This window comes from Argonema antarcticum A004/B2 (assembly GCF_023333585.1).
GTDB classification, from domain to species: Bacteria; Cyanobacteriota; Cyanobacteriia; order Cyanobacteriales; family Aerosakkonemataceae; genus Argonema; species Argonema antarcticum.
In genome coordinates this window covers 1-57,671 of sequence record NZ_JAIQZN010000033.1, presented here as the reverse complement: position 1 = coordinate 57,671, position 57,671 = coordinate 1, and the positions used below count along the sequence as shown (strand labels likewise).

Here is a 57,671-nt window from a genome sequence, read left to right as displayed (position 1 = left end):
TCTCGCATCTGATAAATCCTCTGGTTATAAGTATCCCATCTTAACTGAGAATGCGGCCCTATAGCATTCAGATCGGGTTTTGCTTCCCCAAGTCTAGGCGGTAGCTGGCTTTTAAGTACAATTGTACCATCTGCATAGCGTGAGTGGACTGACAATCTAATTTTATCGTTTTGGGGTAATCAACTTAATGACTTTATCACTAATTGAAAAAAATGCGATCGCCCCGACAAGAAACTGGGTTTCTGACTATCACACGATCGCCCTTCCTTTTACTTCGGGTTAACACAAGTAAACCCAACTTCTTTTTCCACTCACAATCTTATCGATTTACACCATGACAATGGGATGATTGGATGGATAGCGATCGCTTACGACCCGAATAGCGATCGCACCATCCAAAAAATAGTAAAGTAGTAAAGTGGGCAATTGCTCACCTCCCAACGCTACTTAAGAGTAGAATAGCTCTATGAAGTTTCAGTGGGACTCAGACAAAGCCAGTAGCAATGCCAAAAAGCATGGCGTATCTTTTGAAGAGGCTGTCACCGTCTTCGGAGATCCACTAGCTGTTACAATTTATGACCCTGACCACTCGGTAGGCGAGTTCCGTCTTTTAACGATAGGTCAGTCAAGGTTACAGCGTTTTTTGGTTGTGTCCCATACAGAACGAGAAGGTGAAGTGCGTTTAATCAGCGCCCGTTTAGCCACCCGACAAGAGAGAAGAAACTATGAGTCAGGAACCTGAAGTAACAGTCAATGACGAAATGAAACCTGAATACGATTTTTCAGGTGGTGTTCGTGGCAAATACTATGAAGCCTATATGCGATCAAGCAATGTTGTGATTCTCGATCCAGATGTAGCAGAAATATTTCGAGACTCAACTTCCGTAAATGAAGCGTTGCGATTGCTTGCAAAAATTGCCAAGTCTGTCGCGGTCTAATTAACTGTTTCAAAATTCGGCTGATGTATCTGGGTGACTCACATTCATTGTGATCGCGTAAGCGATGCGTAGCATTATCGCGCTTACTTATACATTAATTTGAAACAAAAAAAACCAACATCTTTTTTCACTCACAATCCGATCCATTTCACCATGACAATGGGATGATTGTACGGATAGCGATTGCCTACGGCACGCTACGCGAACGCACTACCAAAAAATAGCGATCGCACTACCAAGCATAAAGAGCGATCGCTTGACTATGCGACGATCGGATGGATAGCGATCGCACTACCAAAAAATAGCGATCGCTGCTATGGGTACTTTGGGATAGTAGTTTAAAACCCAACTATAGGTTAAAATAGAATAACCTATAGTTCCTCAACATGAGCGAAACCGTATACATCGAAACCAGCGTTCTTGGCTATTTAACGGCACGATCAACAAAAAATCTGATTATTGCCGGAAATATTGAAGTGACAAGGGATTGGTGGGAATTACGTCGAAGTGCATTTACCCTTTACATCTCACAAGTTGTTCTAACTGAGGCAGCACAAGGCGATCCAGAAATAGCTGCTCAGAGGCTTGAGGCAGTGCGTGGTTTGTCTTTACTTGAAGTAACTGAAGCCGTAGAGGACTTAGCAGCACAGTTTATGAAGCGGAGTAATCTTCCCTCTAAAGCCTCTGATGATGCAATTCATATTGCGCTAGCTACAGTCAACAGTCTCAATTACTTGTTAACCTGGAATTGCAAGCATATTGCAAATGCTCAAATCCAAAGGAAACTGCTGGAAATTAGCTCTAATTCTGGATACACTCTACCAATAATCTGTACACCATTAGAATTGATGGGAGAATAAACTATGTGGCAGGATGAAATTTTAGAAGAACTTCATCGAATTCGCGACGAACACGCAAAGTCTTTCAACTATGACATGAACGCGATATGTGAAGATTGGCGAAGAAAGCAAGCAGAAAGTGGTAGACAGTTGGTAACGCTAACTCCGGGGAAGCAGTCTAACAATGCGGTGCAGCCGACGGAACAAAAATAATCGTTTTCCAGCATAACAATGTGATGATTGGACGGATAGCGATATGCCTCCGGCACGCTGCGCGATCGCGTTATGCTTACGGAAAATAACGATAAAATTCCCGACGATGTAAAACACGCATCACTTCTATAACATCTTCATTAACCTCTATTCCAATGCGGTAATTGCCGATGCGAATGCGATAGCGACCAGCATAACCTACCATAGCTTTAATGTCAGAAATATCCTCCAATGTGTTAATAGATTCTAGAGTGGTAAACGCCAATTCGTAGATGCGTTCGTATGATGTTGAACTCTTCAGTTGTTTCAAGTCTTTTAGAAAAGCCTGACGATATTGAACTTTCAAGATAATTATTCCTCCAGAGCGGCTAAGGCTTCGGAGCGAGTTAGCAAGGGAGTATCAGTAGCTTCATTCATCGCTTTGTTCATGCAATAGTCTTCTACTGCTTCAGCAAGTTCATCAACAGAAGCTTCTTCATTAGGTAGCAGTTTTCGCCATAGCTCAATAGGAATCACCACTGCGATCGCATCTCCGTCTTTGTTCGTAAGATATTCAATATTTAGCATTGTTTCCATGTCAGACTTCAGAAACTTCGATCGATTCTAGCTTACCAATGCGATGATTTAACAGATAGCGATCGAGTCATGCCAACGCAACCTCTTCGATCGGCCCGATCGAGACTCGTTATACTCAAAGTATCAATCCTCCTGAGATGCGGCGATGACCATCAAAGAACTACTCCTCCAAGAAATAGATAGCACCCCTGACGAACTGCTCACCGATCTTCTCAGCTTGGTGCGATCGCTCAAATCCTCTCCACACCGCCAACTCAATATCTACGAACAACAGAAGGAGCGAATCGACTACCTCGAAGCGATCATCGGCATCCGCAAAGGACTCGAAAGCTTCGATCTCGGTGAAGGCATCCCCGCCGACCAAGCCATGACAGCGCTACAGCAGCAGTTCAACATCCCCCCTCGTCTATGACTTATCAAGGCGCTGTAAGCTATATGATTATTAGGTATATAGACTTTGCCAACTGCTGAACAAGGCATCAGATGTGTCATACTATGTCAATCCTTGACCAATACATTTACCCCTATTTTCGTTGTCCGCCTGGACGAGCGAACAGGTAATCTGTTTATTTTGGCAGGAGATAACATAGAGATAGAAATCTATCCCAATGGTCTTTGGAGGTTTTTGTGATGAAGCCTGACTTTAATAGCATGACTAAAATTGAGCTAAGAACTTACGTCATTGCTAACCCCAACGATAAGGCAGCGTTTCATGCCTTTGTTGACCGTTTTACCTCTGAAGCGTCTCCACAGACTTTTGACATCCCGAAATCAAATGCTGAGGTTGAGGAAGTTGATATCTTAATTAGACAAAAGTTAGCACAACTGAAGACGAGCTAGGACTGAAGATAGGCAAAATGCGATCGCACAAAAGAAAGATCGATTGCGCTAACGCGCACGCTACGCGAACGCACCCCATCACAATCTATCCCGAACTCAAAACTATTTATTTTTACCGATTTGCCACAATGGAAGCTGTAGAATTGGATCTAGCTGGACGCCTTGCAATCCTTTTTTGGCAAAAGCATAATCTTTGCTTTGCCACAGAGGAATTAAGGGAACGTCTTTAGCTAGTAAGTCTTGAATTTCAACAAAAATTTGTTTGCGCTTTTGGGGGTTTTGTTCGGCGCGTTCTTGCTGAATCAATTTATTCATGCGATCGCTATAATAAAACGACCCCTGACTTTGACTCGCGCCTTGTTCGCAACCAGTTGCTTCTGAACCTTTGGTACAACTCAACAAAGGTTGAATGTAGTTGTCGGCGTCTGTAAAATCGGGATACCAATCCAGCAAAGCACTTTGATAAATTCCTTTGCGAATGTTCGCAAAGAAAGTAGCCGATTCTACAGCTTGGGGTTGAATTTGCAATATCCCTTCTAGTTGCTGCTTAGCATATTCGCCGAGCAAACTGGCAATCTGCTGCCGAATTGCCGAACCTGAAGAATACCAAACTTCTAATTTCAAAGGATTTTCTTTAGAAAATCCCGCCTTAGTAAGGAGTTCTTTCGCTTTGGTAATATTGCCATCGCCATAACCTTCTTCAAATACTGGCTTGGATACGTCAAAGGTTTTGGGAATCATGCTATAGGCTGGTTCTCCCTGATTTCTAAGCACGCGCTCGTTGATTAGCTTACGGTTGAGCATAGAAGCGATCGCCTGTCTCACTTCTGGTTGATCCAGAGGTTTCTGCTTCGTATTCAAAACCATATAATTCATCACATTACTCTGAGCTTCAATCACTTGCCAGCCGCCTGAACTCGCCCTATTTTGCAAACCGACAATCTGATCCGGATCGAAACTTTGATAAGCAATGTCTACCGCACCTGTAGTTACAGAATTATACAAATTAGCTGAACTGGTGAGAATCTCAAAGTCAATTCCCTGATTTGGTGGTTTTTTACCCCAATACTTATCAAAAACGTCAAGGCGGATAGAGTTAGGACTAAACTGAACCAATTTGTAAGGGCCGGTTCCCACAAACTTGGTAGGTGTGAATTTACCAATCCCAATTTCATAAGCTTTGGGTGAGACGGCACACAAACTGGCGTAAGCCAAAAGTGATGGAAAAGGAGCAAAGGCATTTTTGAGCTTAATTGTTAGTTCGTACTCTCCAGAAGCCTTGACAGATTCAACAAGATCTGAAAGCAGGGATGAAGGTTTGCCACCGTTTTTGATGAAACGTTCCAGAGAGAACGTCATTGCGGCGGCGTTGAAGGGAGTGTCATCGTGGAAAACAACTCCCTGACGCAACGGGATGGTGTAAGTTAAACCATCAGGACTTATTTTGGGTAGTGCTGTGGCGAGTTGCGGTTCCAGTTGGTCTGTGCCTAGTTTGTAGGTATAGAGGCGATCGCCCAAGCTGTAGAGGACATTGCTAGCGGCTAGTTCGTAGGCGTCAGCAGGGTCAAGCGTCCGTGGTTTGAGGGTTGTACCTACCGTGAGGCGATCGCTGCTACCGCCGGTATTGGTAGAAGCATTTGGCGATCCAGTTGGACGCTTACCGCAGCTGATGACCAGAACAAAACAAAGACAGAACAGACCAAAGAATTTTGCAAAGGAACGAAATTGTTTAACAGATAAGGGAAACCAGTTCATTATTGTCATTTTTTCAGAGAAACAGTCAGTCGTCTAGCAAGAAAACTTGGCGATCGCAAATGGAGAGTATACAACAAAAGTCCGCCTACGCGGACTTTTTCTTAAACCTGCGTAGGCAGGTTTTGTTTGTCTAGTCCCAGACTTTAGTCTGAGGTCGCACGGGGACTTTTGCAAGAGGCTAATTTATATTTGCAACGCACGACTAACAACGGAGTACGCATTACATACTTTCGACTCCGGACAAAAGGCGTATGCGATCGCTAAATTGAATAGTACAGCGGAAACGATTTAGCATCCTTTGGTTGTACGTGAACGCGCTGTTGCGGTTCCAGTTCCAACTCCTTAAACCGCTCTCTGGAGAGGTGTGCGGTGACCACCTGACCGTCATCAAATATTAATTCAGCCTGGACTTCCCAACCCAGGTTAATCAAGCGGCTGATTCTAGCAGGTACTGTATTTGCGTTTGCATCTCGTTGGATTATGATGTCGTGGGGGCGCAGAAAGATTTCTGGGTGGGTAGACTCAATCCCACTTTCTTGGAAAATCGGCGATGTACTGGATAGTACATTTACTGGGCCAATGAAACTCATCACAAAGGGTGTGGCTGGGTGGTCATAAATCTGCGCTGGCGTGCCTACCTGCTCGATTTTACCTTTATTGGTGACGACGATTTCATCGGCGACTTCCATTGCTTCTTCTTGGTCGTGGGTGACAAAAACTGTGGTAACGTGAACTTCGTCATGGAGGCGTCGCAACCAGGCGCGGAGGTCTTTACGCACTTTGGCGTCTAAGGCACCGAACGGTTCATCGAGTAGTAATACTTGGGGTTGAACTGCTAGGGCCCTGGCGAGGGCGACCCGTTGGCGTTGACCGCCGGATAGCTGGGATGGATAGCGATCGCCTAAACTACCTAATTGAATCAGATCCAACAGTTCTTGCACCCGCTTCTTTATTTGAGGCTTCGACACCTTGCGGATCTCTAGACCAAAGCCAATATTCTGGCGCACTGTCATGTGCTTGAACAAAGCATAGTGCTGAAACACAAACCCAATTTCGCGCTCTTGGACGTTAGTATAGGTGGCATCCTTGCCTGTAATCCAGATTCTGCCGCTATCTGGCTTTTCTAGACCTGCAATTAACCGCAGCAGAGTTGACTTACCCGATCCGGATGGCCCCAGTAGAGCGACCAGAGAGCCACTTTTTACTTCCAAGCTAACTTCGTCAACGGCTTTGAAAGTGCCGAACTGCTTAGATACATTCTCAACAACTATGCCCACTGAAAAGAACCTCAACGACGAGCCAATTCAACTGATATCTTATCCAAACAATATTTGGGCAACCGGCATTCTGGATTACCTTTCGCCTTTTTTTTAAGCGATCGATTCTATCTCTATGAAGAGAATTCCCGGTTAAGCGATGGTATTATAGTAGTTTTATCACACATGAGCCTTATCCAACCGCTGAAATAGTTAAGTTTCTGGACTTGCTTAAATGGGCATAAAAATCAGCAGGTAACAGAAACTATATTTTGAGTATAAATACTCTGAGCGAGTTGCATCAAAACTAGCGCTGGCAGACTGCGCGATCGCTACGCCTTTTGTATAGCAACCGCCAGGGCGATTAAGCCAACTCCAACTGTTACATGAAGTCCATAATCCCTTACGGAGTAACCTCTTCCCTCTTCCCTCTTCCCTAGTCCCTAGCCCCTAGCCCCTAGTCCCTAGCTATAATTGCTGTATTGGTATTTCAATAATAAACTCTGTACCCAGCCCTGGTGCCGAAATGTACGTCAATTGACCCCCATGTTTTTCCTCCATAATCTGACGACTGATAGACAATCCCAACCCAGTACCTTTACCTGTGGGTTTCGTAGTAAACATCGGCGCGAATAGCTGCGACTTAATCTCTTCTGTCATGCCAATACCATTGTCGGCAATCAAAACTCTCACCGCATCTGACCGCATTTCCGTGCTAATTTTAATGGTAGGCACTTCCTCGATTGTTCCCTTGATTATTGCCTCTTCCAAAGCATCGAGCGCATTAGCGAAAATATTCATAAACACTTGGTTAAGTGGGCCAGGGTAGCACTCCACCTGGGGCAAATCGCGGTATTCTTTAATCACCACTATAGCTGGGCGATCGCCACTCGCTTTCAGTCGATGCCGCAAAATCAACAGCGTACTTTCTATCCCCTCGTGAATATCGAATAGGATTTTAGAAGTAGTATCCGAGCGAGAAAAAGTTCTTAGAGCAACGCTAATTTGGTAAATGCGTTCAATTCCCACTTTCATCGATCCGATCAGCTTAGGCAAATCTTCCGTCAGATAGTCTAATTCGATCGCCTCGATTTCTTCTTGAATAGCTGGCACCGGATCGGGATAATTCTCCTGATATAAATGCAACAACTTTATGATGTCTTCAATATAATCTTGAGCATGGCATAAATTCCCGGCAATGAAACTTACTGGATTGTTAATTTCATGAGCTACCCCCGCCACCAACTGCCCCAACGAGGACATTTTTTCCTTTTGAATTAGTTGGGTCTGCACCTGTTGTAACTGGCGCTGAGTTTCTTTAATTTGTTGCACTGACTCCAAAGTGCGGTTGATAGTAATTTCTAAATCTTGAAAATCTATCGGCTTCGTCAGAAAATCAAAAGCATCTAGATTCATCGCCTTTCTAATTTTTGCCATATCGCTGTAGGCTGTCACCACTACTGTTTTGAGTTTCGGCTCAAATTCCTTCAGTCTCTCCAGCAAAGTTAACCCATCCATCTCCGGCATATTGATGTCGGTCAGCACCATATCTACGTGCGGGTCTACTTGCAGTTTATCTAAAGCTTCTAGACCATTGTGAGCAAAAATGAATTCCAGCTCCTTGGCGCGAATTTTTTTGCGAAATTGCTGACATATCAGGCGTTCTAGCGGTAGCTCATCATCCACCACAAGAATTTTGGCTGGCATACTTTACTCCTTCCCTATCTATACATTCCCTTTATTCAATTATTGGCATAGTTTTTGGTAAAAATATGATAAATTCTGCAAAGAGGCCCGGTTCAGATTCTACTTGGATTTGTCCTTGGTGCTGCCCAACAATAATGTCATGAGTTAGTGACAAACCTAAGCCAGTTCCTTCTCCAGTTGGTTTGGTAGTAAAAAATGGTTGAAAAATTTTGTCTTGGATTTGCTGGGATATGCCTTTGCCGTTATCTCGAATATGGATTTCTACGCCATCGCTACGGTTCAGAGTTTTCACGGCAAGGGTGGGGATAAATCCCTCGCCAGTTTCCTTCTTCTTGTCAGCGACAGCATAACAGGCATTATTGATGATGTTGATAAATGCACGGCTAATGTCTTGCGGAACAACTTCCACTTGACCTATTGAATTGTCGTAATTAGCTTCTAGATCGATATTAAAGCTATCGTCTTTAGCACGCTTGCCATGATAAACTAACTGCACTGCTTCAGCAACTATTGTATTGATATCTGCTCGTTGCCGTTGTCCGCTTTCAGAGCGAGCGTGCATCAGCATATTTCTAACAATACTCTCGGCTCTTTGACCTTGGCGATTAATTTCGGCAACATTTTCTTTGAGGTCGTTAATCACATCTTTGATATAATCAACTGCTTCTGACTCTAAATGTTCTGATTGATTTTCAACTTCTTCAAGCAGTTCTTGGGTTAAATCAACAGAAACGGCAGCAAAGTTGTTGACAAAGTTTAATGGATTGCTAATTTCATGGGCAATCCCAGCGGTTAACGAACCCAGACTCGCGAGTTTCTCTTGGGCAATAATCTGCTTTTGAGCGGCTTTTAGTTGTTGCAGAGTTTGTTCTAGTTGATCATTTTTATCCTTTAATTCTTGGGTTCGCTCTTCTACTTTCAATTCTAGGGTATGCGAGTATTCTTCTAATTGCTCGTTCGCTTCTTCCAGATTGTTATATAAAAGCGCATTTTCAATGGAAATGGCGGCTTGGGAACACAGAATGCTTAGTACTTCTATGCGATCGCTCGTAAAGGCACTCGTCGTTAAATTATTTTCTAGGTAAAGAATGCCAATCAGTTTGCCTTGATTTATGATCGGGGCACACAACACAGATTTCGGCTGATGCAGTTGGATGTAAGAGTCAGTAGCAAAGGTTGGCTCATTAGCAGCATCGTTTAATACAACATTTTCGTGGGTTCTCGCTACATAGTTAATCATCGATAACGGCAACTGCTCAGAATCTTCGACTGGTACTGACTGACGCACAGCTACTTCATCGGCTTCTATTAGCAGTTTACCTTCTCTGTTGAGGATAAGAAAGCTTCTTTGTGCCCCGGCATTTTCTATCACCATTTTCATTAATTTATTCAGCAATGCTTCCAGGACGATTTCGCCAGAAATTGCTTGGGATGCTTTCATCACCGTAGCTAAGTCCAACGCCTCACCAGAATTACTGCTAGTTAAGCTAGAGATTGTACTCTGTAGCTTATTTTTATGAGTAAGTGAATCTTTAACACCAGATATTGTTTGAGTTTTGACAAGCAACTGAGGATATTTTTCCTCCAAATCTTCTACCTTGCGCCTAGCTCCCCAAAGTTGATAACTGTAATGAGCTTTGGTCATGTATAATTGGGCAAATTCCTTTTTGCCTTTAGCTAACCAGAACTTGGCTGCCAGTTCGTTTCCTAAAGCTTCATTATGAATAAATTCATTTTCTCTGGCTGATTCAATAGCGCGATCGTACAATTCGATCGCCGACTCGCTTTTGGCACCAATTCTGGCAATTTCCGCTTCTACCAAAAGATACTTATGCAAGAAATTTTCCGGGCAGTTATCCGCCCATATTTTCATCTGCTTTTGATTAGCTACCAAGGTTTTCGTGTATTTTTTTTGTTCCGATTTGGAAGCTGTCAGGTAGAGAGCCGTTAGACTGAGGGAATAGTAAAAATTATGTTCTGCTACTGGAATGTTCCCCACAATCAAAGTAAGTTGCTTCGAGGCTGAATCAGCCAATTTTAGGGCATCAGTAAACTCCCCATATAAGTATAAAATCAGAGATTGGATAATTTGATAATAGCAGATTGCTTGAAAACTTCCATGAGACTGACAGCTTGACAAATAATCTGATTCCTTGATTGTGTCGTGGTCAAAATTCAACTTTTCTCTTGTCTGTCCAGTCAAGTTTAAAATTGGTAGTTGGAATGCCAGAATCACATCTGTACACCACTGATTTTTGGTCTTGTGGGTGAACTGCAAAAACTTAGACTCTTCTGCCAAAATATTAGTAAGGTTTTCCCCACGGCAGAACAAGTTTATATTCTGATAAGCAAAAATATATCCTGGGAATTGTAACTCTCCGGATGACAATCCGGCTTTAATTCCTTCAGTAAATATGGGTTGTGAAAGTTTAAAATGTTTATTCCAGGGACTCATATAATTGCCAAGTAACATACTATCTCTACATTTGAAAGACAGGTTATTAAATTTTTCGCAAAGTTTCAAAGCCAACAGCCCAAACTCGTATGCCAATTGATATTTACCTTGCATACAAAGGATGACCGCGTAATTTGAGTAGCCGTGCGACGAGTCGATCGAATGACCGTATGTGAGAGAAAAATTTACAATTTTGGCGACGACTACAGCAAACAATTCTTGATTTGTAAAGTAGGTAACTGCAATCATTTCGATTAGCAATTTACTCGCAATTATTTGCTCGGCACTCGTCATTTTTGGTTCATTTATAAGCGAGGATATTTCGCGATCGCCTACTTTATTATGAACTGAAGCTATTTCCGCCATGAATGCCGCTGGCAAATCTATTTCAGGTAAATCAATTCCCAAGATTTGTAAGGCTTTTCGCCCTGCTTTAGTTGCTTCTGCGTATTTAGCTAACAGAGTGTACTGCACAATCAAAAGTTTATAAATCTCTGCTTTTTCCAAAGGAGTTTTTGCTTGTGATAGCACCAAGTTAGTCAAGGTTTCTGCCTGCTCGAAGTTACCGTTTAAATACTCTACCTCTGCCTGTTCTTTATGCAGTGCCAAAGCCAAATTATAGTGTTTTATCCAAAAATCTCCTGTTAGACAATCTATGCCTGATTTCAAATATTGTAGTGCAGCTGCATAAGCAGTTGCATCTTTTGCTTTTTTACCTGCTGATAAATTTAAGGAAGCTAATTCGATTTTTTCTTGTTCATCTACCAACAATTCTCGACCCAAATTCAGATGATCGACTACTTCAAAGATTCTCGTTCCCAGCGAGTTTGCACCTATATTTTGTAATAGTAACCGCCCAATTTTAAGATGTAATGCACGTTTTTTGTCATCTTCAATTAGAGCAGAAGCAGCCTGTTGTACTCGGTCATGTAAAAATTTATAGTGGAGAATTAGTAGAGTTGATTTAATGGAATCTACTTCTGTAATTTCTAAATCTGAAAGCGGGACGATTAAGCTTTCCTGGATTGCTGGCAGAATGGCTTGAAATATTTGGTGGGCTGGTTTTTCATTGATAATAGAAAGCGTGGTTAAATCAAAATTATTACCAACACAAGCCGCTAATCGCAAAACCTGCTGCGTAGCTTTAGGCAGTTTCTTCAACTTGCCTATCATCAAATCCACTACATTATCTGTAATACCCATTGCTTCAATTTCTGCAATGTTCCACTGCCACTTTGTAGAGTTTTGGTTACGCACTAGCAGGTTTTCCCGATCCAGGGTTTTCAGGAATTGGTTAACGAAAAACGGGTTCCCCCCAGTTTTTCGCAATACTAATTCTGCCAGGGGATTTACTGAAATTTCATTGTTGTGCAAACTCTCTACCATCAGTTGGGTAATATGCTTTATGGACAATGGCGTTAAGGTAATTTGACTGACGATCGCCCCTTCTTTTTTTAACTCTTCAATCGTAATAACGGTTGGATGAGTGGGGCTAACTTCGTTATCCCGATAAGCTCCTATTAGTAACAAATATTGGATTTCATCATCTCTAATTATTAAGTCAATTAATTTGAGGGAGGCAGGATCGGCCCACTGTAGATCGTCCCAAAATATTACTAGCGGATGATCCTTAGAGCAAAACAACTGGATGAAATTTAGAAAAACTAAATTGAAACGGTTTTGAGATTCCGATGGCCCTAATTCTTGGACTGCTGGTTGCTTACCTATAACCAGTTCTACTTCAGGAATTACATCAATAATAATTTGTCCGTTAGGGCCAAAAGCAGCTAGGAGCTTTTCTTTCCATATTTTAAGTTGGACTTCACTTTCAGTTAAGAGTTGGCGGACTAATGATTGGAAGGCACTGACGATCGCAGAGTAAGGAATATTCCGCTGAAACTGGTCAAATTTACCGGAAATGAAATAGCCTCTGGCTCTCGTAATTGGCTTATAAATTTCCTGAACTAGGGCTGATTTACCGATGCCGGAATAGCCCGACACTAACATTATTTCAGTTGTGCCTTGACTGACTCTATCAAAGGCTTTTAGTAAACTTTTTACTTCTCTCTCTCTACCATATAGCTTTTGGGGAATTTGAAATTTATCGGAGATATCTTGGCGACCAAGGGGAAATTCCAAAATCTGACCGTTGGATTGTAATTGAGCCAAGCACTCCTCTAAATCTGCTTTAATTCCCCAAGCACTTTGATATCTGTCTTCTGCCGTTTTTGCCAACAGTTTTGTAACTATTTCTGAAACTGGTTTAGGAATTTGTGGATTGATTTCGTGGAGCGGTACTGGTTGTTTAGCTATATGACAATGCACTAGCTCTATTGCCTCTTGGGCGTCAAAAGGCAGTTGGCTTGTTAGCAGTTCGTAAAATGTGACGCCGAGAGAATAAAAATCTGTTCGGTAATCCATCGATCGGTTCATCCTGCCTGTCTGTTCGGGCGACATATAGGCTAGGGTGCCTTCTAAAACATTTAAATTTTTGATGGTCGGATTTTCGCGGGTTAAGACAGTAGCAATGCCAAAGTCGATGATTTTTATCTTTCCTGTATTCGGGTGGAAAATGATATTAGAGGGGTTTATATCTTTGTGTATGATATTTTGTTGATGAATTTCCCCAATAATATTAGTAAGGGAGATAGCAATTTTTAATAAGTCCTCTAAACTGAATTGAATGGAATTTATTAAGATTTTTAAAGATTCACCGCCAAAGTCCTCCAATATCATTACCAGACTGCTTTGATATTTTTCTAAGCTGTAGACTCTGATCGCGCCATCCAGATTTAGATTGTGGGTGATTTCATATTCCTGTTTATATCTAATCAGGGATGCTGGGGTGGGATATTCTTGCTTTAAAAATTTGAGGATAACGGGTTGATTATCCTGCTTTCGGAGTCCTCGGTAGACGAGTGAATTGGCGCTTTCATAGATTTGGGTGAAAATCTCATAGCCAGTCAAAGTAATCATAGTAGGGTTTCTGCGATCGTGTGTATAGAAGTTAGGCATCAAAATCTAGCCTGCATCTGCTGCCTTGAAGAAGATCGGGCTGTGGAGGAGAATTAACTTCTGTTGATAGGATGCCCTTAATCTTAAAAAAATCGTGACTACTAAATAAATCTAAATATTAACTATACAAATCTTCAGATCTGGAGCTTGGTTGCTCGATCTGGTATAATGTCGTTCGGTTAATTGTAGTGGCTCCATTAAGAACCGCAACTGCCGCAATCGGCACCGCCACAGTCTAAGCCAGACCCACAATCGACGCCGCTACAATCAATCGCAGGGGTGCAATGATAGCAATCCGGCAAGTGACAGCTAGGGATATCGGAGGGGAAAATGCTGGCACAGTTTAAGTTTTCACCTGTGCATTCGCAACAGTCAAGGCCATATTCCAGACAATTCTCTTGGTTGTGACGTTCTCTTCCGTTAAGTGCTAGCGCACTATAACGGGAGTTTCTCAAGGTCAAAAAAAGAGAGAGCTTCTCCATTAAAACCCCAAGCTTCTGGCTTCACAGGCTGTCCAGCGACTAAGCCTCCACCAGCAGGCAAGATGAGTCCCACCTCGCTTAATGCTCTGTCTAGTATGTTCAAAGCGGCGTTTTCGTCCCTGTCCATAACGAGTCCGCATTTATGACACTCATGCAGACGGATAGACAAAGTTTTTGGTACTTTCGTCCCACAACCTGAGCAATCCTGAGTTGTACTATGAGGACTAACTTTCACTACTCGGACTCCGCATTTAACTGCCACTGATTCCAAGATGGTGATGAACTGCCCCCAAGCTGCATCCAGGACGCTTTTGCTCAATCTTGTCCGCGCAAGTCCCCTAATATTTAAGTCTTCAACAGCGATTAAGTCATAGTTTTTAACCAGCTTATGTGCTGTGTTGTAGTGAAAATCTTTCCGTTGACGCCCTATCTTTTGATGAATTCTAGCTATCCTGTTTTGTTGTGCGGCAAACCTCTTAGACCCTTTTTGCTTGCGTTCCAAGAAGCGTTGCTGTCGGGCTAAGTGAGATTGGGTTTTTCGGTAGTGCTGTTTGATGGGAACTGTCTCGCCCTTTGATGTGACAAGAAACTCCTTGAGTCCAACGTCAACGCCAACAGCTGTCTTAATCTCATTGAGTGGCAACGGTTCTGGTACATTGTCATCTTGCATTGAGATGCAGCAGTACCAGCCATCTGCTTTGCGAACAATCGTGCAGGTCTTCAGGGTGAAAGAAGGAATAATATAAAAAAAATAGCTATGGCCAAAATTGCGAAGATGAGTGTTTCCATGTTTCCTTGTTTCCATTCAACTAATTTCCCTAGCGAGTAGGGAGACAGACGACGACCAACCGCTGGGAATTTTTGCTACCGAGTTTCCATTCAACTAATTTCCCTAGCGAGTAGGGAGAAGGTGGAGACGATACTGTGATAACAACCGAGCTAGTTTCCATTCAACTAATTTCCCTAGCGAGTAGGGAGAGGGATTGGAATACTCGATTTTATTTCTCGATAAGCACATAGTTTCCATTCAACTAATTTCCCTAGCGAGTAGGGAGTCTTCAGCAGAGATACAGGAAGAAAAATACAAAAGGTTTCCATTCAACTAATTTCCCTAGCGAGTAGGGAGTCCCTACATGGTTGGCGATCGATCACCTGAAGTTGGCGGTTTCCATTCAACTAATTTCCCTAGCGAGTAGGGAGAATACATCCACAGAAGATGTAAAAGAAGCGAGAAAAGCGTTTCCATTCAACTAATTTCCCTAGCGAGTAGGGAGGATAATCACCTTTGTAACTAAGACCTTTCAACGTGAGGGTTTCCATTCAACTAATTTCCCTAGCGAGTAGGGAGAAACCTAAATGTAGATACAGTAAAACCCACCTCTGAGTTTCCATTCAACTAATTTCCCTAGCGAGTAGGGAGTGGATCATCACAAATCAAGAATGGATGACATTCAATCTCTAAGCGAGTTTCCATTCAACTAATTTCCCTAGCGAGTAGGGAGCCAAGAACTTGAAAGAAGTCGCGGACAAAATCAAGTTTCCATTCAACTAATTTCCCTAGCGAGTAGGGAGCCTGCGCGGCGCACTTTACATACCCGATGCTGGTCTGTTTCCATTCAACTAATTTCCCTAGCGAGTAGGGAGTGTGAGCCAGGGTCGCGGCAGGTGGATGAAAGGCGGCCCCACCGAGTTTCCATTCAACTAATTTCCCTAGCGAGTAGGGAGAAGATTTGATCTATGGAGAATCAGGCAGTGATACCTTATTCGGCAAGTTTCCATTCAACTAATTTCCCTAGCGAGTAGGGAGACATGAAGCCCATGATAACGGCGATGTGCCAAATCTCAAGTTTCCATTCAACTAATTTCCCTAGCGAGTAGGGAGGAGCAGATGAAACCGCTTGATGCGCTCCGAGTCGATGAAGTTTCCATTCAACTAATTTCCCTAGCGAGTAGGGAGACAAAGCGATCCTGCTGATGTTACATTAAAAACCTTTACTCTGTTTCCATTCAACTAATTTCCCTAGCGAGTAGGGAGTCCAATGTGCGGCAGCCGCTGGGGTGAATTTTATCGTTTCCATTCAACTAATTTCCCTAGCGAGTAGGGAGGTGGCAATAAAGGCGAAATCGCCCGACGCGCTGGTCAGTACGCGCGGCACGGGTTTCCATTCAACTAATTTCCCTAGCGAGTAGGGAGGGTAGGTGTGTTAATGAAAGTCTCACGACAAACGGTTTCCATTCAACTAATTTCCCTAGCGAGTAGGGAGATCAATAACCTAGAATCCTTCATCGCTTGGGCAGAAGGGTTTCCATTCAACTAATTTCCCTAGCGAGTAGGGAGAGTAAAACATGACGAACATCACAACATATACCCCACCGTTTCCATTCAACTAATTTCCCTAGCGAGTAGGGAGTTCATGGTATAAATCAGTCTCTTTTAGAGTCCCTGTTTCCATTCAACTAATTTCCCTAGCGAGTAGGGAGGTAACCCCTACCGTGGAGCGATTCATTTAGATTTAGTTGGTTTCCATTCAACTAATTTCCCTAGCGAGTAGGGAGGGACAAATCGGGTGGTATGCCCGTAACCAATAATATGGTTTCCATTCAACTAATTTCCCTAGCGAGTAGGGAGGCCAAAGTGTCTGGACAATGCTGAATGATATGTGGCCCGAAGTGTTTCCATTCAACTAATTTCCCTAGCGAGTAGGGAGAGCCGCTTTTGAAACCTTTACCTGGCTTGACATCCAGGGGGCTTTTGCGAAGCTCACCCAATCATACCACAAAACCAGATCAAATTCGCCCAAATAAATCTGTCAAAACCTTACCCAGCAAGGCTGCGAGGCTCAAAACGAAAGTGCGTCAATCCAGCCGTTTTGTCCCAGCCTCGCAAGCAAAACTAAATTAGCACTAATTAAGTATCGAGATATTAAGGTGTGTTGCATTTCATTCACATCTATGAGAGTAACGTAGGTCAAAGCAAAAGTCCGTGATACTATCTCAGCTTGTAGCTTGATGAGATTGGGAGAAAACCTTTGACGATACGGGTTGCTGTTGTTGGTTCAGGCCCAGCGGGTTCCTCAGCCGCTGAAACGCTCGCCAAAGCTGGAATTGAAACTTACCTATTTGAGCGCAAGCTAGACAATGCCAAGCCATGCGGCGGTGCGATTCCGCTGTGTATGGTGAGCGAGTTTGACCTGCCTCCACACATCATTGACCGGCAGGTGAGAAAAATGAAAATGATCTCACCTTCCAACGTTGAGGTCGATATCAATATAAACAAAGAAGACGAATATATTGGTATGTGCCGCCGCGAGGTGCTGGATGGCTTCATGCGCGATCGCGCTGCCAAGTTAGGTGCCAAGCTGATTAACGGCACAGTTTATAAACTGGATATTCCCACAAACAACACTGACCCCTATACCATCCACTATGCCGATCACTCGGATGGCCACGCGGAAGGGATAATGAAAACGCTGAAAGCTGATGTGGTGATTGGGGCAGATGGTGCAAATTCCCGGATTGCCAAAGCTATTGATGCTGGGGATTACAATTATGCGATCGCATTCCAAGAACGCATTCGCCTTCCCGATGACAAAATGGCTTACTACGAAGACCTAGCGGAAATGTACGTTGGCAACGATGTTTCCACCGACTTCTACGCCTGGGTTTTCCCGAAATACGACCACGTTGCCGTTGGCACCGGCACGATGAAGGTAAACAAAGCCGACATCAAAAATCTGCAAGCTGGTATCCGCAAACGTGCCGCCAAAAAACTGGCCGGTGGTGAGATTATTAAAGTAGAAGCTCATCCAATTCCAGAACATCCGCGCCCTCGCCGCGTTGTCGGTAGAGTTGCCCTAGTGGGAGATGCGGCGGGTACTGTTACCAAGTCTTCTGGGGAAGGAATTTACTTTGCGGCTAAGTCTGCCCGGATGTGCGCCGAAGCGATCGTAGAAACTTCCTCTGGCGGCACCAGAATTCCCACGGAAGCCGACCTCAAGCTGTATCTGAAGCGTTGGGATAAGAAATACGGCCTCACCTACAAGGTGCTGGACATCCTGCAAACCGTATTTTATCGTACTGATGCCACCCGCGAAGCTTTTGTGGAGATGTGCGCTGACAAAGATGTGCAGAAGCTTACCTTTGACAGCTATCTGTATAAAACCGTTGTCCCGGCAAATCCCTTAATTCAGATGAAGATTACCGCTAAGACCATTGGCAGTCTGCTGCGGGGTAATGCGCTAGCACCGTAGAAATACGTAGAGGGGGAATTGGTCATCCCAGTGCGATCGGTTCGCTTTAATTTAAAATAGCCAAGCTTTTTACTTGTAGGGTGCTTTTTCCAGCACCCTATTTTACTTTTGATTATTAATATAAATACGGTTATTATAGCAATCGCCAAGGCGGTTAGGACATTATGAATTGCTGAAGCCGTTGATTCTAAACCCTTCTTCCCCTAGTCCCTAGCCCCTAGCCCCTAGCCCCTAGCTATACCTATATTTCTTAATACTACTGCTTTATAGGTTAAAAGCGGAAATTACCATTGAACAATTAGTTGTAAATTGTGTAGTGTGGATTTGCGAACTACCGAAGAATAAATTTATGCGATCGCATCCTCACACAGCTAAATTATCCGCTGCGGCTCTCACTGCTACCTTGTTAGTCAGTATAGCCGGACAAGCGCAAGCGATTACCTTTGAGGGCACATCCTCCGGTCAATGGGGAATGCCTGCTAATCCGTCTGGGAGTACGGTTATCTCTAATCAGAATGGAGGTATAAATAATCGACTTTCATGGGGGCGGACTGATAACTGTCTGACCTGTACCCCATTCAATAACTACGTCCAGTATGACGGTGTAAGCTTTAATGCTGGTGTAGGTAGCATTTTCAATCTTGGTAATCTAACTTACCGCAATGGCTCTACGTGGGACGGTTTCAACGGCGATTTTCCCCTCAATATTGCTTTGTCTTTGACAAATCCTTTCAGCAGCACCAAGGCTTTTGACTTTTCATTTAACATCTTCAACACACCCAACAACAGCGGCGACGCAGTTGTGGATGGGGACAAACTGCGTTTTTCTACTGCTGGCATATCCAGCCAGCAGTTTAATTACGATGGAGTCGATTACACCCTTGAGCTAACTGGCTTCTCTTCCGATGGCGGTCAAACTATAATGAGCGAGTTCAATTCCCCAGAAGCGAGTATTGCCAACGCATCTTTGTACGGTAAACTTACGGGTGTTGTTCAAGCGCCGCCGGAGAAGACGATTCCCGAACCTGCTGCTGTGGCTGGTTTATCGCTATTGGGAATTTACTTCGCGACCCGTCGTCGTAGCCGAAACATCTAATCGATGAAGCAGAAAATCTTGCATAGCGATATGACATCTTCCCGACCTATACCTTAAGGTTGGGTCGGGAGGATGTCATATTCAAAAAGCGTATACCTTTCGAGTTATAGCGGTTTTCAGTTGCATGAAGTACACCTCAGAAACCGGGTTTCTCCAAGAAACCCGGTTTCGCGTACCTACCCACCTGACAAGGGCTGTATTGCTAACTTTTTATTCCTATGCAGGGAAGAATTTCGGCTTTTGTGGAAAGTTTTTTATAAAGATGTCATGAAGCTTCAATAAAGAATTAATGAAGAGGAATAGCTCAGGCTGTTGTCAAAAGGAATATTTATAAAGAATCGATGAAGATTAAATAAAGATTCGGTAAATACGTAGATGGAAGCTTGGCAAGCCTACGTGAATCTACTAGCTTTGAGAAGTTAGTCCTATTAAGTAAGAAGATTATGAAATTTAATTTAGAAGGTACAGTTAAGATATCTAAATTTTTTCTGGCGATCGCACTATTACTGAGTTTCCAAAATCAAGCTCAAGCTGCAACTTTCGCAGGCAGTACTTCTGCTCAATGGGGAACCCCTCTTACTCCCAGTCCCACATCAGTTATTTCAATCACCAGCCATAACGGCAATACGAATAACCGCCTAACTTGGGGTGAAACAGATCCGAATAAATTTACCAACTACGTCCAGTTCGACGGGACAACGTTTAGCGCTGGCGTCAACAGCCTCTTTAATCTTGGCACTCTCTCTTACCGCAACGGCAGTACATACACTTACTCCAATTTTGATGGTGATTTTCCGCTGCAAATAGGTTTATCTCTCACCCTTCCATTTGCAACCGGCGAGAGTTTTAACTTTTTATTCAATATCCTGAATACACCGAATACGAGTGGCAATCCCGTTCTGGATGGTGACAGGTTGCGTTTTTCCACCGCCGGACTATCCAGTCAGAAGTTTAATTACCAAGAAAATGATTACACACTTCAACTGATGGGCTTCTCTACCAATGGCGGTAAAGCCATTGTTAAGGAGTTCAACTCACCAGAAGGAAGTGTTGCGATCGCCTCTTTGTACGGTAAGATTATTTCCGATCCGAAATCCGTTACCGTACCTGAACCAGCGAGTTTCGCTGGTCTTTCACTGTTGGGGATTTACTTTGCTGGTCGTCGTCGTAAATAAAAGTGTCAAGAAGCTGTATCTGCCGTTATTTGCTCGCGACTGGGTAACTCCAGGCAATAGCCAGCACCGTATACAGTCTTGATATAGCGCGGGTGGCGGGGGTCAGGTTCCATCTTGGTTCTCAAATGTCGGATGTGTACGCGAATAGTTTCAATATCATCATCTGGGTCATAGCCCCAGACCTCTTTGAGAATTTCACTAGGAGAGACTGTCTGACCGTGGCGCTGGAGTAAGCAGTGGAGTAGCTCAAATTCCAGATGAGTTAGTTTGATAGTCTGAGTCAACCAAATAGCTTCAAACCGTTCTGGAACGAGGGTAAGAGGGCCGTAGTTAAGGATTTCAGCGTGTTTGGCAGCTTGGGGGATGCGATCGGTGCGTCGCAGTAAAGCCCGCACCCTGGCGAGCATCTCTTCGATTTCAAACGGCTTGGTCATATAATCATCGGCACCAGCATTTAAGCCTTGTACCTTATCTTCGGTTTGACCTAAAGCCGTCAACATTAATACTGGGATATCTGCGGTACGCTCATCCCGACGCAGGCGCTGACAAACGGTAAATCCATCCACCTTGGGGAGCATCAAGTCTAGCATGATCAGGTCTGGCTGTATTTGTAGAGCCAGGGCCTGACCCTTAATGCCATCTTCTGCTTGGCTGACATCGTAGCCAGCCATTTCCAGATTGACGGCGACTAATTCTGAGATAGCGGGGTCATCGTCGATGACGAGTATCCGAGGCATCATCTTTCTTCCTCCCTGGAGACTCCCGCCATAGCTGTCCTGAGCTTGGCGGTGAGAGGAAAGGGAGGCCGTGGTCTAGTTTGCATAAAGATTGTTAAAATGACGTGAAAAACTCGTTTCGCCGCTCCTTTTAGGAGCCGCTTCGCTAACGGAAGTGGGAACTTTCTGGCATACCTGCTGGCATCACAGGATAGAGGCTACCGATACTGTGACCCGCCTCGGTGGGGCGTTTAATTGGGGATTACTCCCCCTCCCATTTCTGGGGCAGGGGTAGATGTTCGCCTTGACAATGTTAGTGGTCGGTACTATCCCAGCAGCACTGGCTTAACCCTTTAAACCTTTTTAACCACTTGGTTCGTAGGGGCGGGTTTGGACTTATCGATAGGCAGACAACATTTGTCACCTTCCCGATTAAACCCGCCCCTACGGACTGGCGTCGCATCCGTAGGTAGGAACTCGAACTCTTGCCACTAACGTAGGTATTGCTACCTAAGTCTGGTCAACTAGGGCTGTTTTTCAAGCCCCCACGCTTAATCGGTACTCCTTTTCACGTGGTGGGTTGTTGACTATATAGCTTTGACTAACGGGTTTTTTTAAGGTTCTTATAGAACCTGTTACGGCATCCAAAGATTCCTGTACAGATTATAAGCAAGGATTCTAAATTCTTTCTAAAGAAAGTGGATCTTTAGGGAAGATTTACGGCTATCCGAGGATAGAGGCTTGCGATCGCAGGTTTTTGGGTTCCTATCTCCCCAACGCCCCAGAGATCTGGTTAGGGACTGGTTAAAATTGTTTAAAACTGTGTAGATGCGCCCTGATATGCCAAATTCTGCCTATAGTCCACCTTGGCAGACCAGAAACGGTCTGGCGATGACCCTTTACACTGCTCTGTTGGGCGGTCGTGAGTGGGAAAGCACTATTATTGAGCCAGAGCCGTCTTACCAAGAGACAATCTTTGCAGGCGCTCAAGACGTGCCCATTTTTGGCCTTGTGGCGATTCCTGAGAAACCTTGCGGTACGATTGTTGGTACTTACGGTATTACAGGGTCTTTGGATAATCAATGGTTTCTAAGACTGCTGGGGCGGAAGGCATTTGCTCGCGGTTATGCAGTGGTGCTATTTGATTGGCGTGCCCACGGCAGGACAGCAGAGTTATCTCCGACACTGACTTCTGATGGTTTGTACGAGGGAGAAGATTTTGTCCGCATTGCCAAATCGGCTAAAACAATGGGGTGTCCGGCACCGTTCTGGTTTGCGGGGTTTTCTCTGGGGGGACAGCTGGCGCTATGGGCGGTGAAAGCAGCACAGGATCTGACGGTGCAAGATGGGGATATAGGTTTGAACTCAACGGACATTGGTGGGGCGGCAGTAATTTGTCCGAGTTTGGATTCCAATCGTTCCCTTTCTTATTTAGTAAAGCATCGCTGGGGCAAGTATTTGGAGAGAGCGATCGCACGGGAACTCAAAAAACTGGCCTGGCGTATCTACGATGCTCATCCAGGGACAATAGATCTGGCTGCGATCGATCGGGCCAACGGTATTTGGGGTTTCGATCGCGAATTGGTAATCGATAGATTGGGCTTTCCATCCGTGGAAGCTTATTACGAGGCTAGCAGCGCTTTGCAGATATTGCCTCATCTGAAGAAACCGACGCTGATTTTATACGCCGCAGACGACCCCATGTTTGACCCGACGATTATACCTGACTTGCAAGCCGCCTCTGCTGATAACCCTTACATTGATTTGATTTTGACTCGTTACGGCGGTCATGTGGGCTACATCAGCAGCAAAACGTGCCAGCAGCAAGCGGGAGACCCCGATTGTTGGTGGGCTTGGAATCGAGTGTTAGACTGGTGCGATCTTAAGCGGCCAACTTAACTAAATACTGTTCAAAAACTTGCACAAAACCAATTGCGACTTGAATTAAAGGCCAACCTACCAAACAAATCAACCACGCCGATCGAGTGGTAATATCTAAACCTTGACGAACGGCAACAATTACAGCTAGCAAACTCCATACGGATAACACCAGTTCGATCGGTCGTCCTAACAAAGGAATCACCGTTAAGAAATTCAGCGATTGGGGAGAATAGGCATACCCAATAGGAATCAGCAAATCTTTATAAGTTACGTGATTTGGTTTTAGCCACTGTCCGATCTTGGAGATGGTTAGAGTCCAAAAATAGTAACCTCCCACCACGCTGAGGCCATCTATCAAAAGTGCCAGAACTAGGATAGGCAGAGTAGCCCTGTTAATCAATAAGATAACTGCACTACCCAGAGCATGGGACACTGCCGCTAAAATTACGATCGTGAGCGATCGCCGTTGAGTTTTAGGAGTATTGCGAGCATTTTCGTAAAAATCTCCCTTCAACGCTAATGCTTTCCAGATTGTCTTGCCCAAACCACATTTTGACTTTTTATCACTCACAGAGAATCTCTAATCCTTAAGGTAGATGACAACCTAGATATTATCCTGATTCAGTAAAATATCACAACCAAAGTTTAATCTGCTAACTGCGAAGTTCTTTAGAGGCTTAAACATTATTCAATGCTTCAGATGATCTGGCGGATACTTATCGGGATTCGAGGTGGAAGTTTAAAGCTGTTGACTGTAGCAGGATTATTACTTCTTGGCTGGGGAACTCTCGCGCCAGTGGGAACTATAGTGTGGTGGGTGAATGAAGGATATGAAAGTCTAAGTTCTAAGAGTAACCAGGTCAAGAACTTGCCATCCGACAATATTTCCAGTTCTGTTACTAAGTCTTCAAAGATTAATTGTTATATAGTTTTTCTGCCAGGAGTGGGTGATTTTTCAGCCGATGAATTAACTCCTGGGGAAGAAGAATTTTTAAACCGTTTAGTAGAAACGCATTCCAATTGTGTAGCGGTTCGGGATGTTTTTCCCTACTCAGCGGCGAACGAGAGTTTGGGAGGAAGAAGACCGCTAGCACCCCTGTGGCGGTTTGCCAATCAGGCAGATGGATGGCTAGGTATAGCAGACGTAGTAATCAAAATCCGCAATCTTTGGCGATTTGCTATTTCCGCAGACGATCGCTACGGCCCTATTTATAACCAGGGGATTGCCACCGCTATTATCGATCGCATGGAGGCAGTACATCCCATCCCCCAGTCCCAACCTTCTAAAATTATTCTCATCGGTACTAGCGGAGGCGCACAAGTTGCGCTGGGGGCAGTTCCCTATCTTCACCAGTGGTTAAATGCAAAAATTACAGTTGTCTCCATTGGCGGCGTCTTCGCTGGCGATAAAGGCTTCAACTTATCCGATCGAATCTACCACTTGCGAGGCAGTCGAGATTGGACTGAAGATATAGGCCGCATTGTGTTCCCGTCCCGTTGGCCTTGGACTGTTGGTTCTCCCTTTAATCAAGCCGTTCGGGAAGGTCGTTACACAACACAGGTCAGCGGCCCTCACGCTCATGATGGCGTTGAAGGTTATTTCGGTCAAGCGGTTGCCAGGGAAAAGGACATTACCTATGTAGATTTAACGCTGGAACAAGTTAACAAACTTCCTATTTGGTCTGTGCAAAAATAATCAATTACCTACAAATAGAAAATCTGAAACAGTCTTCAAGATTCTTGTTTATGACCGGAAAGAGCTTGAATATCAGCTCGCAATGCTGCAATTTCCTCATGCAGGGCGGCTATAGACTTAGCACCTGCTATTTCTGCCCGATCGTTTTCTGCAATAAATAAACCGACTAAAATCACCACTCCCTGGGACAAACGCCCCAGTACCAACCCCAGATTGCGAGCCTGTCGATGCCTTCGGGTCAGGCGTTTGACCAGCAATTTAATTTGCCCTGCCCCGAAAAAAAACAGCCCGAAGACGATCGCGGCCAACATTATATTTGGCAGCATTACAATCAGGCCGTCAATCATCCCCTGAATCTTCGCCCACGCTGCTAATGTTGATTCTTGAAGATTCATGGCATCTCCCTGCGGTATAAAACTTTGTTGATTGTAGTAAAATCTCAAAAGCTTAAACTCTATCCAAGGTTAGTAATACGCATTTTCCTGGGTAATGCTATATATCGCACTACAAAGAGGACGAAACTGGTATATAATATCGGGTCAAAAGGAAAATAGTATAAATTTACCTTTCATTTCATGCTATCAGGAGAGAATTTTGATGAAAAATATTAATATTAGCTTTAAAAAATTAAAAACCAGAAACATCGAGCCGCAAAGTTTAGAGCGAATACAATTAGAGCTATTAGAAGAATCAAATTTAGATATTAATTATCTTGTCTTGATTTTAGGTTCATGCGTAATTGCCACTTTAGGGCTTTTATCTAATAGCGTAGCTGTGATTATTGGAGCTATGATCGTTGCTCCTTTAATGTTGCCTATTCGCGGATTGGCATTTGGAGCCTTAGAAGGCCATGTTGTCTTAGTTCGCAAAGGATTAAGTGCGATCGCAGTAGGTACTTTTCTCGCAATTGTGTTAGCTGTATTGCTAGGTTCCTTAGTAAGATTGCCGGAATTTGGCAGTGAAGTTATAGCTCGTTCCAAACCAACCTTGCTAGACTTGGGAATTGCGGTTGCTGCCGGGGGAATCAGCGGTTTTGCCAAAATTCAGCCCAAAGTTTCTGCAACTCTAGCTGGAACTGCGATCGCTGTCGCTCTCATGCCCCCAATTTGTGTAATTGGTTTGGCTTTATCTCAAGGAAATTGGTCGCTCAGTTTGGGTGCAACACTTCTGTATTTAACCAATTTGTTGGGAATTACTCTTTCTTGTATGCTGACCTTTTTAATAGCAGGCTACACTCCATTGCATCGCGCCCGTAAAGCTCTTACTTGGACTTTAGTTTTTACAGCCATACTTGTGATTCCCTTGGGCGTGAGCTTTGTAGAATTGATTCGACAAGCTCGACTGGAAGCAAGTCTTAAAAGGGCGTTACTAAACCGAACGATTACCTTTCAGCGGGTGGTACTGATGAAAAGCGATGCCAACTGGTTAACCAATCCACCCGAAGTCCGCCTGAATGTTCGCAGTAGCGAACCTTTGACACCAAAACAAGTGCGGCTTTTAGAAGAATTTGTAGAAAAAGAGATGGGTCAACACATCACGCTGATTTTTGAAGTGGGTCAAGTTGAAGAAGTGAGGCGTGAAGTCCTCTAAACTATAGTTCTCAATCAAAACCCTAATAATTTTCAGAAATGATATCACTTGTTGCTGAAAACAAGATTGTTACCGAGATCGATTTTTCCTTTTCCCAGTTAGTCGTTGCATAAACCCCGGCAATCCAGAACGCCTAGACATCCGTCTGTTTCCTCGCTTGCTGTTGTCTGATTCTGCTGCTGCTTCGATATCTTTAGTGCGAGGCATTCCTTGTTGGGCGCGGGCTGACTCGGTGACGGGTACAGCATTTTTATTGGGGACGATTTGAGAACCATATTTTCTTGCATAAACTTGAGTAAACTCCGCACCGAAAAAGAGAATTTGGGCGGCATAGTAAACCCAAGCCAAGATAACTACAAGTGACCCAGCTGCACCGTAAGTCGATCCAAAACTGCCGTTTCCTAAATACAAACCCAGTAAAGTCTTGCCGATAGTGAACAGCAGCGAGGTGATAGCAGCACCAATCCAAACATCACTCCAGGTAATTTTCACATCTGGCAAGAATTTGTAAATCATCGCGAACAGTAATGTAATGACGCCGAACGAGATGACAAAATTGGCGATTTGCCAAAGAAAGTCAATACCGGGTAGCAAATTACTTAAATAAGTACTAAGTCCTGCTAATACGGCGCTGACTACTAGGGACACCAGCAATAAAAAGCCGATTCCCAGCACCATTGAGAAGGACAAAAAGTTTTGGCGAATAAAGCTTTTGACGTTAATACCTGGTTTTGGTGCCACTTCCCAAATAGTATTGAGGGCATCTCGCAGCTGACCAAATACGCCAGACGCGCCAAACACCAAGGCGATGACGCTAATAATAGAGGCTATAGTCCCAGTGGCTGGTTTATTGGCATTTTCGATCGCCGTTTCAATGACTTCTGCGCCACTTCTGCCGACCAAACCTTGAATTTGGCCTACAATCTGCCCTCTGGCGGCTTCTTCTCCAAATACGCTGCCTGCGATCGCAATTATGATAATCAGCAGCGGTGCTAAGGAAAACACCGTATAATACGCCAACGCTGCCGCCAACCGTGAGGCTTTATCCTCATTCCATTCATCAAAAGTTTCTTTCAGCAGTCCCCACATTGTCTTTAAATTCATGGGTACTCTTCTTTTAGGGTGATTAGGATCTTGGTTTGAAGAAGTAGAAGTACGTTCGGGCATCTTTCGGCAATGGTTGAATGTTTTTGGTTTTGGCTTATTTTCTGGTTTACTCCATTAAGGTAGAGAAACGCATCTATCCTATGGGCTAATACATATCTACTTCTGGAATCTGCATACATTTTTTCGGCAATAGGCTTCAAAACTTCTACCTTCAGGGTGAGCCATAAATAATTTTGTTATGATTTTATTGAACTAAAAGCCAGTCTTTGGTAGATTTGGGCAACATGACTGCTGAAAACTTTTAGAACTTTGGCCAGGGAAGGATAATATGCAGCTTGCAGGAAAAGTGGCGCTGATTACAGGATCGGGTTCGGGAATTGGCAAGGCGGCAGCACAGTTGCTAGGAAAAGAAGGTGCTAAAATTGCAGCGTTAGGACGTAATGAAGGAGAAGTCGATCGCACAGTTGCCGAAATTAAAAGCAATGGTGGTGAAGCGATGACTCTAATTGCCGATATTTCCCAGCCGATCATGATGCAACAAGCAATCCAGCAAATTGCGGATAAGTGGGGACGGCTGGATATTGTGTTTGCGAATGCAGGTATCAATGGCGTCTGGGCACCCATAGAAGAATTGACGCCAGAAGAGTGGGACAAAACTATAAACGTTAATCTTAAAGGAACATTTTTAACAGTTAAATATGCCGTGCCTTATCTAAAAAAGCAGGGCGGCTCTGTTATTATTACTTCATCAGTTAACGGTACGCGCATTTTTAGCAATACTGGTGCAACGGCTTATTCATGTTCTAAAGCTGCTCAGGTTGCCTTTACAAAAATGGTGGCATTGGAACTTGCCGAACACCGCATCCGCGTCAATGTCATTTGTCCGGGAGCGATCGAAACCAAGATTGACGAAAACACCGAACGGCGCAATCTCGATAAGGTTAAGGAACCCGTTGAGTTTCCAGAAGGAGAGATCCCCTTAACTGACGGCGAACCGGGAACTTCACAGCAGGTGGCACAATTAGTGCTATTTCTAGCCTCGGATGCTTCGAGTCACATTAGCGGTACAGAAATTTGGATTGATGGGGCGCAGTCGCTACTACAGGGGTAGAAGCAACTTTGCGATTCTGGATGCACTTAATAAAGATCGCAACGTCAACTTTATCGAAGTATATTGGATATAAAAATAGGTGTAAAGGTAGGAATTGCTTCGGTAGGCACAACTAACAGGCAATATAATAGAGTAGAACATTTTCCTAGCTACGGTTTTGTATGACCAAGGGTGAGCGACCGTTGTTATCGAGACCATCCAAACAAACGACTCCCCCATGACAGTACTAACAAGCGAGCATAGAATTCCCAAAAGCCGCCTAAAAATGCCGCTAAGCCTCGTCTTAGTGGTACCATTCGTCCTGCAAATCTTTGCAGCTGTAGGTTTAACACCAGTTTAAAGTGTACTTACCGGCAACGCAGACAATGGACACAAATGCTACATCAGAAATTGCCAACAAATTAGTCTCAGGGCATGGAGAACTGATTCTCCCCAGGTCAAACTTATTGCCGTCAGCGGTGTTAGGTCTAATTTTCATATTTCTGAGCTTATGGGTGCTGGGAGCAAAATATTTTTGCCCAAACCCTATACATCACATGAATTGTTGAAAAATTTACAAGTTGTGATACCTTAGCTGATAAATACAAATGGATGGAGCAAAACAAGAGTTGATTTTAATTGTTGACGACCACCCTACTAACCTCAAAATGCTATTTAGTTTTTTGAAAAGTTATGGTTTTAAAGTGTTAGTGGCTAACGATGGTGAAAGTGCTATTGACAAACTACAGGAGGTTTCCCCCGATCTTATATTGTTGGATATAATGATGCCGGGAATAGATGGGTTTGAAACTTGCCAACGCTTGAAAGCATCGGCGGTAACAAAAGATATACCTGTAATTTTTATGACGGCTCTTACCGATTCGGAAAACAAGGTAAGAGGTCTGTCGCTGGGGGCGGTGGATTATATCACTAAGCCGTTTCAGCAAGACGAAGTGTTAGCTAGAGTGAGGCTGCATCTTAAAATGCGAGATTTGACTAAGGCATTGGAAGCACAAAATCTCGTTCTCAAGCAGGAAATCGCCGCACGAATGGGGGCGGAAGCAGGGTTGAAGAAGCTGGCGCAGGATTTAGAGGAACGGGTGAAAGATCGAACCGCCGAACTTACACACGCCCTGCAAGACCTTCAAAAAACTCAAGTTCAGCTGTTGGAGAGGGAAGAAAAATTAGGGCGTATTGCTTTTCAAGATTCACTTACAGATTTGCCTAACCGAGCTTGGTTTATGAATCGGTTGCAGCAGGTTATCCATATTGCTAGGGAACACCCAGATTATTTATATGCGGTGCTATTTATTGACCTCGATCGCTTCAAAGTGGTTAACGATAGTCTCGGACACTTGCTTGGAGATGAATTGCTTAAAAGCGTCAGCCGTAAACTGCAAGCTTGTTTACGTCACACAGATACAGTCGCTCGTTTTGGAGGAGATGAATTTGTCATCTTGCTCGAAGATATTAAAGATATTGATGAAGCAATTAAAGTAGCCGATCGCATCCAAAAGGAAGTAAGACTGCCGTTCAAATTAAATGAATATGAAGTGTTCACTGAAGTCAGCATTGGCATTATCCTCAGTACAAGTGGGTACGATCGACCGGAAGATGTGCTAAGGGATGCAGATATAGCAATGTATCATGCTAAAGCTCAAGGAAAAGGTCGTTACGAAGTGTTCGATCCAGCCATGCAAACACTTGCGATGGCACGCTTGCAGCTGGAAAACGACTTACGACGGGCGATTAAGTCCCTACCCTCGTCACGCGGCGCGATCGATACTCAGGAATTTTGCCTTTATTATCAGCCAATTGTCTCACTTTCTACGGGGCAACTGAACGGCTTTGAAGCACTGGTGCGCTGGCGTCATCCGTCTAAGGGGTTAATTTTTCCCGATCTATTCATCCCTGTAGCTGAAGAAACTAAATTGATCGACGACTTAGGCTGGTGGATTTTGCAGGAAGCTTGTTACCAAATCTCCCTTTGGCAGCAACAGTTTCCTCGCAAACTTCCTGTGGCGATTAACGTGAATTTTTCCGCCGTACAGCTCAAGCAAATGGAGCTAATAAATCGGATAAAACAAATTTTGGAGAAGACTGATATACCAATATGCTGTTTGAAGCTAGAAATTACGGAAAGTTGCCTTTTAGAAACATTAGGCTGGGAAGAAAAGATTCTCAAACAGCTAAAAGCTTTAGGTATTAAGTTGTGTATCGATGATTTTGGCACTGGCTATTCTTCTTTAAGTCGCCTGCACGAGTTTCCTATTGATACGTTAAAAATTGACCGCTCTTTTGTGAGTCGCATCGGAGTGGATAAAGATGATATACAAATCGTCCAAACGATTGTGACGCTCGCTCGCAGTCGAGGTATGGATCTGGTGGCAGAAGGGATAGAAACGCCTTTTCAACTACAGAAACTGCGAGAGTTGGGATGCGACTTTGGGCAAGGATACTTATTTTCTAAACCTGTAGATAGCGAAATTGCAACCCAGCTGTTGGCTCAAGAGCAGGTTTTTGGCCATTGCTATTTCCCCAGCGCTTTCCACAATGACTCTAATACTTGAGTTTGTTTCAGCACACTGATGACAACCAAAACCGCCAGAATGAGAATTGCCATACCGCTAGCGCTTCTGGCGAAATAACCGGCGGGTGGAGTAATTTTCCAAAGCGGTTTGGGAATGCCACGCGCTTCTTGTTCAAATCTAGCTTTTGCCCAACTGACAACCTGTTCTTGCTGACGTGCTTGCAACAACAAACTAGCTGCTAACTGCAATAAGAAAGGATGACATCCACCCCACTTTCTAGCTAGCCATTGCTCATCGGTACGCAAGGCAGCTAAAACACCCGTTCTGGCAGGCAAACTTACCAGTTCTTTTGCTTCTTCTTCAGTCAAGTTGCCTAACCTGAGAACATCACCCATATTGAAGAAAGAAGAGGTCAATTTATATCGATGCCCGTAAAAATTTAGTTCTCTTTGTGAAGCTACCACCAGCATCAAGGCGTTGGTGTTCATCAAAAAAAGCAAGTTGTCAAAAAATCCATCACTGAATTCTTTGGGATGCTTGAACAATGCGCTAAATTCATCCAGGCAAAGTACGGGTAGCACTCCCTGCCGTTTCCACTCTCCCATCACTGAGGAAAAGGTCTGGCGCTCAAAGGATGTAACTTGAAATGGTCTGGTTAAGGTTCGTTGCGATCGCACTTTTGGCAGATTTAGCAATTGTCGAGCTACGGCGTGATAAAAACCAATCTCATCCCGGCACTCGGAATTCAGGAGGTCAAGATAAATCGCTACGTAACGTTTGGGATTCTCCACCCGCTGTTCGTAAGTCTGGAAAAAGTGATATAGCAGGGAAGATTTTCCGATGCCTTTTTTACCCACAACGTTGATGCTGACAGGTTGAGAACCTGTCATCCGCGCGGTAAGGGCGTTCAGTTCTGAAGAGCGACCGACAAAGAACTGGGGGTCGGTAATCATCGGCCCCGCCACAAAGGGACTCTGAGGCAGTGAGCGGTTGGTCATACAACATTTTTACAACAACTTGAGAGCCATCTGCTACACTAACCCAGGTTTATCAACATTTCCGCATTTGCAGAGCAAAGGAGCGATCGCCAGGGAGAGGATCTCAAAATTGCTTAATAAAGTAGTAAAGATAAATTTAACTGTTGATTGTGAACAAAAAAAATCAACAGTCAAGAACAATAAAATATTTTTAAGTTTAGTTAAGCCCACTCATTTACCTACTGTTGTGCCGATCGCTAAACTAGGATGCTAGGTCAGAGATCGATCGCAACAAATGTGGGCTACGATCGTTAAACTAGGATGCTAGGTCAGAGATTGATAACAAGAAATGTGGGCTACCCTCAACCTTTATCCTTCTTCTACGCACCGCGTACAGGAGCCGCTTGATGGAACTTCTCTCATCCTCGCTGAGTGAGTTTTGCATTAGCGCAAGCAATAATCTCTCATATTCGCCACGACTAATTCTGCGAGAACGGCTGGCTTGTGCAAATATTTCCGAGAGAGTGTAAGGAAGTATACAAACTTGGAATGGCATCATCATTGCGCTCCTAGTTGTTCATCAGATGATTTGAATCTAAAGGTAAAAAGTGAAAAACTTGGGAAGAAGAAAGTTGGTCGCAACCTATTCTGGCCGCTATAGAGTTACATTCAATTATGTAACTCTCTGCCTATCCCAGAATGTCAGTAACATTAAGACTTTTGGTAGATTTGTTGGGAGAAAACATTAAGACTTTTGGTAGATTTGTTGGGGAGAAAGGAAGAATTTCAATAAACATTCTTCAAGTCGCGAGGATTCAAGTCCCTAGTAGTTGTGCTAGAGCAAAAGCTAAATACTCATACTGTGCTTGTGTATTATAAATTTGAGCCGAAATACGAATTAGCTGCTTTGGTGCGGCAGGCCACGGAATCACCGGCACTTCAATTCCAAATTCCTTAAATAGAGCATCTTGTAAAAGCGGTATTAAAGGCGTTTTACCTGAATTGGGGGCTGCATCGGGTAAAGGTACAACTGCCATTGCACCGATCGTCTCATCGGGACAAGGTGGCGTTTCGCCAAGGGCTTCGCAAAGGATCTGCCTAGCCGCCAGTGCCATTGCCCGATTTTGTGCCATTAACTCAGACCAGCCACCCTCAAGCAGGGAACCCATAAACTTAATCGCCGCTCTTACGCATAGGTAAGCCGTAGGATCGTCAGTTCCCATCCAGTCAAACTCTAGCTGGAAGCGAGACCTGTCGCTGCGTGGAGAATTAGCACCGTGGCTGATTGTCGTCGGACGAATCTGGGATTGGCGATCGCGCCGTACATACAAAAATGCCGCCCCTTTTGGCGCACACAACCACTTGTGGCAGTTACCAGTGTAATAAGTTGGCCCGATCTCCCGTAAATTGAGGGGCAACATTCCAGGTGCGTGGGCCCCATCAATGAGAGTATCGATACCAAGTTCGCCTAGCTGGTGTACTAGCTGCTGGATGGGAAAAATCAAACCTGTCTGACTGGTGATGTGATCTAATAGTGCCAGCCGCGTCTTGAGCGAAACTTTTTCCATTACCGCTGCTAGAGCCTTTTCTGGCGAATCTAGAGGGAAAGGAACTTTTGCCACCACTACCCGCGCCCCCGTTTGGTTGGCAACAAAATCAAGCACGTTGCGGCAGGCATTGTATTCGTGGTCTGTTGTCAGTAACTCATCGTCGCTGGTAAATTTTAGCGATCTCAACACCGCATTCACACCCGTTGTCGCATTGGGGACAAATACCAAGTCCGAAGCATCTGCACCGATGAACTCAGCCAACTGACTTCTAGCGGCATCCAGCAATTCTTCAAACTCGCGCCCAAAAAAGCGCAACGGTTCCCGTTCCATTTGTTCACGCAGGCGCTGCTGTGCTTCCAAAACCGGAATTGGACAAGCACCAAATGAGCCGTGGTTAAGAAATGTTACATCTGGGTCAAGCCCCCAGAACTTCTCAAACCCCGATCGCTGAAGTGGGAAGCGTGAAATTTCATTTTTCATGCTTCCCACTTTATCCTTTTCTAAACTCCCCGGGTGGGATTCGAACCTACGACCAATCGGTTACACTTATCCCAACATTTCTGAAGGGGGTGGACTATCTCATCATCCACTTGGGATGTCGGGCGCTGTCGCTGATGCTGTATCTTTTAATTTCAGGTCAATTTTATATCTCATACAGTCTGTGACAAAGGGATCGATTAAACTTATTAGCTTTCGACCTTCTGTGGCTCCCATTCTTAGTCTCCACCAACTTTTATTCGGAACAACAGTCCAGTGAATATCCCATTGTTCCTCAAAGTAAATTTTGACTAATCGAGCTTCTGCCTCAGAGCAATATGTGTTTAGAGTGAGTTCGCGACCGTGGATTTTTCCTTCGCGTCGCTTGTATGATAGCGAACCATCATCAAGATACCACAAGGATATTCCTAGCGGGGTTAGAATTTTCAGCCCTTTTTCGGTGAATTGCTTCTTTCCGTTTTTGTATATAACGGGATACAACGATCGCAGGCGTGCATGGTTTCTAGTTACCAACTCAACACCTGGGTAGCCGTTGTTATCAAAGCTTCTAACTTTGAACTCGTACCCAAACATAGATTGAATAATCTGGGTTTTGTATTCCAGATATTCTTTTTCGCGTTCGCTGTGAGTCATTTTTAATACGACCGCTCCTCCTGGGTTTTTCCTAAGAGTTGCTTTGCCGTATATCATCCCCACGAGCGCTGACCTTATTTCCCGTATCGTTCCTACCATTTGGTAGAACCTTTTTAAGCATTCAGCTTAGTCTCTGCACCTTTCTGGCTAATGAGAGGAAATCTCTCTTTTTCTCCAGACTTGGCTCAAGATTACCGCCACCCGAAGTGCTGCGGTTTCCTTGAATTCACCCGATTTTACACTACTCGTCGCCGAATAGCGCTGCTAGGTAATGCAAGTAAACTTTAAGGTTTACCTGTGTTTGTGCCTTACAGCCGATCGCTCTACCACTGAGCTACCGAGGATTGCATTGGCTGCTACTTGAGCAACCCTTAAATATAATAACGGTAATGCAACCGAGTTGGCAAGCCCTCTGGCAAACTTTTTTAATTTTTATTTATATAACTCGTCTTAACCCATAACTAGCAAGGCTTTTAGCGTATATAAAGCCGTTGTTTGCTACTTCAATCCCATTCGCAATTGGGCCAAACGTTGCCGGGATTTCGGGTCAAGAGAATTGGCTAGAAAACGACTGGATGATTGTTTGTTGGCTTTGTTTTTGCGGCGGATGCCCTGAGCCGTTGATTCAACTTCGTGGTAGAGTTTCTGTGCTGACATCCATTCGGCACCGTACCCCGTGACCATCAGTTGCTGAACGCGATCGGATGTGGCCACAATCACTCTACGTTTAAATTTACGCAATTCTTGGTTTAAGTCAGCACAGATTTTTTCTATGAAAGTGTCTGCTGTCTGCTCAAAATCAGTGAAGCAAATCGATAAATGCTCAGTAATAACTTCACGATTGCTTGGTGTATTTCTATACTGAGCGTCAAATACTATCTGAGTATCGAAGCCTTGAAAAGCACTATAGCTGACTAGCGCTTCAATCAGTTGCCAGCGGGCGGCCTCTAGTCCGTTGCGATCGCGCGTGTAAAGCAGAAGAGGCCAAGCGCCAATTATGTTGTAGCCGTCTACGAGCAAAGTAGCCGACGGCGAGGGGGGTATCATTTTTCAACGCCAAATTTTTCTAAACTTAACATTTTTGATGATACTTTATCTCTCAATATAGAGCTAGGGGAAGAGAGGGGCTAGGGGCTAGGGACTAGGGGAAGAGGGAAGAGGGAAGAGGGAAAAGGGAAGAGGGAAGAGGGAAGAGGGGAAAAATCCTTCTTTTGACTTTTGACTTTTGACTTTTGACTTTCTCTGCTAGGCAATCTCCTCTTGCATAAGGCGTTGTTTTAAGCGGTTTGGATCGCCTTTGTCCACAACCAAGCCCCGTTCTAGCAAGAATGCTCCATCGCAGTAATTTAACTCATCTAAGCGGTGAGTGACCCACAAAGCAGTTATGCCCTGAGTATTGACTAAACGGCGCACTTGAGCTACTAGGTCTAACTGACTGTCTGGATCGAGAAGGGCGGTAGGTTCATCCAACAACAATACTTCACAGCGACGGGCGATCGCACCTGCGATCGCGACCCGCTGCTTTTGACCCCCACTCAAAGCATAAATTGGCCGTCTTTGCAATGACCACAAATTCACAGTCGCCAGCGCTTCTTCTACCCGTTGACGAACTTGGCGCAAGGGGAGATTTTCCTCCACCAGTCCAAAGGCTACATCTGCACCAACTGTTGGCATTACCAATTGATGATCCGGATTTTGGAAGACGAATCCCACAGGCCCAGCAATCTTAATTTCACCAGACTGGGGACGCAAAAGTCCAGCCAGCAATCTCAACAATGTCGATTTTCCGCTCCCATTTGTCCCCAAAAGCATCCAGAATTCGCCCTGGGGGACATCGAGAGAACAGGATTTTAAAACTGTTTCGCCCCCAGGCCAGCTAAAGCCAACATTTTCCACTGTAATGGCTGATTGGGTCATGCGATCGCCGTCTGTGAGCATTTATGCTTCTGTCATCGCGAAGAAACCAGGGGGTCTGCCAGCAGATGCGGCACCGGATTTCTGAGATATTTGCACTGCGGTGATTTCAGTACTCAGGACGCCGATCTTTTTTTCTAGCTGTTTGTCGCAAGTGAGTTCCAAAATTTGAGAATTGCCAGAGCGCATCGCTTCCAGAACTTGATTGTAGAGCGCTTGGGCGTCCTCGTCTGACTTCCGTTGCACTGAAAGTGGGAAGGGAGTGTTCTTTAAAGTCAAGTCAATAGTGAACATGGGCGTTTGAGATATTCTGCTTAATTCCACAACCACTTTCTAGTATTGCAAAGTTAGCGAAACTAGGGGCCTCAAAAGTCAAAAGTCAAAAGTCAAAAGAAAGAAAATTCTCCCTCTTCCCCCAGTCCCCAGTCCCCAGTCCCTTTTGTCTTTTGACTTCCTTGTCCTGAATTAAATCAATCTAGGGTGTGAAAAATTTGGAAACTTGCACCTATAATGAGAGACATAGTAAAGAAACGTAAACTAGAATTACGTTTAAAGTGGTTTTGTGCGTAACCTTAACTGAAAAACAGTTAGGTGAGTGCAAAACCGATCGACCGTACTCATACCTATTCGGAGATTTGCGTCATGACTATTGCTGTCGGACGTGCTGGAGCCTCAAGAGGATGGTTTGACGTCCTCGACGACTGGCTAAAGCGCGATCGCTTCGTATTCGTCGGCTGGTCCGGCATCCTCCTATTCCCCTGCGCCTACCTAGCGCTAGGCGGATGGCTGACCGGCACCACCTTCGTCACCTCCTGGTACACCCACGGACTAGCCTCATCCTACCTAGAAGGCTGCAACTTCCTCACCGCCGCCGTATCCTCACCAGCAGACAGCATGGGACACTCCCTCCTGTTCTTGTGGGGGCCTGAAGCCGCGTGGAACTTCACCCGTTGGTGCCAAATCGGCGGCTTGTGGGCATTTGTCGCCCTGCACGGAGCCTTCGCCCTGATCGGCTTCATGCTGCGCCAATTTGAAATCGCTCGCCTAGTAGGCATTCGTCCCTACAACGCGATCGCATTTTCCGCACCCATCTCCGTCTTCGTTTCCGTCTTCCTGATGTACCCCTTGGGTCAATCCAGCTGGTTCTTCGGCCCCAGCTTCGGAGTAGCGGGAATCTTCCGCTTCATCCTCTTCCTGCAAGGATTCCACAACTGGACCCTCAACCCCTTCCACATGATGGGCGTAGCGGGCGTACTGGGCGGAGCCTTACTTTGCGCCATCCACGGTGCTACAGTTGAGAACACCCTCTTTGAAGACGGCGAAGGAGCCAACACCTTTCGTGCCTTCAACCCCACCCAAGCAGAAGAAACCTACAGTATGGTGACCGCCAACCGCTTCTGGTCGCAAATCTTCGGAATTGCCTTCTCCAACAAGCGCTGGTTGCACTTCTTCATGCTGTTTGTACCAGTCACCGGCTTGTGGATGAGTTCCATTGGCATTGTCGGTTTAGCACTCAACCTGCGGGCTTACGACTTCGTATCCCAAGAGTTAAGAGCGGCTGAAGACCCCGAATTTGAAACCTTTTACACCAAGAACATTTTGCTGAATGAGGGCATCCGTGCTTGGATGTCACCACAGGATCAACCCCACGAAAAATTTGTATTCCCTGAAGAAGTACTACCTCGCGGTAACGCTCTGTAGTATCTAGCCCGATCCCGGCTCAGCTTTAGTGGCTGAGCCGAAAACCCCTGCATATCGGTAAGCAGGGGTTTTTTGGTAATTTTTGGGGAAGATCCCCATTTTCTTGTTTTCGTGTGATACATTAACTACAGGTGAATAACACCGATACTTCAATTTCCTCTTTGAGACAAAGACCGTTCAGGGAATAAGGAGGTGATGCCTATGCAAGATAGTAGTAAAATCATGGGTCATCAGATTGGATTTAACTGGCTGTGCGCCGGGGCTGTTCTCTAGCAGTTAAGTTTAGTTTCCTAGTGGAACTAAAATAGCTGTTCCTGCTGGGCAGGTTAGAATTCCTCCCGGCAGTCTAGTTTCCATCTGAAGACCCGCTAGACCGCTCTCAGCGATAGTGACCAAAATTTTACCAAGTCACTATTGCTGAGAGCGGATAGTTTTTTGTACCAAGAGCCAGATCGGAAACTGGCTGATGAGTGAAAGCTGCGCTGCTGTAATTTGTTAATCTATCTAAAATGTTGCAAGAGGACTCCCACCACAGCGACAGCTTGCTGGTGAGATGAATTGCAACCAACTCACTTAACTTGAGCGTAGCGAATCCGTTTTAGGTAGTCCCTTGATGTAATCCCGAATAACCAAGAGACACAGAAAACTCTTTAGATTTCGCATCAAGATTAATTCTCTCTTGCCTCGTCCTCGGTAAGCCTAACTTTAATGCTTTTGACCCTTGTGTATCTTGTCATATCCCCATCAATGGAGTAAAATAGCAAGATCGCAAATCAGCACCTAGATCGTCAAAGAGTTAAAGTAGGGGGTTTTCAACACAAATCCTTGTTGAAGTAAAACTTTAAAGGATTGAACCCTAGAAGCTAGAAACTTCTCTGAAACACCTGTAGTTACAAAACCAAGTGACAAAATTAGGTAAGTAGGAAGCAAAAGCATCAACTACCGTATCCAAATAGATGGCCTATACTCTAGGAAAGTGAACCCCGCAGCGCTTTCGCCAGTCAAATAAGTTAATTTGACCAAGGTATCGATCGGGAATTTTAGATGAATCCGTAGATTCTCTATGATGTGGTGTGAGGAGAAAGAGTAAAAATGTCCAAAATGTTGTTGAAGTCTCTGCTGTTTAGTCCGGCAATCCTGGGGGCGACCCTAGTATTTGGCTCTTCAGCAATGGCCACAGAAAGCCAAACAACCGCAGAAGTAAGTCAGCCCCAAGCTGTAGCAACTCAAAGTCCTGAAGCGCAGCCAATTGCCGCAGCCAATCTAAAGTTGGATGCCTTACAACATATAGCTCCAGCGCTGTCAGCAGTAGAAGAAGAGGCTACGGCTGGCTCTAAGTTGGAGACGCCTTTTGCTGAAGCTCCTATTTCGCAGCAGAAGGCAGCTGCTTCCAAAGCAGAAGCCCCAACTCAAGCCCGCACTTTGCAAGAGAAAACCCTAGCTGATAAGGCACCAACTGCTGCCCCCGCATCTCGGAGTTTGTCTTCAAATACGGTAGCTCAGGCAGCACCTTCCGATAGTTCGGGTAATTTAGACCAAATTCTCCAATACGGCAACGAAGGCTCGGCCAACAGAGCCTCGGAGGGTCAAGTTACTTCCGTATCTCAATTGCGGGACGTACAGCCTACAGACTGGGCTTTCCAAGCACTGCAATCCCTGGTTGAGCGCTACGGTTGTATTGAAGGTTATCCCGATCGCACTTATCGCGGCAACCGGGCCCTGACTCGCTACGAATTTGCAGCGGGGTTAAATTCCTGCTTAAATCGGATTCAAGAACTGATTGCGTCGTTGCCGCAAGGTATTGGCAAAGAAGATTTGGCCGCGCTGCAACGGTTACAAGAAGAGTTTGCGGCGGAATTGGCTACTTTGCGAGGCCGAGTAGATGCTCTGGAAGCTCGGACGACCCGACTGGAAGCGCAGCAATTCTCCACTACGACAAAGCTGAGGGGAGAAGCTATCTTTGCTCTGGCTGATGTCTTTGGCGGTAGCAACATTCGTAGTGGTGTTGACGACAACAACAATACAGTCTTTCAAGACAGGGTACGTTTAGAATTCCAAACCAGCTTCACGGGTAAAGATCTCCTGCACACCCGTATTGCAGCCGGTAACGCCGTCGCTTTTACTAATTTCCCAGGCCGTGAGTTTACTGACGCTGACGGTAACGGGACATTTCGGAGTACAGCAGAAGGTACTTTGCAATATTTCGTTGGTGGGGCTACCAGCAACAATATTGTCTTAGACTGGTTGGCCTATGAATTCCCCTTATTTGGCACCTCGCGTGCTTATCTTGCTGCGTATGGAGGACTTCACGCTGACTACGCCGATGTTTCCAACCCTTACTTCTACGACGGTGACGGCGGCAATGGCGCTATTTCTGCCTTTGCACAACAGAACCCCATCTATCGGATTGGTGGCGGTGCAGGTGGTGGCATCAGCTTCAGTGTAGGACGCGGCGGTAGCTTCTTCAAACCAAGTTCCATAACTGTGGGTTACTTGGCGGGGGGTTCAGGTGTTAATCGCCCCGGTAATTCTGCTACTGGTGCCAATAATCCGACCGATACAAACGGTCTGTTTGATGGTAACTATTCCGCTTTGGCGCAACTAAATTTTAGCGTCAGCAATCGCCTTGGCTTTGCTTTAACATACGTTCACAGTTACCACAACACCGGCAGCGACATATTCGACGGTGGTGGCGGTGCTGGCGGTCGCCTCGTTGGCACCAGTCTGGCTAATTTGCCATCCACACTTCTGGGTGGTATTAATACATCACAAAATGGAACCAGCACGCCGATTTCGGCTAACTCTTATGGGGCGCAGGCTGCGTTTCGACTCAGCAAGAATTTTTCGATCAGCGGCTGGGCTTCTATGACAGACGCAACTCTTGTCCGTCGCGGAAGCGCACAAATGTGGACTTACGGATTGGGCATTGCCTTACCCAACTTGGGCAGAGAGGGTAATGTGTTGGGTCTTTTTGCGGGTGCGGAACCCTACTTGACAGGTATAGAAGTTGCAGGGCCAGACCCCACATTCCGCAGAGATATTCCTTGGCACTTGGAAGGTTTCTACAAGTTCCAACTCACAGACAACATCTCGGTAACTCCTGGTGTGATCTGGCTGATGGCTCCCGATCAGAACAAGAGCAATGATGACATCTTTATCGGTACGCTCAGAACTACCTTTACCTTCTAGGTGATGCACAACTGACTCCGAACAGAACAAAAGCCCCGTCACCGGGGCTTTTTTTATCAATGGTGGTAAACCGATAAACTCCAGTGAATAACCGGAGTATACTTAAGAAAGTAATGAGCTTGGCGAAAGTTGGGTTTCGTGCGCTGCTCAACCCAACGGGTGTGGTCAAAACCCGTTGGTGATGTAGGAGACAAGGAGGACAAGGAGGACAAGGGGGACAAGGAGGACAAGGAGGACAATGCCCAGAAGAAAAGCTTTTCGTTTCAACCAATTACTTATGACCACACCCCAACCCAACCGACAATTCTACTTAAACCGAAACTAAACATAATCAACCGGAAACGATATAAACTGTGGAACTCTCGTGTAAAAGTGAATACGCGCTTTTAGCTCTTTTAGAGCTGACAATTCACTATAAAAGCGGCGAACCGCTACAAATTCGGCAGATTGCGGCTCAGCAAAATATTCCCGATCGATATTTAGAACAACTGCTGGCTACTATGAGACGTTGCGGTTTGGTGCGTAGCCAACGTGGAGCTAAGGGAGGCTACGTCTTGGGTCGCGAACCCTGGAAAATCACGCTTTTGGATGTGGTGTGCTGTCTTGAGGGACTAGATGCTCAGTCGTCTGAAAGCGATGCTCCGCCGAAAACCCTAGAAAGTGCTGTGGTGCGAGAAATCTGGCTGGAAGGGCTGCAAGCGGCTAATTCAGTTTTGCAAAAATATACACTACAAGATCTGCGCGAAAAGCGAGATGCTAGGCGTCAACTAGATATTATGTATTACATCTAATTGGTCATTGGTTATTGGTCATTGCTATGAACCATGAACTCAAGGACTATTGACTATTGACAAAGGACAAAGATATGCGGATTGCTCATGATATTACCGAGTTAGTCGGTCGCACGCCTCTGGTACAGTTAAATCGGATTCCACAAGCAGAAGGCTGTGTGGCGCGAATTGTGGTGAAGTTGGAGGGGATGAATCCAGCGGCTTCTGTTAAAGACCGCATTGGCGTGAGCATGATTGATAAGGCGGAGGAGGAAGGGCGGATTACACCGGGCAAAACAGTGTTGGTGGAACCTACTTCTGGAAATACCGGGATTGCTCTGGCGATGGTTGCTGCGGCTAAGGGTTATCGGTTAATTTTAACTATGCCCGAAACTATGAGCAGCGAGCGACGAGCGATGTTGCGAGCTTATGGAGCGGAACTGCAACTGACTCCAGGGATTGAGGGTATGAGTGGGGCGATTAGGCAGGCGCAAGAGATTGTGGAAATGACCGCCAATTCCTATATGCTGCAACAATTTCGCAATCCGGCTAACCCGCAAATTCACCGGGAGAGGACAGCGGAAGAAATTTGGGATGATACGGATGGGGAGGTGGATATCCTGGTGGCTGGGGTCGGCACTGGTGGTACGATTACGGGTGTGGCGGAGGTAATTAAAAACCGGAAACCTTCGTTTCAAGCGATCGCAGTCGAACCTACTAATAGCCCGGTTCTTTCCGGCGGAAAACCAGGCCCACACAAGATTCAGGGTATTGGGGCTGGATTTATTCCCGAAGTGCTTAAGGTGGAATTAATTGATGAGACGATCGCAGTTACCGATGAACAAGCGATCGCTTACGGGCGTCGTCTAGCTCGCGAAGAAGGGCTGTTATCCGGCATTTCCACTGGTGCGGCGCTGTGTGCGGCGATCGAGGTTGGCCAGCGAAAGGAAAATGAGGGACGCTTAATAGTGATGATTCAACCCAGTTTTGGAGAACGCTATTTGAGTACGCCTTTGTTCCAAGATCCAGAACTCAAAATATCGACTCTTGGGTTAGCCTAATAGTTCACCAATCTGATTTTGATAGGCACGGTATCTCAAACTTCTCTGCTTTCCACCTATCAAGATCGGTTTGGCCAACTACTGAATTAGTATTATGGCAGATCCCAATCACTACGAAACCCTGCAAGTCAGTCCGCAGGCGACTCAAGCTGAAATTAAGCGATCGTATCGCCAATTAGCCAAACTCTATCATCCAGATAGCCAGCACGAGAAAGCCAATCACGAGCAAATCGTCGAACTTAACGCCGCCTATGAAATACTGGGCGATCCTCATCAGCGACAGTCTTACGATCGGCAATTACGCAATCCCTCACCAACCTCCTCTGGCAATTGGCAACAGCGGACTAAAGCAGCGCAAAGAGAATACCAAAAACAGCGACAAAATGCAAGGGATACCGACGAGCAAATTCAGCAATGGCTCAACCAAGTTTATCAGCCAGTCAATCGCTTGCTTTGTCGCATTCTCAATCCCCTAAAGGCTCAGATAGATAACCTCTCCGCCGATCCCTTTGATGATGAACTCCTGGAGGCTTTTCAGGATTACCTAAAAGACTGCCGAGACTTTTTAGAGCAAGCGCAGCTTTATTTTCGTTCCATGCCCAATCCCGCCCAAGTAGCGGGCGTTGCAGCAACCCTTTATTATTGCCTAAATCAACTAGGCGATGGGATTGACGAATTAGAGTTCTTCACTTTCAATTATGACGATCGCTATCTGCACACGGGTCATGAAATGTTTAGGATTGCCGCCGGACTGCGCCGCGAAGCTCAAGCGGCCTTAAAAAATGTTGCTTAGGAATCAAGAAAGAAGATTACTTTACCCGGTCACTTGCTCCTGAGTGGAATTTGAGCGGAAATTGTTTTATTCTGGAATTAGAATAGTTTTACGAAAGTTTACAATTATTGTAACCGCCAAGGCGGTTAGGAAATTCTGAATTCCTGAAATCCTTGATTCTAAACCCTTCTGACCCTAGTCCCTAGCAAGAAAGCCCCTAGCCCCTAGCTATATCTCCTCGCTCCTGTGCAAGTGTATTCATGAAATGTATTGTCAATCGTCGCGCTCAGTTTTCGGCTAGCCACAGGTACTGGTTACCCGAACTAACTGAAGCGGAAAACATTCAGCGGTTTGGTGCCTGCACCCGCGCACCCGGACACGGACATAATTACGTCCTATTTGTCTACATGGCAGGCGAACTAGATGAGTACGGCATGGTACTCAATCTATCGGATGTTAAGCACGTAATCAAGCGAGAAGTCACCAGCCAACTGGACTTTTCCTATCTCAACGAAGTCTGGCCAGAATTTCAAGAGACTCTTCCTACTACCGAAAATATAGCACGGGTAATCTGGCAAAAGCTGGCTCCTCACTTACCTTTGGTGCGTATTCAACTGTTTGAACATCCTGAACTTTGGGCAGATTATTTAGGAAACGGAATGGAAGCTTACCTCAGCATTGCTACTCATTTTAGCGCCGCTCACCGACTGGCTCGTCCTGACCTCAGCTACGAGAAAAACTGCGAGATTTATGGCAAGTGCGCTCGTCCCAACGGTCACGGTCACAATTATCATTTAGAGGTGACAGTCAAAGGCGAAGTTGACCCACGTACCGGCATGAGCGTTGATTTAGGCTCATTGCAAAAGGTTATTGACGATTATGTTGTCGAACCTTTCGATCACACTTTCTTGAATAAAGATATTCCTTACTTTGCAGAAGTCGTTCCGACGGCTGAAAATATTGCTATTCGGATTCGCGATTTACTACAAGAGCCGATTCGGGAATTGGGAGCCGAGCTTTACAAGGTAAAATTGGTAGAAAGTCCCAATAATTCTTGTGAAGTTTATGCTACTGAATTAGAATCAGGTTCATTTGTTAGCAAAATCAGTGAGCCTGTTTTGATGCGACTGTAATTATTGGAGTTTAGACTATCGCACCTGCGGTGCGATAGTCTAAACTCCAGTTTTAACAAAGCCGCTATCTTCAAGCGGGGGTTGGTGGTGCCAACACTTTTTGGAAAGCAGGTCGTTCGGATAGGCGCTTCATATAATCCAAGACAGCTGGATAAGCACTCAAATCGAGCTTCAGCATCATCGGAATGTAAGCTAAAGTTGCCCCAACTGCTACATCTGCGACACTGAATTGTTCGCCAAGGAGATAAGGTTGCTGCTGAAAGATTTGATTCAATGCAGCCATGAGGATGGGCATTTCGCGATCGCGGTTGGCTTCCACAAAAACCCCGATCGCTAATGTAGAATTGGCAAACAACACCCATTGTGCGATCGCAGCCTTATACTCTGGCCCAACGGGGATATTGCCATATTTTTCAGCCAGATAAAGCAAAATTGCCCCTGACTCCCAAAGCTTCAAATCCCCATCCACTATGCTGGGAACTTTGCCGATTGGGTTAATCGCCAGGTATTCAGGCTGGCGGTGTTCCCCTTTTTGCATATCCAACATGACAAATTCGTAGGGAATGCCCAGTTCTTCCAGATACAATTGCACAATTGAAGCCCGACTGCGGGCACCGCCATATAGTTTCAACATCTTTCAACAAAATTGATTTACTAAGGAGATTATGGATTGGAGCATTGGTAATTGGGAATTTTAGATTGAATTTAAATCTAAAATCTGAAATCTAAAATTCCCCAGTTCCTTTCAGAGTACTTTGTGAGTGTATTCGTGTTGCTTCACATTATCCTCTGTTCTCACAATGTTCTGAGAATTCAGCACGCGCTTGCGTTCGACAGAGTAGTTAAAGTCCTGGCGAGTAGTACCTTGAGGAATATGGGTTTGAGCAACAGGACGACGCTTGTAAGTACGGACTGCGGCTAGGGCCCGTTCTGCAAAGTCATCGCAGAACTGAGCCTCCTGTGGAAATTCGGCAGGCTTTTGGGGTGTATCGCCTGCCAGTACCGTTCCCCAGGTCGTAGCACAAGCCATTTGGTAAGAAGTAGGAATTCCTTTTACCAGGGCTTCCAAGGCGGCTGAGGGGATAGGCTCCACAATAGGAACTTGATGAACTTCTCCGTCTTCTTTAATAAAGCAGGTTGCCAAGCCGAGTACCAGGTAGTCATCTGCCGATACATCAGGGGCATGAGGATGCAGGGAACCAGTTTTCATGGGAATTTTCTATTTAACCGTTTAAACGATCGACAGTTCTATACCGTTGGATTTTACCGCTCAAAAGGTACAGTCGAATTTTCCGGATCTGTGGTAAAAAGTGGCGATATAGATTGCTGGGGGGTTTGATGGCGTCTTGTGCCGTTTCGGGAATGCCTGACTTCCTGACTGTAGCTTGTACTTGGTAGACAAATTTCAAATTGACCACCAGTCTCATCCCTCCTTGAACAGATTAGCTACAATGTCAGTTTCTCTTACTTAAGACACATGAGCAAGTGACACAACAGACAGATGATTTTGGGCAAGAAATTCATAAAGTGATGGTGTAGAGCCAAAAGTAGCGTTAAGGATCGCCAGGTCGCATGAAAGCTCGCTGTTTCCTAAAGAATCAAGATTGTTCTAAACATCCGTGTCGATCGAATGTGGCACCAACATCGGCGGTGTCTCGTTCTAACCCCCGCGATTCGCAAAAGCGTCAAGGGATCGAGCTGAAAATGATTTACAGCCAAGGAGCTACGCAAATAGAGCCTGACTGCACTCGCTTACGCCGGGTCGCTCGCGATAAAGCGCAACAAGGCGATTACGCCCAGGCGATCGAGATTATGAACTGTTTGATTGACCGCAATCCGAGCGATGCCAATGATTATAACAATCGGGGGCTGGTTTATTTTCAGAGCGGTCAACTGCTTGATGCGATCGCCGATTACGATCGGGCCATTCAACTCAATCCCCATTTGGCGGGTGCTTACAACAACCGGGCCAATTATTATGCCCAGCAAGGACAATTAATCGAAGCGATCGCAGACTACGATCGGGCTATAGACCTCAATCCAGTTCATGTCCGGGCTTGGATTAACCAAGGCATTACGTTTCGAGACCTAAAATTATACGAGCGAGCGATCGATAATTTTGACTTTGCGCTACGACTGGGCCAACTGAAAGCTCACATCTGGGCCGAACGGGGTCGAACCTATCATCTCATGGGCGACTGGAATTATGCTCTAGCCGATTACCGACGCGCTTTGGAGGAATTACCAGCGGGTCGTCGTCGTCAGCAAGTAGAAACTTGGTTAAACGAACTACTCAGTCCTTTGCAATCTGACCCGGAGAACTAAAGAATTAAAAATGCCAACTTAATAATTATTAACCTAGAAAAGTATCAACCACCTAACTTTATCAAGGTCAGAAAAGGGAAGCATTCGCTTCCCTTTTCCAATTTTTTGCCCCTGACATCGGTGTACTATTTACTGTCAAGCCTTAAGGGGATGAAGCCGTCTGGCCTGCTTCATCAGCATCATTGGTATCCTGATCTAGCAATACAATATTGCGCCTTGTCGGATCGACTCGATTGCTCAGATCCTGCATATTAGTTTTTGTTTGCTTTGGATCGAACAAATTCCCAAAATTAGTTTGCAAACGATTTACTCGTTCTTCTGTTTGCTTCACTTGTACTCTGATTTCCTCCAACTTGCCTTGTACGGATTTGTGATAAGGCAACAGTTGTACTAGAGCCACAATGGCTGCTGATGAGAGTATTACATTAACCGCCAACTTGGCGGTTGTTTCCAGAGCTAGAGCAGTAGTAGCCTGATGTTGCTGGCGTCGGCGACGAGGGCGAGCAACTTTACGGGGTTCTATAGGTTGCAGAGGTGGTCTTGACGGTTGAATGGCGTTCATGATCCTGAAAAGCTTTCGTCCTAAAGTACAACCGGGGCTAAGTTGCTTGCGGGAAGTAGTACAGAGGCAATTAATCGCGTCTTTACTTTGCAAAAGCTGTCTCTGAGATTGTGAAGCTCAAAGAGTGGGCGATTGCGCTATCCCGTTCAGCTGCACCGCAATAAGCTAGCAGCAGCGTCCATACTAGCAGTTGAACGCTGCTGCTACCAGACTGTTTACACCCTTAGAGTGGCTCACGCCTGGAAATTTTGCTTTTGATTAAGCAGACGGGCTAGCAGCCCCATCCAGGGGAGCCAAAAAGACACACCTGGGCACGTTCGGTAAGGTCGGCTATTGCGTCCCATTACCTCACCAGTTGTTTACTTATAGAGTTCCGTTGCGAGACGGAAAGCCAGGATGCCTGGAATCAGTGCCACAAAGAGGGCCACGAAAACTTGGGTATCGGATAAAGACATAATTTGCTTGCCTCCTAAATTTAGGCTTGTTCGTTAACCAATTTCAGCCAAAGAAGCCCCTTGATGGAATAGGTTGTAACAAGTTGCAACAAAAGCTACGCTATAAGCAGTGGTGCAGAGGAACAGAGGGGCAGATCTTGGTGTCCCTGGTTTTCTTTGCGCTAAAATTGATCTTCTAGCTTCAGATTGGTTAACACGGCCTAAGTTTGCCTAGATTAAAACCATTGTTTCGTTGCTATTGTTTTATAACTGTCCGGTTCAAAAAATAGTTAATGCTTGACCAAGTACTAAATTCTCCCTTCAATCAGGGAATTGAGACTCTGCTGCTATTGCTGATTTTAGTGATCCTAGAGGCAGTACTGTCGGCAGATAACGCGATCGCCCTTGCCGCTATCTCCAAAGGTTTGGAAGATGCCAAGCTTCAGCGTCAAGCGCTGAATTTGGGCTTGCTGGTGGCTTACGTGCTGCGAATGAGTCTGATTTTGACGGCAACCTTGGTGACGCAGTTTTGGCAATTCGAGCTGTTGGGTGCTGCCTACCTGCTGTGGCTGGTGTTCCAATATTTTACTTCAAATAAAGATGAGGACGGGGAACACCACGGGCCTCGCTTTGCCACGCTGTGGCAAGCTATACCGATGATTGCCTTGACCGATTTGGCATTTTCGTTGGATAGTGTGACAACTGCGATCGCTGTTTCCAAACAAACCTGGTTGGTTTTGACTGGTGCCACGATCGGTATTATCGCGCTGCGTTTTATGGCAGGATTGTTCATCCGCTGGCTGGATGAATTTGAGCATCTGGGGGATGCAGGATATTTTACAGTTGGGTTGGTAGGTTTGCGCTTGCTGGCGAGAGCGTTTAATGAGGACTTAGTGCCGCCTGAGTGGTTGATGATTAGTGTTATTGCTTTGATATTCCTCTGGGGATTTTCTAAGCGCACCGTCCCCGACTTGAAAGCAGAAACCGATACCGAAGAGGTCGAGAAGCAAGAGTCAATTCGGTAAGAGAGCTAAATTTAAGGTGATTTCACCATTTCCAAAACCCGGTTTCTCCGAGAACCGGGTTTTTCCACAAGCAAATGCCCCGCTGCCTCTCATGCTGGGGTACACTGACAAAATGCAAAAGTCTGTTGAAGGAATTGATGGTTTAAATTTGTAAGGCTCTTTCGGAGTTGCTATGCTTTTGTTCACTTAAGAACATTTTTATCGATTTTTGAGTCTATTTGCATTTCGCGATCGCTCCTTACCCCTGCCCCAATCTATTTTAAATCAGAGAATCAGGATCTAAACCGAGCGATCGCAATCTTTCAGCCAACATTTGTGCGCGTCGTTCCGCTTGCAAACGGCCTTCTCTTTCTTTCCAAACAAGTTCTTCAGGTGTCAGTAATCTTTGTCCTTGTTCGTCATACCAGTACAACCAATCCCGCCTTATTCCCTGATAAGTTCCCTCTTCCCGTCCAATTCCTAAACCTATTTCTGGCATCCAAACCGGATTTTCTGGCAAATATTCGTAACTACCATCAACTAAACGGTACACTTCCAAAGGTGGTTTTCTACGGCGACGCGGATTATAAACTGCATAGTACAAAACCCCTAATTCGGCATACTTCGCCTTCTTGGTGGTAAATTCACCCCGGTAAGTACCAGAAATAACTTCCAGCGCAAAAATAGGTGTCTTTTTTTCTTCCCATATCGCATAGCTGGCACGCAGTTCTTCTTCATCGACAAAACGCTCAACACCTAAACTGAGAAATCCATCTGGAACGATAGGAGGTGACTGGGAATTATAGTAAATCCCCATATCAACTCCAAAAAACCAATCCATGCGATTTGCCCACAATAAAGCTAGGATTGCTTTGAGCAAACTGGGAATTAAATCTTGTAGTTCGTTATCCACAGGAGTATCATCAGAATCGGGCAGATCTTCGGCAGAAGGCCAGCGCAGTTTGGGATCGTAATTAAACATAAGAAATTTCGCCAGAGCTAATAAAATTTTAGCTAGTAAACTTAAGTTGGAACTGCGATCGCACTATTCTTATAGCAGTCGCCAAGGCGATTAGGACAGTATTAAACGCGCAAAGCAATGCTGGGACTGTATTTTTACTAAAGCCGAAGCACTCAGCACTTTGCTATATCTTACCGCCATAAAACCGCCTAAAAAAAGAATGCCACCGTAACGGCAGCATTCTCCATTAAATAAACTTAAATTACTCGTACAACCAAGAAGTCAGACTGGGTTGCCAACTCACCAATTCCTCATCCGCAAACCAGAGACTAACTTCATGACGAGCAGTTTCAACTGCATCCGAACCGTGGATTAAATTACGACCCACACTGACGCCGTAATCGCCGCGAATGGTTCCCGGTTCAGCTGTTAGCGGGTTGGTAGCACCGATAAGTTTGCGTGCTGACGCGACCACCCCATCGCCTTCCCAAACCATAGCTACGACAGGGCCAGAGGTGATAAAATTAACTAATCCTGGGAAAAATGGCTTTTCCCGATGCACGTCATAGTGCTGTTCGGCGAGTTCGCGGCTGACCTTCATCAACTTCAAACCAACCAGGGTGAAACCTTTGGCTTCTAGACGACGAACGATCTCACCTACGAGTCCTCGCTGCACGCCGTCCGGCTTGATTGCTAAAAATGTGCGTTCCACTACAACACTTGCTCCCAAAATTCCTTCTCAGGGTATCGTAAAGCAATTGCAGTCTGTTTTTTGCTAAATTCTGCCGATCGAATTGCGAAAACCAGTCAGCTACTTTTGAGCGAATACGCTAGATTTGTTAATCGGTAATTGTTGCAAGGGGGGAAAAGCATGACAGTACAGCCGATCGCAGATGGAACGATATTTGAAGAAAGAGTGCCAAAATCAGCATTAGCAGAAGCAGAGCCAAGAGAACTTCTGCCAGTAACCAGAGAGGTTTCCAGACAGTGGACAATTGAGGATAGCGAAGCACTTTACCGGATTCAAGGTTGGGGCGAGCCCTACTTTTCCATTAACGCTGCGGGTCGCGTAACAGTTTCTCCCAAAGGCGAACGGGGTGGTTCTCTGGATTTGTATGAACTGGTAAACGCGCTTAAGCAGCGTAACTTGGGATTACCGTTGCTAATCCGCTTCTCAGATATTTTAGAAGACCGGATTGAGCGGTTGAATGCTTGCTTTGCCAAAGCGATCGCCCGCTACAATTATCCAGGGGTTTATCGGGGCGTGTATCCAGTCAAATGCAACCAGCAAAAGCACTTGTTGGAGGATCTGGTAAAATTTGGCAAACCCCATCAATTTGGCTTAGAAGCCGGTTCCAAACCCGAACTGATGATTGCTCTGGCGATGTTAGATACCGCAGGCGCACTACTAATCTGCAACGGCTACAAAGACCAAGAATACATCGAAACGGCAATGTTAGCCCAACGCTTAGGACAAACCCCCATAATTGTCCTAGAGCAGGTAGAAGAAGTGGATCTGGTGATTCACGCTGCCAAACACCTGGGCATTAAACCGATTGTGGGCATTCGCGCTAAACTAAGTACTCAAGGCGTGGGACGCTGGGGAACTTCTACTGGCGATCGCGCTAAATTTGGCCTTACCATTCCCGAAGTTATCCAGGCGGTTGACAAGTTGCGGGAAGCTAATCTGCTAGATTCCTTGCAACTGCTGCATTTCCATATTGGCTCTCAAATTTCCGCCATTCACGTCATCAAAGACGCCATCCAGGAAGCTAGCAAAATTTACGTCGAGTTAGCCAAGCTGGGAGCTAACATGAAATATTTGGATGTCGGCGGCGGTTTGGGGGTAGACTACGACGGTTCCCAAACCAACTTCTACGCTTCCAAAAATTACAATATGCAGAACTATGCCAACGACATCGTGGCAGAGTTGAAAGATGCTTGCGCCGAGCATAGTTTAGCAGTTCCCACCTTAATTAGCGAGAGTGGTAGAGCGATCGCATCCCATCAATCCGTGCTAATCTTTGATGTCCTCAGCACCTCCGATGTCCCCTTTGGGTCTCCCGAACCGCCACGCGAGGGAGAACCACCCATTGTTTGGAACCTTTGGGAAACCTACCAATCGATCAACACAGAAAATCATCAGGAAGCATATCACGACGCCACTCAGTTCAAAGAAGAAGCGATCAGTCGATTTAACTTGGGGATTTTGCGCCTCACCGAACGCGCCAGAGTCGAGCGGATATACTGGGCTTGCTGCGAAAAAATTCTCGCGATTACGAGACAGCACGATTACGTTCCTGACGAGTTGGAAGACCTCGAAAAAATCATGGCTTCCATCTATTATATCAACCTTTCGGTATTCCAATCTGCACCGGATTGTTGGGCGATCGATCAATTATTTCCCATTATGCCGATTCACCGACTGGATGAGGAACCCACCCGACGAGGAATATTGGCAGACTTGACTTGCGATAGCGATGGAAAGATCGATCGCTTTATCGATTTGAGGGATGTTAAATCAGTGTTAGAACTTCATACCCTCAAACCTGGAGAACCTTACTGTCTGGGGATGTTTCTCAGTGGTGCATATCAAGAGATCATGGGAAATCTCCACAATTTATTTGGAGATACAAACGCTGTTCATATCCAGCTAACACCCAAGGGATATCAAATCGAACACGTTGTCAAAGGTGATACGATGACAGAAGTTTTAAGCTACGTTCAGTACGACGCCGAAGATCTTGTAGAAAGCATTCGTCAGCGTTGCGAACAAGCACTTCTGGAGAAGCGAATTACCATCCAAGAATCTCAACTTTTGCTACAAAATTACGAACACAGTTTGGGAAGGTATACCTATCTTTCTTCTTGAAAAAAGCCTAACGACTCTCATTCGCGGCTACACAAACGAAGTCCGCCTGCGCGGACTTTTGTTTTATCATAGATAAATCTAAATCTTCATCTGTGTTCATCTGTGTTCATCTGTGGTAAAAAAGATTCCAAACTACCGAAGATCGCAAAATCTTCATCTGTCTTCATCTGTCCCATTATCCAAATCAATAGGAGAACCTATGACTGCATCATCAGATAATAATAGATTAGATCGCATAGAAAGAATTTTGGAAGCGAATAGCAGCCAGATTGAGGCAAATACCAGAAACATTGACAGATTGGAAAGTGCGATCGGTTCATTAGTAAGAATTGCTCAAGAACATCAAATTAATATTGAAGATAACGCCAGAAAAAGTGCCCAATTGGAAGCGTCAGTCAATTCGTTAGTACGAATAGTTGAAGTGCATCAAAGTAATTTTGAAATCACCATTGCCGAGATTAGGAGTATAGGAGTTAAAATTGAAGAAATGCAGGCTGAGGTAAAGGGATTGCAAACAGAAAGTTTACGCATTCAACAACGTCTGTTTGGAGAAGAAGAGAATCCCTAGAATCAGCCCAACGACTCTCATTCGTGGCTACGCGGACTTTTGTTTTATCATATATAAATCCAAATCTACATCTGCGTACCCTGCGGTCAGGCTGCGCCTACATTTGCGTTCATTTGTAGTATAGCAACCGACGAAAGTCGGTTAGGGCAACTCCAACTCTTACCTCTGGTTCATAATCCCTTACTTCGTCAAGCTTTTCCCTCTTCTCTCAACGCTCGCCCCTAGCCCCTAGTCCCTAGCTATATAATACTTACGCATTTGATTTTGCACCCACTACAGATGTAGGGACAATTCATGAATTGCCCCTACATCTAGGGGTAAAAGCGCCTTCAAAGCGGATGCGCTAAAAAGAGTAAACGCGCCCTTCTTCGTCAATATAAACCGCTTTATCTGCCCTAAATGTTGAGTCGGATTGCCGAATCCGCACCATGACTACATTATTAGTAGAGTTAACATTATAGTCATATACCAACTCCTTAGCAGCATAAGCATTAATGCTAGCAATATCCCGTGCTTGGTTGCTGAGCCGAACATTCACTTGTGCAGTGCTTCCTGGAGCTAACACTCGATCGGGATTTGGAGTCAGACTATACGTTACGGGCAATCCCGACTCATTCATAAGTATCACTGCGATCGGACGGTTGACATTAACTTGTGTTTTGGGTTGCCAGAAACCAGGCGCTCTGCTGTTTGCATTTCGGTTAGGCTGGGACATGACGGTGGTAGCAGAAACTAAGCTGATACTGGCAAGGAGGACGGCGGCTGTCAGAGTTTTCAGTTTCATCTTTATTTCTTTTGTGTTGGTAGACGCGGTTTTAACCATTATCTAGAGCTAGGATTCAGTAATCTCAGAAACCCGGTTTCTTTAAGAAACCGGGTTTCTGAGATTACTGTTGAATTTTCTCTAATTGTAGAGAGGTAATGGCTACTTCAAAACTTAAGATTTTCTAATTTTCAACCCCCATCATGGCCCAGGAGTTCTGCGATCGCCTGCCGTTCTTGAGGCGGCTGAGCAGGCAGGTCCTGACGGGCATCCGTAATCAGCCAATCGAGGGCTGCCGCCTGAACATCGATCACGGCACCAGTTTTATCCACGCAGTAGCGCCCAAATACCAGCTTATCCACTAGGCGCACTCCCGGACCCAAGCGAGAATATTCAAAAATGATGCTGTTGTCAACAGTGGCTCCATTGCAAACCCAGCAATTAGGGCCGATCATCGTCGGGCCGATAATCTTGGCTCCATCTTCGATGCGAGTCATGGCACCAATGTAAACTGGCCCAGTAATGTCAACCTTGTCCCAATTCACGGCTACATTTAGCCCTGCATAGACGCCGGGAGCTACTTCATGTCCAGGTATATCAACATTTTTAACTTCTCCTAGCAGCACGCTGCGAATAGCCTGCCAATAGTCCGGTACTTTCCCAATATCTACCCACTGGAAATCCATTGCTACCCCATAGAAAGGAGCGTTCATTTCCACGAGTTTGGGGAAAAGTTGGCTACCGATGTCGTACTCAACACCAGAGGGGATGTAGTTGAAAACTTCCGGCTCAAAAATGTAAATGCCGGTGTTGATGTCGGTACTGAGGGCTTCCTCTACCTTTGGCTTTTCTTGAAAAGCTTTAATCCTACCAGTTTCGTCGGTAACGACAACTCCGTAGGCAGAAACTTCTTCTTTGGAAACGGTCTTCATTACAATGGTAGCGATCGCACCCTTTGCCTTGTGCCACTTTACTACTGCCGTTAAGTCCAGATCGATCAAGGCATCTCCGCAGAGTACCACGAAGGTATCGTCAAAGAAAGGGGAAAAGTCCTGGATGCGTTTCATACCACCAGCAGAGCCTATTGCCTCCCCCACCAGCTTGCCCTCGATAATTCGGCCTTCAAAAGAATAGCCAATTTGAACGCCAAACCGCTGACCGTCGCGGAAATAGTTCTCGATCTCATCGGCCAAGTGGCTGACGTTGACCATGATTTGGTCAAAACCGTGCTGGCGTAGCAATTCAACTAAAAACTCCATCACTGGCTTTTGCAGGATAGGAATCAGAGGTTTGGGAATGGTGAAGGTAATGGGACGAATCCGAGTACCTTTACCAGCCGCCAGAATCATGGCTTTCATAAATATCTTTCTCTCAACCTTATGCCATTACAATTGATATCCTATGTTTGGCGAAATATACGCCAAACATAGATTGATGCCGGAATCAGACCGTCTGTTCCGCCAGTGGTTTGTTTTTGCACCAAATCGCTGGCATGATTGGAAACTTGACAGTTCTAGAAACCTGCTGCCAACGACAGTTTATAAAACATTCTCTCAATTTACTCGGATTTACAAAAAATCCGCTCGATCGCCCATTTTGTCTGCTACGAGAGAGGGCGCATTTTCAAGTCTTGGTAGAACTCCTCTTGAACTAACTCCACTTTGGATTGCGCCGACAGCAATAGCAATGCCCAAAAAATGCCGACTCGATCGTGCAATTGCTCTTGAAGTGAAGGATGAGGGCTTGTGGATGCCGGATCTATTGAATTATCGTCCTTAATCTCCGATTCGACCGAGGCTGCACTTGCAATTGCAAAAACTTCATTTTCTTCATCCTTACGTCTTTGAGGCCAGAGTACTAGCAACTGCTCCAGATCCAGCCAATCTTCGCCCGCAGGTAGCCCAGAGCAATAAATTGTCAAAAACTGCACCAGTTGGGCGGCAATTTCTACAGAGGTTTCTTCATTGGCCAGTTCTAGGGTCGCCCGCATTGCTTGGGCGCGAGCCTGGGAATAAGAACGACGATCGCCAGAACGGGCGCGGGGTGGTTTCTCCTCAATTGCAGCCGCTACCAACCGTAACTGCTCAATTAATTCTTGGAGCGTCACCCGCCGATTGGAAGGGGGCTGGGCGGCTGGGCGTCGCCTTAACTGGCGTTCCAGATTTTTTGGCAATCCCGTCCCAGTCCAGTCATCGCCATCTGACCATGCTTCATCTGCTTCTGAATCGAGGTCGTCTTCGGGGGATTGTAGCTTCTCTAGGGTATTGGCTTTGAGTAACACCAGGAGGGCGGCATCCACAAACGCCTGTCCCGATTGAGACAGGTCAGCGACACCAAAGCCTTGCTGGGCGCTACTTAAAGCGGCTATTTCACTCAAGCAGCGATCGATCGCATCGATCACCTGCACATCCCACGGGTCAATTTCCCCGCGCTGGGCTAGGTCAATTAGCAGGGCTATGGCGCTAAAGGGCGACGCTGTGGGTTTCGCGTAATTTCCGCCTTGGGCTGGATATGCGATCGGGGTTTCACCCGGATCTGGCCTGGGCCCGATCGCTTCAGTCGCTTGGGAAACGGTCATGCCTTCACCGAAACTTATCTAGTGCAAGTGGTCAGTGGTCAGTGGTCAGTGGTCAGTTGTCAGTGGTCAGTGGTCAGTTGTCAGTGGTCAGTTGTCAGTGGTCAGTGGTCAGTTGTCAGTGGTCAGTTGTCAGTTGTCAGTTGTCAGTTGTCAGTGGTCAGTTGTCAGTTGTCAGTTGTCAGTTGTCAGTTGTCAGTT

At 45.4% G+C, this 57,671-nt stretch carries 54 protein-coding genes, 1 pseudogene and 1 CRISPR repeat array (1 of these 56 running past the window's edge); of the genes and pseudogenes, 27 read left to right on the top strand and 28 right to left on the bottom strand.

Annotated features, from left to right (window positions below):
• Positions 1-155, bottom strand: the start of a protein-coding gene (locus tag LAY57_RS15930; protein ID WP_249067763.1) for a hypothetical protein. It extends 166 nt beyond the left edge of the window; the window shows 155 of its 321 coding nt (coding positions 1-155); it begins with the start codon at positions 153-155; the stop codon falls past the left edge of the window.
• A 311-nt stretch (positions 156-466) separates the two neighbouring features.
• Between LAY57_RS15930 and LAY57_RS15925 the strand changes: the two genes are divergently transcribed.
• From LAY57_RS15925 to LAY57_RS15905, 5 genes are all read left to right on the top strand, one after another.
• A complete protein-coding gene (locus LAY57_RS15925; RefSeq protein WP_249067762.1) occupies positions 467-742 on the top strand; it encodes a BrnT family toxin in 276 nt (91 codons plus the stop codon).
• Entirely contained in the window at positions 726-938 is a 213-nt protein-coding gene (locus LAY57_RS15920; protein WP_249067761.1) for a hypothetical protein, read from the top strand. The genes LAY57_RS15925 and LAY57_RS15920 overlap by 17 nt, the downstream gene beginning before the upstream one ends.
• A 183-nt stretch (positions 939-1,121) precedes the next feature.
• Positions 1,122-1,280 carry a hypothetical protein gene (locus tag LAY57_RS15915; RefSeq protein ID WP_249067760.1) on the top strand — a complete coding sequence of 53 codons (159 nt, stop codon included), beginning with the start codon at positions 1,122-1,124 and terminating at the stop codon, positions 1,278-1,280.
• A gap of 44 nt (positions 1,281-1,324) precedes the next feature.
• Positions 1,325-1,798: a type II toxin-antitoxin system VapC family toxin gene (locus tag LAY57_RS15910; RefSeq protein WP_249067759.1), complete on the top strand. Its 474-nt coding sequence runs from the start codon at positions 1,325-1,327 to the stop codon at positions 1,796-1,798.
• A 3-nt stretch (positions 1,799-1,801) separates the two neighbouring features.
• On the top strand, positions 1,802-1,990 hold the full coding sequence (locus LAY57_RS15905; RefSeq protein ID WP_249067758.1) for a hypothetical protein: 189 nt from the start codon (positions 1,802-1,804) through the stop codon (positions 1,988-1,990).
• A 76-nt stretch (positions 1,991-2,066) separates the two neighbouring features.
• Here LAY57_RS15905 and LAY57_RS15900 read toward each other — a convergent pair whose 3' ends face one another.
• Entirely contained in the window at positions 2,067-2,336 is a 270-nt protein-coding gene (locus LAY57_RS15900; RefSeq protein ID WP_249067757.1) for a type II toxin-antitoxin system RelE family toxin, read from the bottom strand.
• A gap of 5 nt (positions 2,337-2,341) precedes the next feature.
• Positions 2,342-2,566 (bottom strand): RelB antitoxin-like protein, encoded by a 225-nt coding sequence (locus tag LAY57_RS15895; protein ID WP_249067756.1) that lies wholly within the window; start codon positions 2,564-2,566, stop codon positions 2,342-2,344.
• Between the two features lie 145 nt (positions 2,567-2,711).
• Here LAY57_RS15895 and LAY57_RS15890 point away from each other — a divergent pair, with 145 nt between their 5' ends.
• Genes LAY57_RS15890 through LAY57_RS15885 form a run of 3 tightly spaced genes read left to right on the top strand, consistent with a single transcriptional unit; the run spans position 2,712 to position 3,406 of the window.
• Positions 2,712-2,978, top strand: a complete 267-nt coding sequence (locus LAY57_RS15890) for a hypothetical protein (RefSeq protein ID WP_249067755.1) — start codon at positions 2,712-2,714, stop codon at positions 2,976-2,978.
• A 45-nt stretch (positions 2,979-3,023) separates the two neighbouring features.
• Positions 3,024-3,197 carry a DUF6888 family protein gene (locus LAY57_RS36520; protein WP_420839089.1) on the top strand — a complete coding sequence of 58 codons (174 nt, stop codon included), beginning with the start codon at positions 3,024-3,026 and terminating at the stop codon, positions 3,195-3,197.
• Positions 3,197-3,406: a DUF6887 family protein gene (locus LAY57_RS15885; RefSeq protein ID WP_249067754.1), complete on the top strand. Its 210-nt coding sequence runs from the start codon at positions 3,197-3,199 to the stop codon at positions 3,404-3,406. Before LAY57_RS36520 ends, LAY57_RS15885 begins: the two co-directional genes overlap by 1 nt.
• Positions 3,407-3,508: 102 nt before the next feature.
• On the opposite strand, the gene LAY57_RS15880 is transcribed toward LAY57_RS15885, so the two are convergent.
• From LAY57_RS15880 to LAY57_RS15860, 5 genes are all read right to left on the bottom strand, one after another.
• The gene (locus tag LAY57_RS15880; RefSeq protein WP_476727018.1) at positions 3,509-5,170 is read right to left on the bottom strand and encodes an ABC transporter substrate-binding protein; all 1,662 of its coding nucleotides are present in this window, start codon (positions 5,168-5,170) and stop codon (positions 3,509-3,511) included.
• Between the two features lie 251 nt (positions 5,171-5,421).
• Entirely contained in the window at positions 5,422-6,438 is a 1,017-nt protein-coding gene (locus LAY57_RS15875) for a sulfate/molybdate ABC transporter ATP-binding protein (protein ID WP_249067752.1), read from the bottom strand.
• A gap of 447 nt (positions 6,439-6,885) precedes the next feature.
• Positions 6,886-8,124, bottom strand: coding sequence for a hybrid sensor histidine kinase/response regulator (locus LAY57_RS15870; RefSeq protein ID WP_249067751.1), 1,239 nt, complete (start codon positions 8,122-8,124; stop codon positions 6,886-6,888).
• Between the two features lie 31 nt (positions 8,125-8,155).
• Positions 8,156-13,594 carry a trifunctional serine/threonine-protein kinase/ATP-binding protein/sensor histidine kinase gene (locus LAY57_RS15865; protein ID WP_338022422.1) on the bottom strand — a complete coding sequence of 1,813 codons (5,439 nt, stop codon included), beginning with the start codon at positions 13,592-13,594 and terminating at the stop codon, positions 8,156-8,158.
• Positions 13,595-14,029: 435 nt separating this feature from the next.
• Positions 14,030-14,800 (bottom strand): RNA-guided endonuclease InsQ/TnpB family protein, encoded by a 771-nt coding sequence (locus LAY57_RS15860; protein ID WP_275994051.1) that lies wholly within the window; start codon positions 14,798-14,800, stop codon positions 14,030-14,032.
• Between the two features lie 73 nt (positions 14,801-14,873).
• Positions 14,874-16,784: direct repeats of the CRISPR family, unit length 36 nt; unit sequence GTTTCCATTCAACTAATTTCCCTAGCGAGTAGGGAG.
• 321 nt (positions 16,785-17,105) lie between these two features.
• On the opposite strand from LAY57_RS15860, the gene chlP reads away from it, so the two are divergent.
• From chlP to LAY57_RS15845, 3 genes are all read left to right on the top strand, one after another.
• A complete protein-coding gene (gene chlP, locus LAY57_RS15855) occupies positions 17,106-18,326 on the top strand; it encodes a geranylgeranyl reductase (RefSeq protein ID WP_249067749.1) in 1,221 nt (406 codons plus the stop codon).
• A 349-nt stretch (positions 18,327-18,675) separates the two neighbouring features.
• Positions 18,676-19,422: a choice-of-anchor K domain-containing protein gene (locus tag LAY57_RS15850; protein ID WP_249067748.1), complete on the top strand. Its 747-nt coding sequence runs from the start codon at positions 18,676-18,678 to the stop codon at positions 19,420-19,422.
• 443 nt (positions 19,423-19,865) lie between these two features.
• Positions 19,866-20,597 (top strand): choice-of-anchor K domain-containing protein, encoded by a 732-nt coding sequence (locus tag LAY57_RS15845; protein ID WP_249067747.1) that lies wholly within the window; start codon positions 19,866-19,868, stop codon positions 20,595-20,597.
• Between the two features lie 5 nt (positions 20,598-20,602).
• On the opposite strand, the gene rpaA is transcribed toward LAY57_RS15845, so the two are convergent.
• Positions 20,603-21,334 carry a two component system response regulator RpaA gene (gene rpaA / locus LAY57_RS15840; protein WP_249067784.1) on the bottom strand — a complete coding sequence of 244 codons (732 nt, stop codon included), beginning with the start codon at positions 21,332-21,334 and terminating at the stop codon, positions 20,603-20,605.
• 819 nt (positions 21,335-22,153) lie between these two features.
• On the opposite strand from rpaA, the gene LAY57_RS15835 reads away from it, so the two are divergent.
• Entirely contained in the window at positions 22,154-23,212 is a 1,059-nt protein-coding gene (locus tag LAY57_RS15835) for a YheT family hydrolase (protein ID WP_249067746.1), read from the top strand.
• On the opposite strand, the gene LAY57_RS15830 is transcribed toward LAY57_RS15835, so the two are convergent.
• Positions 23,196-23,765 (bottom strand): hypothetical protein, encoded by a 570-nt coding sequence (locus LAY57_RS15830; RefSeq protein ID WP_249067745.1) that lies wholly within the window; start codon positions 23,763-23,765, stop codon positions 23,196-23,198. The two genes, LAY57_RS15835 and LAY57_RS15830, sit on opposite strands and share 17 nt — an antisense overlap.
• A gap of 120 nt (positions 23,766-23,885) precedes the next feature.
• Here LAY57_RS15830 and LAY57_RS15825 point away from each other — a divergent pair, with 120 nt between their 5' ends.
• On the top strand, positions 23,886-24,890 hold the full coding sequence (locus tag LAY57_RS15825) for a hypothetical protein (protein ID WP_249067744.1): 1,005 nt from the start codon (positions 23,886-23,888) through the stop codon (positions 24,888-24,890).
• Between the two features lie 35 nt (positions 24,891-24,925).
• On the opposite strand, the gene LAY57_RS15820 is transcribed toward LAY57_RS15825, so the two are convergent.
• A complete protein-coding gene (locus LAY57_RS15820; protein WP_249067743.1) occupies positions 24,926-25,285 on the bottom strand; it encodes a hypothetical protein in 360 nt (119 codons plus the stop codon).
• A gap of 202 nt (positions 25,286-25,487) precedes the next feature.
• Between LAY57_RS15820 and LAY57_RS15815 the strand changes: the two genes are divergently transcribed.
• Entirely contained in the window at positions 25,488-26,480 is a 993-nt protein-coding gene (locus LAY57_RS15815; RefSeq protein WP_249067742.1) for a DUF389 domain-containing protein, read from the top strand.
• Positions 26,481-26,549: 69 nt separating this feature from the next.
• Here the strand turns inward: LAY57_RS15815 and LAY57_RS15810 are convergent, their stop codons facing one another.
• The gene (locus tag LAY57_RS15810) at positions 26,550-27,584 is read right to left on the bottom strand and encodes a YihY/virulence factor BrkB family protein (RefSeq protein ID WP_249067741.1); all 1,035 of its coding nucleotides are present in this window, start codon (positions 27,582-27,584) and stop codon (positions 26,550-26,552) included.
• A 331-nt stretch (positions 27,585-27,915) separates the two neighbouring features.
• Between LAY57_RS15810 and LAY57_RS15805 the strand changes: the two genes are divergently transcribed.
• Positions 27,916-28,698 (top strand): SDR family oxidoreductase, encoded by a 783-nt coding sequence (locus tag LAY57_RS15805; protein WP_249067740.1) that lies wholly within the window; start codon positions 27,916-27,918, stop codon positions 28,696-28,698.
• A 587-nt stretch (positions 28,699-29,285) separates the two neighbouring features.
• Positions 29,286-31,247 (top strand): two-component system response regulator, encoded by a 1,962-nt coding sequence (locus LAY57_RS15800; protein WP_249067739.1) that lies wholly within the window; start codon positions 29,286-29,288, stop codon positions 31,245-31,247.
• On the opposite strand, the gene LAY57_RS15795 is transcribed toward LAY57_RS15800, so the two are convergent.
• From LAY57_RS15795 to LAY57_RS15770, 6 genes are all read right to left on the bottom strand, one after another.
• The gene (locus LAY57_RS15795; protein ID WP_249067738.1) at positions 31,208-32,206 is read right to left on the bottom strand and encodes an nSTAND1 domain-containing NTPase; all 999 of its coding nucleotides are present in this window, start codon (positions 32,204-32,206) and stop codon (positions 31,208-31,210) included. The two genes, LAY57_RS15800 and LAY57_RS15795, sit on opposite strands and share 40 nt — an antisense overlap.
• A 794-nt stretch (positions 32,207-33,000) precedes the next feature.
• The gene (locus LAY57_RS15790) at positions 33,001-34,215 is read right to left on the bottom strand and encodes an aminotransferase class V-fold PLP-dependent enzyme (RefSeq protein ID WP_249067737.1); all 1,215 of its coding nucleotides are present in this window, start codon (positions 34,213-34,215) and stop codon (positions 33,001-33,003) included.
• Positions 34,216-34,317: 102 nt separating this feature from the next.
• Complete coding sequence (locus LAY57_RS15785) at positions 34,318-34,965, bottom strand: hypothetical protein (protein WP_275994041.1); 648 nt, start codon at positions 34,963-34,965, stop codon at positions 34,318-34,320.
• A 399-nt stretch (positions 34,966-35,364) separates the two neighbouring features.
• Positions 35,365-35,913, bottom strand: a complete 549-nt coding sequence (locus LAY57_RS15780; protein ID WP_249067736.1) for an NYN domain-containing protein — start codon at positions 35,911-35,913, stop codon at positions 35,365-35,367.
• Between the two features lie 198 nt (positions 35,914-36,111).
• Positions 36,112-36,804 carry an ABC transporter ATP-binding protein gene (locus LAY57_RS15775; RefSeq protein WP_249067735.1) on the bottom strand — a complete coding sequence of 231 codons (693 nt, stop codon included), beginning with the start codon at positions 36,802-36,804 and terminating at the stop codon, positions 36,112-36,114.
• Positions 36,805-37,074 carry a UPF0367 protein family gene (locus tag LAY57_RS15770; RefSeq protein WP_249067782.1) on the bottom strand — a complete coding sequence of 90 codons (270 nt, stop codon included), beginning with the start codon at positions 37,072-37,074 and terminating at the stop codon, positions 36,805-36,807.
• A gap of 348 nt (positions 37,075-37,422) precedes the next feature.
• On the opposite strand from LAY57_RS15770, the gene psbD reads away from it, so the two are divergent.
• The 6 genes from psbD to LAY57_RS15740 all read left to right on the top strand — a co-directional run bounded on the left by psbD (position 37,423) and on the right by LAY57_RS15740 (position 45,406).
• Positions 37,423-38,481: a photosystem II reaction center subunit D2 gene (psbD, locus tag LAY57_RS15765; RefSeq protein ID WP_249067781.1), complete on the top strand. Its 1,059-nt coding sequence runs from the start codon at positions 37,423-37,425 to the stop codon at positions 38,479-38,481.
• Between the two features lie 1,092 nt (positions 38,482-39,573).
• Positions 39,574-41,670 carry an iron uptake porin gene (locus LAY57_RS15760; RefSeq protein ID WP_249067734.1) on the top strand — a complete coding sequence of 699 codons (2,097 nt, stop codon included), beginning with the start codon at positions 39,574-39,576 and terminating at the stop codon, positions 41,668-41,670.
• 353 nt (positions 41,671-42,023) lie between these two features.
• Positions 42,024-42,461, top strand: coding sequence for an RrF2 family transcriptional regulator (locus tag LAY57_RS15755; RefSeq protein WP_249067733.1), 438 nt, complete (start codon positions 42,024-42,026; stop codon positions 42,459-42,461).
• Positions 42,462-42,535: 74 nt separating this feature from the next.
• The gene (gene cysK, locus LAY57_RS15750; protein ID WP_249067732.1) at positions 42,536-43,501 is read left to right on the top strand and encodes a cysteine synthase A; all 966 of its coding nucleotides are present in this window, start codon (positions 42,536-42,538) and stop codon (positions 43,499-43,501) included.
• A gap of 94 nt (positions 43,502-43,595) precedes the next feature.
• Positions 43,596-44,294 carry a J domain-containing protein gene (locus LAY57_RS15745; RefSeq protein WP_249067731.1) on the top strand — a complete coding sequence of 233 codons (699 nt, stop codon included), beginning with the start codon at positions 43,596-43,598 and terminating at the stop codon, positions 44,292-44,294.
• Positions 44,295-44,533: 239 nt separating this feature from the next.
• Positions 44,534-45,406, top strand: coding sequence for a 6-carboxytetrahydropterin synthase (locus tag LAY57_RS15740; RefSeq protein WP_249067730.1), 873 nt, complete (start codon positions 44,534-44,536; stop codon positions 45,404-45,406).
• Positions 45,407-45,476: 70 nt separating this feature from the next.
• On the opposite strand, the gene LAY57_RS15735 is transcribed toward LAY57_RS15740, so the two are convergent.
• The 3 genes from LAY57_RS15735 to LAY57_RS15725 all read right to left on the bottom strand — a co-directional run bounded on the left by LAY57_RS15735 (position 45,477) and on the right by LAY57_RS15725 (position 46,824).
• On the bottom strand, positions 45,477-46,040 hold the full coding sequence (locus tag LAY57_RS15735) for a glutathione S-transferase family protein (RefSeq protein WP_249067729.1): 564 nt from the start codon (positions 46,038-46,040) through the stop codon (positions 45,477-45,479).
• A 111-nt stretch (positions 46,041-46,151) separates the two neighbouring features.
• Positions 46,152-46,616, bottom strand: a complete 465-nt coding sequence (locus LAY57_RS15730) for a hypothetical protein (protein ID WP_249067728.1) — start codon at positions 46,614-46,616, stop codon at positions 46,152-46,154.
• 13 nt (positions 46,617-46,629) lie between these two features.
• A complete protein-coding gene (locus tag LAY57_RS15725) occupies positions 46,630-46,824 on the bottom strand; it encodes a hypothetical protein (RefSeq protein ID WP_249067727.1) in 195 nt (64 codons plus the stop codon).
• A 214-nt stretch (positions 46,825-47,038) separates the two neighbouring features.
• On the opposite strand from LAY57_RS15725, the gene LAY57_RS15720 reads away from it, so the two are divergent.
• Positions 47,039-47,731, top strand: coding sequence for a tetratricopeptide repeat protein (locus LAY57_RS15720; RefSeq protein ID WP_249067726.1), 693 nt, complete (start codon positions 47,039-47,041; stop codon positions 47,729-47,731).
• Positions 47,732-47,873: 142 nt separating this feature from the next.
• Here the strand turns inward: LAY57_RS15720 and LAY57_RS15715 are convergent, their stop codons facing one another.
• Positions 47,874-48,293, bottom strand: a complete 420-nt coding sequence (locus LAY57_RS15715) for a slr1601 family putative cell division protein (RefSeq protein ID WP_249067725.1) — start codon at positions 48,291-48,293, stop codon at positions 47,874-47,876.
• A gap of 359 nt (positions 48,294-48,652) precedes the next feature.
• A complete protein-coding gene (gene psaM / locus LAY57_RS15710) occupies positions 48,653-48,748 on the bottom strand; it encodes a photosystem I reaction center subunit XII (RefSeq protein WP_249067724.1) in 96 nt (31 codons plus the stop codon).
• A 272-nt stretch (positions 48,749-49,020) separates the two neighbouring features.
• Here psaM and LAY57_RS15705 point away from each other — a divergent pair, with 272 nt between their 5' ends.
• The gene (locus LAY57_RS15705; RefSeq protein WP_249067723.1) at positions 49,021-49,752 is read left to right on the top strand and encodes a MeeY/MeeF family manganese export membrane protein; all 732 of its coding nucleotides are present in this window, start codon (positions 49,021-49,023) and stop codon (positions 49,750-49,752) included.
• Positions 49,753-50,011: 259 nt separating this feature from the next.
• On the opposite strand, the gene LAY57_RS15700 is transcribed toward LAY57_RS15705, so the two are convergent.
• Complete coding sequence (locus LAY57_RS15700) at positions 50,012-50,713, bottom strand: Uma2 family endonuclease (RefSeq protein ID WP_249067722.1); 702 nt, start codon at positions 50,711-50,713, stop codon at positions 50,012-50,014.
• A 241-nt stretch (positions 50,714-50,954) separates the two neighbouring features.
• Complete coding sequence (gene ndk, locus LAY57_RS15695; RefSeq protein ID WP_249067721.1) at positions 50,955-51,404, bottom strand: nucleoside-diphosphate kinase; 450 nt, start codon at positions 51,402-51,404, stop codon at positions 50,955-50,957.
• A 159-nt stretch (positions 51,405-51,563) separates the two neighbouring features.
• Here ndk and speA point away from each other — a divergent pair, with 159 nt between their 5' ends.
• Both speA and LAY57_RS15685 read left to right on the top strand, forming a co-directional pair.
• Positions 51,564-53,564 carry a biosynthetic arginine decarboxylase gene (speA, locus tag LAY57_RS15690; protein ID WP_249067720.1) on the top strand — a complete coding sequence of 667 codons (2,001 nt, stop codon included), beginning with the start codon at positions 51,564-51,566 and terminating at the stop codon, positions 53,562-53,564.
• Between the two features lie 199 nt (positions 53,565-53,763).
• Positions 53,764-54,132, top strand: a complete 369-nt coding sequence (locus tag LAY57_RS15685; protein WP_249067719.1) for a hypothetical protein — start codon at positions 53,764-53,766, stop codon at positions 54,130-54,132.
• A 343-nt stretch (positions 54,133-54,475) separates the two neighbouring features.
• Here LAY57_RS15685 and LAY57_RS15680 read toward each other — a convergent pair whose 3' ends face one another.
• The 3 genes from LAY57_RS15680 to LAY57_RS15670 form a co-directional block, all read right to left on the bottom strand.
• Positions 54,476-54,916: a hypothetical protein gene (locus LAY57_RS15680; protein WP_249067718.1), complete on the bottom strand. Its 441-nt coding sequence runs from the start codon at positions 54,914-54,916 to the stop codon at positions 54,476-54,478.
• Between the two features lie 170 nt (positions 54,917-55,086).
• A complete protein-coding gene (locus tag LAY57_RS15675; protein ID WP_249067717.1) occupies positions 55,087-56,253 on the bottom strand; it encodes a nucleotidyltransferase family protein in 1,167 nt (388 codons plus the stop codon).
• Between the two features lie 245 nt (positions 56,254-56,498).
• Positions 56,499-57,473 (bottom strand): segregation/condensation protein A, encoded by a 975-nt coding sequence (locus LAY57_RS15670; RefSeq protein WP_249067716.1) that lies wholly within the window; start codon positions 57,471-57,473, stop codon positions 56,499-56,501.
• A 34-nt stretch (positions 57,474-57,507) separates the two neighbouring features.
• Here LAY57_RS15670 and LAY57_RS15665 point away from each other — a divergent pair.
• Positions 57,508-57,671, top strand: a pseudogene (locus tag LAY57_RS15665) (hypothetical protein); the annotation flags it as partial.

What these genes read in the sequence shown, in the direction of transcription:
- LAY57_RS15925 (WP_249067762.1), top strand. Translation starts at nt 467, where the DNA reads ATGAAGTTTCAGTGGGACTCAGACAAAGCCAGTAGCAATGCCAAAAAG.
- LAY57_RS15920 (WP_249067761.1), top strand. Translation starts at nt 726, where the DNA reads ATGAGTCAGGAACCTGAAGTAACAGTCAATGACGAAATGAAACCTGAA.
- LAY57_RS15910 (WP_249067759.1), top strand. Translation starts at nt 1,325, where the DNA reads ATGAGCGAAACCGTATACATCGAAACCAGCGTTCTTGGCTATTTAACG.
- LAY57_RS15905 (WP_249067758.1), top strand. Translation starts at nt 1,802, where the DNA reads ATGTGGCAGGATGAAATTTTAGAAGAACTTCATCGAATTCGCGACGAA.
- LAY57_RS15895 (WP_249067756.1), bottom strand. Translation starts at nt 2,566, where the DNA reads ATGGAAACAATGCTAAATATTGAATATCTTACGAACAAAGACGGAGAT.
- LAY57_RS15890 (WP_249067755.1), top strand. Translation starts at nt 2,712, where the DNA reads ATGACCATCAAAGAACTACTCCTCCAAGAAATAGATAGCACCCCTGAC.
- LAY57_RS15885 (WP_249067754.1), top strand. Translation starts at nt 3,197, where the DNA reads ATGAAGCCTGACTTTAATAGCATGACTAAAATTGAGCTAAGAACTTAC.
- LAY57_RS15880 (WP_476727018.1), bottom strand. Translation starts at nt 5,170, where the DNA reads ATGACAATAATGAACTGGTTTCCCTTATCTGTTAAACAATTTCGTTCC.
- LAY57_RS15870 (WP_249067751.1), bottom strand. Translation starts at nt 8,124, where the DNA reads ATGCCAGCCAAAATTCTTGTGGTGGATGATGAGCTACCGCTAGAACGC.
- LAY57_RS15865 (WP_338022422.1), bottom strand. Translation starts at nt 13,594, where the DNA reads ATGCCTAACTTCTATACACACGATCGCAGAAACCCTACTATGATTACT.
- LAY57_RS15850 (WP_249067748.1), top strand. Translation starts at nt 18,676, where the DNA reads ATGCGATCGCATCCTCACACAGCTAAATTATCCGCTGCGGCTCTCACT.
- LAY57_RS15845 (WP_249067747.1), top strand. Translation starts at nt 19,866, where the DNA reads ATGAAATTTAATTTAGAAGGTACAGTTAAGATATCTAAATTTTTTCTG.
- rpaA (WP_249067784.1), bottom strand. Translation starts at nt 21,334, where the DNA reads ATGCCTCGGATACTCGTCATCGACGATGACCCCGCTATCTCAGAATTA.
- LAY57_RS15835 (WP_249067746.1), top strand. Translation starts at nt 22,154, where the DNA reads ATGCCAAATTCTGCCTATAGTCCACCTTGGCAGACCAGAAACGGTCTG.
- LAY57_RS15825 (WP_249067744.1), top strand. Translation starts at nt 23,886, where the DNA reads ATGCTTCAGATGATCTGGCGGATACTTATCGGGATTCGAGGTGGAAGT.
- LAY57_RS15820 (WP_249067743.1), bottom strand. Translation starts at nt 25,285, where the DNA reads ATGAATCTTCAAGAATCAACATTAGCAGCGTGGGCGAAGATTCAGGGG.
- LAY57_RS15815 (WP_249067742.1), top strand. Translation starts at nt 25,488, where the DNA reads ATGAAAAATATTAATATTAGCTTTAAAAAATTAAAAACCAGAAACATC.
- LAY57_RS15810 (WP_249067741.1), bottom strand. Translation starts at nt 27,584, where the DNA reads ATGAATTTAAAGACAATGTGGGGACTGCTGAAAGAAACTTTTGATGAA.
- LAY57_RS15805 (WP_249067740.1), top strand. Translation starts at nt 27,916, where the DNA reads ATGCAGCTTGCAGGAAAAGTGGCGCTGATTACAGGATCGGGTTCGGGA.
- LAY57_RS15800 (WP_249067739.1), top strand. Translation starts at nt 29,286, where the DNA reads ATGGATGGAGCAAAACAAGAGTTGATTTTAATTGTTGACGACCACCCT.
- LAY57_RS15795 (WP_249067738.1), bottom strand. Translation starts at nt 32,206, where the DNA reads ATGACCAACCGCTCACTGCCTCAGAGTCCCTTTGTGGCGGGGCCGATG.
- LAY57_RS15790 (WP_249067737.1), bottom strand. Translation starts at nt 34,215, where the DNA reads ATGAAAAATGAAATTTCACGCTTCCCACTTCAGCGATCGGGGTTTGAG.
- LAY57_RS15785 (WP_275994041.1), bottom strand. Translation starts at nt 34,965, where the DNA reads ATGGTAGGAACGATACGGGAAATAAGGTCAGCGCTCGTGGGGATGATA.
- LAY57_RS15780 (WP_249067736.1), bottom strand. Translation starts at nt 35,913, where the DNA reads ATGATACCCCCCTCGCCGTCGGCTACTTTGCTCGTAGACGGCTACAAC.
- LAY57_RS15775 (WP_249067735.1), bottom strand. Translation starts at nt 36,804, where the DNA reads ATGCTCACAGACGGCGATCGCATGACCCAATCAGCCATTACAGTGGAA.
- LAY57_RS15770 (WP_249067782.1), bottom strand. Translation starts at nt 37,074, where the DNA reads ATGTTCACTATTGACTTGACTTTAAAGAACACTCCCTTCCCACTTTCA.
- psbD (WP_249067781.1), top strand. Translation starts at nt 37,423, where the DNA reads ATGACTATTGCTGTCGGACGTGCTGGAGCCTCAAGAGGATGGTTTGAC.
- LAY57_RS15760 (WP_249067734.1), top strand. Translation starts at nt 39,574, where the DNA reads ATGTCCAAAATGTTGTTGAAGTCTCTGCTGTTTAGTCCGGCAATCCTG.
- cysK (WP_249067732.1), top strand. Translation starts at nt 42,536, where the DNA reads ATGCGGATTGCTCATGATATTACCGAGTTAGTCGGTCGCACGCCTCTG.
- LAY57_RS15745 (WP_249067731.1), top strand. Translation starts at nt 43,596, where the DNA reads ATGGCAGATCCCAATCACTACGAAACCCTGCAAGTCAGTCCGCAGGCG.
- LAY57_RS15740 (WP_249067730.1), top strand. Translation starts at nt 44,534, where the DNA reads ATGAAATGTATTGTCAATCGTCGCGCTCAGTTTTCGGCTAGCCACAGG.
- LAY57_RS15735 (WP_249067729.1), bottom strand. Translation starts at nt 46,040, where the DNA reads ATGTTGAAACTATATGGCGGTGCCCGCAGTCGGGCTTCAATTGTGCAA.
- LAY57_RS15730 (WP_249067728.1), bottom strand. Translation starts at nt 46,616, where the DNA reads ATGAAAACTGGTTCCCTGCATCCTCATGCCCCTGATGTATCGGCAGAT.
- LAY57_RS15715 (WP_249067725.1), bottom strand. Translation starts at nt 48,293, where the DNA reads ATGAACGCCATTCAACCGTCAAGACCACCTCTGCAACCTATAGAACCC.
- psaM (WP_249067724.1), bottom strand. Translation starts at nt 48,748, where the DNA reads ATGTCTTTATCCGATACCCAAGTTTTCGTGGCCCTCTTTGTGGCACTG.
- LAY57_RS15705 (WP_249067723.1), top strand. Translation starts at nt 49,021, where the DNA reads ATGCTTGACCAAGTACTAAATTCTCCCTTCAATCAGGGAATTGAGACT.
- LAY57_RS15700 (WP_249067722.1), bottom strand. Translation starts at nt 50,713, where the DNA reads ATGTTTAATTACGATCCCAAACTGCGCTGGCCTTCTGCCGAAGATCTG.
- speA (WP_249067720.1), top strand. Translation starts at nt 51,564, where the DNA reads ATGACAGTACAGCCGATCGCAGATGGAACGATATTTGAAGAAAGAGTG.
- LAY57_RS15685 (WP_249067719.1), top strand. Translation starts at nt 53,764, where the DNA reads ATGACTGCATCATCAGATAATAATAGATTAGATCGCATAGAAAGAATT.
- LAY57_RS15680 (WP_249067718.1), bottom strand. Translation starts at nt 54,916, where the DNA reads ATGAAACTGAAAACTCTGACAGCCGCCGTCCTCCTTGCCAGTATCAGC.
- LAY57_RS15675 (WP_249067717.1), bottom strand. Translation starts at nt 56,253, where the DNA reads ATGAAAGCCATGATTCTGGCGGCTGGTAAAGGTACTCGGATTCGTCCC.
- LAY57_RS15670 (WP_249067716.1), bottom strand. Translation starts at nt 57,473, where the DNA reads ATGACCGTTTCCCAAGCGACTGAAGCGATCGGGCCCAGGCCAGATCCG.